Origin of the sequence: Ottowia beijingensis, from assembly GCF_042680925.1 — a bacterium.
GTDB classification, from domain to species: domain Bacteria; phylum Pseudomonadota; class Gammaproteobacteria; order Burkholderiales; family Burkholderiaceae_C; genus Ottowia; species Ottowia beijingensis.
The window spans coordinates 164,001-221,147 of the sequence record NZ_JBHUEP010000005.1 but is presented as its reverse complement, the minus strand read 5'-3'; the positions used below and the strand labels follow the sequence as shown (position 1 = coordinate 221,147).

Genomic DNA, 57,147 nt, shown 5'->3' with positions numbered 1-57,147 from the left:
ACGCTCACCAGCGACGGCGCCATCACGCCCGATGCCTTGGCCGCACTGCATGGACTGAGCGCGGCGGGACTGACGGTAATCGCCGTGACGGGGCGACCTGTCGGCTGGAGCGAACCCTTCGCGCTGAGCTGGCCGCTGCGGGCCATTGTGGCTGAAAACGGCGCTGTAGCCTTGCTGAATCAGCGCGGCAAGCTATCGAAAATATATCAACAGGACGAACATCGACGGGCAACCAACTTTGCCCGCCTGCAGCGCGCGGCGGCTCGCGTGCTGCAGGAGGTGCCCGGCACGATGCTGGCGCGAGACTCTGCCGGACGGGAAACCGACATCGCCATCGACCACAGCGAGTTCACCCACCTGTCCGAAGCGCAGATCGAGCAGGTCGTGGCGGTGATGCAGGACGAAGGGCTGAACGCCACCGTCAGCAGCATCCACATCAACGGCTGGATCGGTGAGCACGACAAGTGGCAGGGCGCGTGCTGGATCGCGCGCGAGTTGCTGGGCATCGATCTGCCGGCCGACATCGACCGCTGGGTGTACGTGGGCGACTCCACCAACGATCAGCGCATGTTCGAGCACTTCCCGCACAGCGTCGGCGTGGCCAACATCCGGCGCTTCGAGGAACAGTTGCGCTTCAAGCCGCGCTACGTGACAGCAGGCGAGCGCGGCGCGGGATTTGCCGAAGTGGCGCAGCGCCTGCTGGCTGATCACTCCGCCAACAGCCCTCACTGAGGTTTGGCCAAACCGAGTTGTTCGATCAGCGTCTTCTCGCGTGCGAAGGTGTCCTGCGCGAACTGGCGGTATTGCGCTGACGACATGTAGATCGGCACCATGTCGTAGCGGTGCAGCGCATCGACGTAGGCGGGTTGCTCCATCGCCGTCTTGAAGGCGTCGTGAAGGCGCTTGACCACGGCTTCGGGCGTGTTCTTGGGCGCGCCAATGCCGAACGGCGAGTTCTGCACGATGTCGTAGCCCAGTTCCTTCAGGGTCGGTGCGTCCGAGAACTTGGCCAGGCGTTTGTCGCCCCAGGTGTTGAGCACGCGCAACTTGCCCGCCTCGACTTGCGGCGCGAAGCCGGTGGAGTCGCTCGCGGCCATCAGGTGCCCGCCCAGCAGGGCCTGCATCAGGTCGGCGCTGCCCTTGTAGGGCACGTGCAGTAGCTTGATATCAGCCTTCTGCGCCACGTGCTCCATCGTCAGATGCGGGCTGGTCAGGTTGCCGGCGGAGCCATAGCTCAGCTTGCCGGGGTTGGCCTTGGCGTACGCAACGAAGTCACCCCAGCTCTTGAGTGGCGAAGCCGTGGGCACGACCACGCCAAACGCGTAGCCGGTGACGTTGATGACGTAGCTGATGTCCTTGACCGGATCCCAGGTCATCTTCGTGGTGTACGGCAGGCGGAAGATGCTCTGTGGAATCTGTGCCAGCGTGTAGCCATCGGCGGGGGCCGACTGCAGGGCCTGCGCTGGCAGCGAGCCACCGGCGCCCGGCTTGTTGTCGACGATCACCGGCTGGCCCAGCACCTTGCTTGCGCCCTCGGCCAGCGCGCGCATGGTGATGTCGGTGGGCCCGCCCGCCGGGAAGGCGATGACCAGCTTGATCGGCTTGTTGGGAAAGGCCTGCGCCGATGCGGGCAAGGCTCACGCGCTGCACAGCGTGGCGGACATGAGGGCAATGAGTTGACGACGATGCATGGTGTTTGTCTCCTGTCGAGGCCACTATTGAACCCGATCGGCGCCCCATGCGCCAGACACCGTCAGTCGCGCAGAAGTCACCCCCTCGACAGCACCGGCGCCAGCGCCTGCCCGGTGTGCGTACCCGCGCGCACCACGTCCTCGGGCGTGCCGGCGGCCACCAGCTGGCCGCCGCCATCGCCGCCTTCAGGGCCCAGGTCGATGATCCAGTCGGCCTCGGCGATCAGGTCGAGGTCGTGCTCGATGACGACCACGCTCTGGCCGCCATCGAGCAGGCGGTGCAGCACGCGGATGAGCTTTTCCACGTCCTGCATGTGCAGGCCCACCGTAGGTTCGTCGAGCACGTACAGGGTGTGCGGCGCCTTCTGGCCGCGGCGGCCGACGTCGTCGCGCACCTTGCTGAGCTCCGTGACGAGCTTGATGCGCTGCGCCTCGCCGCCGCTCAGCGTGGGCGACGGCTGGCCGAGCGTGAGGTAGCCCAGGCCCACGTCCTTGAGCAGTTGCAGCGGGTGCGCGATGGCGGGCATGCTGGCGAAGAATTCAACTGCTTCATCGACTTCCATCTGCAGCACGTCGCCGATGTTCTTGCCGCGCCAGGTGACGGCCAGCGTCTCCGGGTTGAAGCGCGCGCCATGGCAGACCTCGCACGGCACCTTCACGTCGGGCAGAAAGCTCATGGCAATGGTGCGCACGCCCTGCCCTTCGCACGATGGGCAGCGGCCGTCGCTGGTGTTGAAGCTGAAGCGCCCGGGGCCGTAGCCGCGCGCCTTGGCCTCCAGCGTGTCGGCGAACAGCTTGCGCACCGTGTCCCAGAAGCCGATGTAGGTGGCGGGGCAGCTGCGCGGCGTCTTGCCGATGGGCGTCTGGTCGACTTCGAGCACGCGGTCGATACTCTCGAAGCCGCGCAGGCCGGTGCAGCCGACCAATGCGGGCGCCTTGCCGGCGTCCATGGCCTCGCGCCCCGCCTTGGTGGCGCGCTGGCCCACCCAGGCTGCCACGTTGGTCAGCAGCACGTCGCGCGCCAGCGTGGACTTGCCCGAGCCGCTGACGCCCGTCACCGCGACCAGGCGCTTGAGCGGCACCGCCACGTCGACGTCGCGCAGGTTGTGCAGGTGGGCGCCCAACAGGTGCAGCCAGCTCGCCGGCGCATCGGCGGAGTGGCTCCCTCGCCCCTCTGGGGAGAGGGCTGGGGTGAGGGGCTGGGCCGCTTGGCTGACCGCCTTCCTTGACTTGGCGCGCTGGCCCTCACCCCCACCCTCTCCCGCCTGCGGGAGAGGGGGTAAGACCACGCGGCGAGGTTGCATCGGATGCCGCATGGCGTCGCGCAGATAGCGCCCGGTGGCCGAATCCGCCGCGGCCTCCAGGTCAGCCGCCGTGCCCTCGGCCACCAGCCGGCCGCCGCGCACGCCGGCGCCGGGGCCGATGTCGATCAGGTGCTCGGCGCGGCGGATGGTGTCCTCGTCGTGCTCGACCACCACCAAGGTGTTGCCCTTGTCGCTCAGCGTGTGCAGCGCATCGAGCAGGATGCGGTTGTCGCGTGCATGCAGTCCGATGGTCGGCTCGTCGAGCACGTAGCACACGCCCTGCAGGTTGCTGCCCAGTTGCGCCGCCAGGCGGATGCGCTGCGCCTCGCCGCCGCTGAGCGTGGGCGCGCCGCGATCCAGCGTGAGGTAGCCCAGGCCGACCTGTTCGAGGAAGTCGAGGCGGCCCTTGATCTCGGGGATCAGGTCGCGCGCGATGTCGGCGTCACGGCCTTCCAGCGCCAAGCCGTCGAACCAGGCGCGCAGGTCGCGCACGCTCAGATGGGCGAGTTGGGTGATGGAAACGCCACCCTCACCCCTGCCCCCGGATCGGGTCCGGGGCAGGCTCTCTCCCGCAGGCGGGAGAGGTGGCAAATTCGTGAGCACTCCACTGCGGTGAGGTGCGTCACTGTCTTGCTCCCTCGCCCCTCTGGGGAGAGGGTGGGTGTGAGGGGCCGGCGGCGCGTCTTGTAAACCGGGTGGCCCCCCTCCCTGCCTCCCCCCAGCGGGGGGAGAAGCGAAGAGCAGCACCGCGCGCGCCACCGGATTCAGCCGCGTGCCCTGGCAGGTGGGGCATACCGCATCGCCCACGTCCTCCACCTCGGGTTCGGCGAAAGTCTGCTCACGGCCCTTCTGATCGTCGGCCAGCACCGAGTCGTCCAGCGCCTTGCGCTGCTCGCGCGTCAGCTTCACGCCCGTGCCCACGCAGTCGGGGCACCAGCCGTGCTTGCTGTTGTACGAGAACAGGCGCGGGTCCAGCTCGGCATAGCTGGTGGCGCACACCGGGCAGGCGCGCTTGGTCGAGAACACTGCCACCTGGCCGATGCGTGCCGTGGGCTGGCCAGTCTCCATCGCGTTGCGCAGCCCGGCGATGTCGTGCAGCACGTGCACCACGCCCTTGCCGTGCTCCAGCGCACGCGCCAGCGATTCGCGCAGCTGCACCTCGTTGCCGGGTGTCACCTGCAGGCTCATCACCGGCAACTCGATGGTGTGTTCCTTGAAGCGGTCGATGCGCGGGAAGTTCGTCGTCGGCAGGAATTCGCCATCGACGCGCAGGTGCGTGAAGCCGCGCGGGCGCGCCCAGTCGGCCAGTTCGGTGTAGACGCCCTTGCGGCCCACCACCAGAGGCGCCAGCAGGCCGATGGTCTGGCCACGGAAGCGCGTGAGGATCTGCGCCGCAATGCGCTCGGGCGTCTGCGGCTGCACGGCAGCGCCGTCGTGCACGCAGTGCTGCACGCCCAGCTTGACGTAGAGCAGGCGCAGGAAGTGCCACACCTCCGTCGTCGTGCCCACCGTGGACTTGCGCCCGCCGCGCGACAGGCGCTGCTCGATGGCCACCGTGGGCGGAATGCCGTAGACCGCGTCCACCTCCGGCCGGCCCGCCGGCTGCACGATGGAGCGCGCGTAGGCGTTGAGCGATTCGAGATAGCGCCGCTGCCCTTCGTTGAACAGGATGTCGAAGGCCAGCGTGCTCTTGCCCGAGCCGCTGACGCCGGTGATGACGTTGAACTTGCCGCGCGGGATGTCGACGCTGAGGTTCTTCAGGTTGTGTTCGCGGGCATGGACGATTTCAATGTTTTCGGCCTTGGGCGCTGGTGCAGTCGGCGCGGGCAGCTCCGCTTTATAGAGCGCCTTCGCTTCCTGCACCGCGTGCCCGCCCTCGCCCAGCGCCTGCGCATAGGCGCGCAGCGCCGCGCCGGTGTGCGACGTGGGGTGCTGCGCGAGGTCGTCGGGTGTGCCCTGCGCCACCACCTGGCCACCGGCGTCGCCGCCTTCGGGGCCGAGGTCGATCAGCCAGTCGCTGGCGCGCATCACGTCCAGGTTGTGCTCGATCACCACCAGCGAGTGCCCAGCGTCGAGCAGCTTGCGCAGCGCGCGCATCAGCTTGGCGATGTCGTCGAAGTGCAGGCCGGTGGTCGGCTCGTCGAACAGGAACAGCGTGCCCTTCTTCGCGGTGGGTTGGCGGCTGGCGGTTGTACTCTTGGCCGCCTCGGCCAGGAAGCCGGCGAGCTTCAGGCGCTGCGCCTCGCCGCCGCTGAGCGTGGGCACGGGCTGGCCGAGCTTCACGTAGTCGAGGCCGACATCGACGATGGGCTGCAAGGCGCGGATCACGTCGCGGTCTTGCGCGAACAACTGCGCGGCCTCGGCGACCGTCAGGTCGAGCACGTCGGCGACGTTGAGCGCCCGCGTGCGGCGGGCCAGAAAATTGGGGTCGGATTCCGATTTCCCATCAGCGGCGGCGGACAAGCGATCCGCTGCGCCCTGAAAATCGGAATCCGACCCCAGTTTTCTTAAAGGGCGCTCGATGGTGACCTCCAGAATTTCGGGCCGGTAGCGCTTGCCGTCGCAGTCGGGGCAGCGCAGGTACACGTCGCTCAGGAACTGCATCTCGACATGCTCGAAGCCCGAGCCGCCGCACGTCGGGCAGCGCCCGTCACCGCTGTTGAAGCTGAACTTGGCCGCCGTGTAGCTGCGCTGCCGGGCGAGCGGCGCGGCGGCGAACAGGGAGCGGATCGCATCCCACGCACCGACGTAGCTGACAGGGTTGGAGCGCGCCGTCTTGCCGATGGGCGACTGGTCGACGAACACCACGTCGGCCAGTTGTTCGGCGCCCAGCAGGCGGTCGTGCGCGCCGGGTGATTCGGTGGCCTTGCCGAAATGCCGCAGCAGCGCGGGCGCCAGCACGTCCTGGATCAGCGTGGACTTGCCCGAGCCGCTGACGCCCGTCACGGTGACCAGACGCTGCAGCGGAAATTCGACGCTGACGTGCTTCAGGTTGTGCTCGGTCGCGCCTTCGAGGATCAGGCGCGGCGTGTTGGCCGCCACCAGCCGCGAGAAGCCGAGGCCGATGGACTTGCGCCCGCCCAGGTAGGCGCCGGTCAGCGTGTCGGCACTGCGCAGTTCATCGGGCGTGCCGTCGAACACGATGCGCCCGCCCTGCGCGCCGGGACCGGGGCCGAAGTCGAGCACGCGGTCGGCAGCCAGCATCACGGCGGGGTCGTGCTCCACCACCACCAGCGTGTTGCCGGCATTCTTGAGCCGCTGCATGGCCTGGGTGATGCGGTCCATGTCGCGCGGGTGCAGGCCGATGCTGGGCTCGTCCAGCACGAACAGCGTGTTGACCAGCGAGGTGCCGAGTGCCGTGGTCAGGTTGATGCGCTGCACCTCGCCGCCGCTGAGGGTGCGGCTCTGGCGGTCGAGCGTGAGGTAGCCGATGCCGACTTCGCACAGGTATTTCAGGCGCGTGCCGATCTCGTCGAGGATCAGCTTGAGGGCCTGGGCGTCGGCGCTGCGCGCGCCCTCACCCCTGCCCTCTCCCGCCAGCGGGAGAGGGGGAAAGAACGCGACGTCAGCCTCGTCGGATTCGGTTGTGGCTCCCTCGCCCCTCTGGGGAGAGGGCTGGGGTGAGGGGCTGCGTGCGTCCACGGTAAGCGAGGTTTGCCCCCACCCCAACCCTCCCCCAGCGGGGGAGGGCGTTGAGGCGTCCAGCGCGTCGAAGAAACGCCGAAGCCGCTCCAACGGCAGCAGCATCAGGTCGTGCAGGCTCAGGCCCGGCAGGCTTTCCAGCTGCGCGCGCGACCAGCCCACGCCCACCGGCATGAAGCGTTGCGAAGGCGGCAGCACCGCATCGGCATCCGCCTTGCTGCCCACGCGCCACAGCAGGCTTTCCAGCTCCAGCCGCGCACCGCCGCACGCCGGGCAGGTGGTGTAGCTGCGGTACTTCGACAGCAGCACGCGGATGTGCATCTTGTACGCCTTGCTCTCCAGGTACTGGAAGAAGCGGCGGATGCCGTACCACTGCTTGTTCCAGTTGCCTTCCTTGAAGTTGGGCGTGCCTTCGATCACCCAGTGCTTCTGCTCGGGCGTGAGCTTGTTCCACGGCGTGTCGCGCGGGATGCCGGCGGCCTCGGCGTGGCGCATCAGGTCGTCCTGCGCCTCGCGCCAGGCCGGTGTCTGGATGGGTTTGACGGCGCCCGCGCGCAGCGTCAGGCGCTCGTCGGGAATCACCAGGCCCCAGTCAACCCCGATCACCCGCCCGAACCCGCGGCAGCTGTCGCACGCGCCCACGGCCGAGTTGAACGAGAACATCGACGGGATCGGGTCGGCGTAGCGGATATTGCTCTCGGGGCAGTGCAGGCCGGTGGAGAACTTCCACAGCACCGACGCCGGGTTATGAGCCAAATCGGCCTCCGGCGCCCGTCCATCGGGCGCCAATAGCTCCTGATTTGGTAGCGAATATACCCCCATGCGACCGCCGCCACGCTTGAGCGCGACCTCGATCGCCTCGATTACCCGCGCGCGCTCGGCGCCGGCGATGCGAAAGCGATCGGCCACCACGTCCAGAACTTTCTTTCCTTCGCGCTCGCGCTCCGCCTGCACGCGCGTGAAGCCGCTGGCGGACAGCCATTGCTGCACTTCGTCGGCGCTGGTGCCGGCCGGCAGTTCGACGGCGAAGGTGACGACAAGCCGGGGATCGCCGGCCGCGGCGGCGCGCGCCAGCATCTCCGCATAGATCGAATCCGCGTTGTCGTGCCGCACCGGCAGCGCTGTCTCGCGGTCGAACAACTGGCCCGCACGCGCAAACAGCAGCTTCAGGTGGTCGTTCAGCTCCGTCATCGTGCCGACCGTCGAGCGCGACGAGCGCACCGGGTTGGTCTGGTCGATGGCAATCGCCGGCGGCACGCCCTCCACCTTGTCCACCGCCGGCTTGTCCATGCGGTCGAGGAACTGGCGCGCGTAGGCGCTGAAGGTCTCGACGTAGCGGCGCTGCCCCTCGGCGTACAGCGTGTCGAACACCAGGCTGGACTTGCCTGAGCCGCTGGCGCCTGTGACCACCGTCATCTCGCCGGTGCGGAGGTCGAGGTCCAGGTTCTTCAGGTTGTGCTGGCGCGCGCCGCGGATGCGGATCAGGCCGGTGTCGGTGGGCTTGGGGTTCATTCGGGGCTCGGATGGCGGGGGCTCTGCCACAATGGGCCAGGCATTGTCAGCCCCCTGTGCGGCTCGGTCTTCAACCAGAGTATCTGTGATGCAAGCTTCCGAAATACAAGCCCTGATGACGACGCACCGCGTGTTCGGCGCCCTGCCCGACGGCACGCGCCAGGCGCTGGCCAGCCAGGCGCAGGTGCAGGCCTTTCAAGCCGACGACATCGTGCTGGCCGAAAGCGAGCTGCCCGAGCGCCTGGGCTGGCTGCTGGCCGGCAGCGTGGCGCTGACCGACCCTGAGGCCGGCTGGCGCTGGCCGCTGCAGCCGGGCGAGCTGTTCGGCGCCGGCGCGCATCCCACCGATGCCGGCCACCCCCTGCACGCGGTGGCCGTCGCGCCCAGCCAGGTGCTGTTCATCGACAGTGCGGCGCTGGTGCAGGCGGCGCAGGCGCAGCCAGTACTGGCGATGCTGTTGCCGACGCTGCCGCGCAGCGCCAATGCAGCGGCGCCCAACGCCCCCGCGCCGTCGGGCAACGTGATGACGGCGCCGATCAGCAGCCTGATCAGGCGCGCGCCGGTGCAGATCGACCGTGCCGACAGCATCCTCGACGCCGCGCGCCGCATGGCCGACGAGCGCGTGTCGTCCATCCTGCTGACGCAGGGCGACCAGCTGTTCGGCCTGGTGACCGACCGCGACCTGCGCACGCGCGTGCTGGCCGCCGGCGTCGACCCGGCGCGGCCGGTGGCCGACATCGCCACGCTGGCGCCGCTGACGCTGCAGAAGCACCAGTCCATCTTCGAGGCCATGGTGCTGATGGCGCGGCAGAACATCCACCACGTGCCGGTGCTCGACGGCACCCGCGTGGCCGGCATGGTGACCGCCACCGACCTGAATCAGCAGCAAAGCACCTCGGCGGTGTACCTCACCGGCGACATCTACCGCCAGCCCGACCTGGCCGGCCTGGTGGCCTGCAGCCTGCGCGTGAAGGACCTGCAGAGCAGCCTGGCCAAGGCCGAGACCAGCGCCTACAGCACCGGCATCATCATGACCTCGGTCACCGACGCCTTCACAGTGCGCCTGATCCAGCTGGCCGAGCAACAGCTGGGCCCGGCGCCGGTGGACTACTGCTGGGTGGCCGCCGGCTCGCAGGCGCGCATGGAGCAGACGGCGCGCTCCGACCAGGACAACTGCCTGGTGCTGTCCGACGACTACCGGCCGGCGCAGCATGGCGAGTATTTCCGCGCCTTCTCCAAGTTCGTCTGCGACGGACTGGACGCCTGCGGCTACGTGCACTGCCCGGGCGAGATGATGGCCATGACCGACCAGTGGCGCCAGCCGCGCAGCCGCTGGAACGCCTATTTCGCCGAATGGACCGATCAGCCCGAGCCCATGGCGCTGATGCTGACCTGCGTGTTCTTCGACCTGCGCGCCGTGCACGGCCACGCCGAGCTGCTGCACGGCCTGCGGCGCGACATGCTGCAGCGCACCAAGGGCAACAGCCTGTTCCTGGCGCACATGGTGGTTAACGCGCTCAAGCACCGGCCGCCGCTGGGCCTGTTCGGGCAGATCGCCGTCACGCGCGGCGGCGAGCACCGCGGCACCATCGACCTGAAGCACAACGGCATCGTGCCCATCGTCGACCTGGCGCGCAACTACGCGCTGGCCGGCGGGCTGGATGCGGTGAACACGCAGGACCGGCTGGCCGCCTCGGCCCAGAGCGGCGAAGTCAGCGCGCAGGCCGCGCGCGACCTGGGTGATGCGCTGGAGTTCATCAGCGCGCTGCGCATCGCGCACCAGACGCGCCAGATCGCCGCCGGCCAGGCGCCCGACAACTTTCTGCGGCTGGACGAGCTGTCCAGCTTCGAGCGCGGCACGCTGAAGGACGCGTTCGGCGTGGTGCAGCAGATGCAGGCGGTGCTGGGGCAGCGCTACTACGGCGGACGCGGCTGAGCCCGCTTCACCCATATACTCCCCAGGCACCTACCTGCCGGCGCCCTATTGACGGTCATTGCACACACATACTCCCTACAAGCATAGAGCAGGAAACATCCGCCCACCCAGCCTCATGCGGATTTGCTTTCAATCATGCTTGACCATCAAGAAGCCTCAGACGAGGCGCGGATCGCACCGGCTGTGTGGGAGCGGGCTTGCCCGCGATCAAGCCTTGATTGCGACGAGACGCCTCATCGCGGGCAAGCCCGCTCCCACAACGCTGTCTGATTCCATTTCCCGATCGAAACGACATGAAGCTCGTCATTCCGGCGAAAGCCGGAATCCAGACGACGCGCGCGCCGAGCGCATGGATCCCGGCTTTCGCCGGGATGACGATGGCTAACGTCTTGAGGTGGAAACGGAATGAGACCGGTTGCTCATCAAGCAACCATGGCGAATGACAAATGACTTCGCTGCGCTCCAATGACCAAGACGTCGTTCGTCCTTGGTCATGCGGTGCCAGCCGCGGTCATCGGTCATTGGGCATCGTCTTGAACGCAAAACGTTATCAATACTTCAACCGCGCGTAATACGACTGCTGCGCCGCCGCGCGCGCCTGCGCCAGGGTGACGATGCCCATGTCTTTCAGCAGCGGAATCAGCTTGAGCAGCACCTCGGCCGTCACCACCGCGTCGCCCAGCGCCGTGTGCCGGCCGAGCACGGTGATGCCGAAGCGCTCGGCGATGGCCTCCAGCCGGTGCGACTCCTGGTTGGGGTGCACCACGGCCGACAGCAGCAGCGTGTCCAGCACCGGCTGTTGAAAGCGCAGGCCGGTGCGCGGCTCCAGCAGCTGGAGGAACTTCATGTCGAACGCCGCGTTGTGCGCCACCAGCACGGTGTCCTGCGCGAACTGGTGGAAGGCCGGCAGCACCTCGTCGATGCGCGGCTGGCCCACCACCATGTCGGGCGTGATGCCATGGATGGGAATGCCCGCGGCCGGGATGTCGCGCCCCGGATCAACCAGCTGCTCGAACGACTCCTGCCGCAGCAGCCGGCCATTGACCACGCGCGCCGCGCCGATCTGGATGATCTCGTCGCCGCCCGAGGGGTTGAGGCCCGTGGTCTCGGTGTCGAAGACGGTGTAGACCAGCTCGCCCAGCGGGCGCTCATCCAGCGCCGTGTCGGTGTCGGCCTGCGCGAACAGGTCGAAGTCGAAGAACTCGGGCCGGCTTTCGACCTCGGCCAGGCCCTCGGCGGCCTCGTCGCCGCTGCTGGCCAGAGGCAGCAGGAAGCGGAAGAATGCCTGGTGCGCCGCGCGGTCGCGCTCGAACCACATCTCGGCGTCGTGCCGCTCCACCACGTCCCGCACCGAGAGCGGGTGCGTCTCGGCGCCGATGCGCATGGCGTCCATCTCCCAGCTCATCACGGTCTCGGTGCTCATGGCGTGGCCGGTCCACACCAGGTCGAGCTGCGCCCGCGCGCCCGCCGCGGCCAGCCGCAGCGTCAGCGCGCGCACGGCGAACTCGTCCACCAGGCGCTGGCCCAGGTAGGTCAGCGCCTGCAGCATCGAGAAGCTGTCCAGCTTGAGCCACAGCCGCGCATCGGCCGGCGCCGCCGTCACCGGCACGCCGCACTGCGCGCCCACCTGGCGCGCCGCCACCGCCAGAAATTCGGCCCCCTGCATCTCCTCCAGCGGCCAGCGCGTGCGCAGGCTGTCGGCCGACTGGCGCGCCACCTCGTCCACCCGGCCCGCCAGGGTGCGCACCTCGTCGCGCAGCACGCCCAAGAAACGCTCGCGCATGGCGGGCTCCAGGTCGTCGTAACCCAGCATCTCCACCGCCGCCTGCAGGCTGGCGAGCGAGGCACGGCTGCCCTCGGTCAGGCCGTGCAGCAGCTGGCCGCGCGCGGTCTCTTCCTCGAAGCTGCGCGTGATGTTGTCCAGCATCAGCACGAAGCCGCCCAGGGCGGCCGTGCCTGGCGCGCCGTCGCCGCCGTCGGTGTCGGTCACCGGCGCCACCTGCACGCGCAGCAATTGCCCGCCGCGCGTCGCCGTCACGAACTGCGCCGAGGGCTGCGCGGCGCCGCGCGCCAGCCGCTGGCCGATGCTGTCGAGCGCGTGCGCCACCAGCTTCTTGTCGAACACGGCGTAGATCGAGCGGCCGATGCCGATCAGCTCGGCGCCGTCGGCCAGCTGCGGCGCGTCGGACAGGACGCGGAACTGCCGGCGCGCACGCTGGTTGTAGAGCAGGATGCGGCCATCGCGGTTGCACACCACCACGCTCTGCGTCAGCTCCGACATCAGCGCCGCCAGGCGGTTGCGTTCCAGCCGCACGCTGGCGCTGGCGCGCGCCACCTCGGCCGCCACGTCGGCGCGCAACGCATCGCGCTGCGCAGCCAGTGCATTCACCGCGTCGGCCAGCGGCTGCTGGTCGGCCTGCGCACGCGCTTTCAGCTGCAGGGGCGCACTGGCGTTGACGAGGGCGCGCGTCTGCTCGGCCAGCTCGGGCAGCGCGCTGACGCGCGGCACCCACCAGCGCTGCAGCGCCGCCATGGCCGCCACCACGCCCAGCGCCCAGGCCAGTACCAGCAGCGCGGCGCGCGGCGCCAGCAACCGGGCGAACTGCGCGCGGCCCGGCGCGTCCAGCGTGAAGTAGACCAGGCCAACTGCCACGGCCAGCAGCACCGCCAGCGCCAGCGCCACCAGCACCAGCGGCCGAATCAGCAGGCGCTGGTTTCTCAAGGCGCGGCCTCCAGCAGCTCGGCCACCTTCTGCACCAGCTCGCGGGTGGAGAAGGGCTTGGTCATGTAGGCGTTGGCGCCCAGCGCCAGGCCCTTGCTGACATCGGTTTCGCGCCCCTTGGCCGTGAGCATGAGGATGCGCACCCCGTCCAGCGCCGGATCGGCACGCACCGCCTGGCAGACCTCGAAGCCGGTCTTGCCGGGCATCATCACGTCGAGCAGGACCAGCGCGGGCTGCTCGCGCTGGATCGCCTCCAGCGCCTGGTTGCCGTCGGTGGCCACCAGCACGTCGTAGCCCTCGCGCTTCATCAGGTATTCCAGCGAGATGACGATGTTGGGTTCGTCATCGGCCACCAGCAGTTTCTTGGGTGTCATTTCGACTCGCTTTCCTCCGCATCTTTCCCGCGCTGCCCGCTTCGCGGTGTCAGCAGCGGCAGTGTGAAATGAAAGGTGGCGCCCTGCCCCGGGCGGGACTGCACGCCGATGCTGCCGCCATAGTGTTCCACGATTTGCCGGCTGATGGGCAGGCCCAGCCCCGTCCCCTGCCGCCGCCCGCGCGGATCGCCGACCTGGCGGAACTTGTCGAAGGCCGCTTCCTGCTCGGGCGCCGAGATGCCTGGCCCGTTGTCGGCCACGGTCACGGCAAGCTGGCGCGCGTCGGCCGTCAGGCCAATGCGCACCTGCCCGCTTCCCTGGGGCACCACCTTGACCGCGTTGGACAGCAGGTTGAGCATGACCTGCTTCAGCTTGTCCGGGTCGGCCCATACCAGCGGCGCAGGCTGCGCGTCGTCGGGCGGCAGCGCCACGCCCACGGCGCAGCCGTTCTCCCGGAACAGCTCGCGCGTGGTGTCCACCGCCTGCAGCACCAGTGCGCGCATGTCCACTTCCGTGTCGTGCCACTCGGCCCGGCCGGCCTCGATCTTGGCCAGGTCAAGCACCTGGTTGACCAGGCGCGACAGGCGCTCCGTCTCGCCCACCACGATGCCGATGAACTGCTGGCGCTGCTCGGTGGGCATGGCCGGGTCGTCCAGCATCAACTCGGCCAGGGCGCGAATCGAGGTGAGCGGCGTGCGCAGCTCGTGCGTGACGGACGACATGAACTCGTCCTTCAGCACGTCCAGGCTCTTGAGCTGCTCGTTGGCCTCGCGCAGGCGTGCCGTGGCCTCTTCCAGCGAGCGCGACTTGTCCTCCAGCGCGCGCGAGTAGGCGCGCAGCTGAGAGGCCTCCTCCAGCATGCTCAGCACATCGTCGGTGGTGAGCGACTCCTCCTTGGACACCGACGACACCAGCACCCGCGCCGACGCGCCACCCACCGCGCCGGCCAGCTTGGTCTCGACGAAGCTCACGAAGCGCGCATCGGCGCGGGCTGCGGCGTCCTGGCCCCAGCGCATGGCGTATTCGTCGAACATCGCCTGCGCGCGCTCGGCCCCGAAGAAGCGCACACACAGCTGGCGCAGGTCTTCCACCCGCGCCTCGCCGCGCCAGAACACCGGCGTGGCGCCGCCCGTGCGCTGCCCCGCGTCGACGAACATCAACGCCTGGCTGGTCTCGCGCGCCGAGGGCTCGCGCGCCAGCGACAGTGCCACGTACATCGACACGTTGAGCAACAGGCTCCAGAACAGCGAGTGCGTCAGCGCATCCAGCCCGTGCAGCCCGAACAGGGCCTCGGGCTTGAGCCAGGCCAGACCACCCGGGCCTTCGCGCACAAAGGTGTCGTCCATCCAGCCCGACTTTGCGATCGAGGGCAGCATGAGCGTGTAGGCCCAGATGCCGAAGCCCGACAGCAGCCCGCCCAGCGCGCCCAAACGCGTACCGGCACGCCAGTACATGCCGATCAGCGCCGCCGGCGCGAACTGCGCCACCGCCGCAAAGCTGATCAACCCGATGCTGACCAGCGCGTACGCCTCGCTGGCAATGTGGAAATAGGCGTAGCCCAGCAGCAGCAGCAGCAGGATGGTGATGCGCCGGATGTTGAGCAGGATGCGCGACAAATCGGCCATGCCCTGGCCCAGCAGCGCGCGCCAGCGCAGCAGCAGCGGCAGCACCAGCTCGTTGCTGACCATGATAGACACCGCGATGCTCTCGACGATCACCATGCCGGTGGCGGCCGACAGGCCGCCGACGAACACGAACAGGGCCAGCCACTGGTGCCCCGCCGCCAGCGGCAGGGACAGCACGAAGTTGTCGGGGTTCGTCTCGTGCCCGGCGAAGTACATCAGCCCCCCCAATGCGATGGGCAGCACGAAGATGTTGATGGCCAGCAGATAGGCCGGAAACACCCAGCTGGCGCGGCGCAGGTGGTCCTCGTGCACGTTCTCGACCACCATGATCTGGAACTGGCGCGGCAGCATCAGCAGCGCCAGCATGGCCAGCACGGTCATGGTGAACCAGTGCGGCCACGCGAAGGCCGTGCCCTGCTCCAGCCGCATCAGGTCACGCAGATCGGGCTGCGCATGGGCCCGCGCGAAGATGTCGGCGAAGCCGTTGTACAGCCCGTAGGTGACGAACACGCCCACGGCCAGGAATGCCACCAGCTTGACCAGCGACTCGAAGGCGATGGCCGCCACCATGCCCTCGTGGCGTTCGGTGGTGTCCAGGTGCCGGGCGCCGAAGATCATGGTGAAGCCGGCCAGCACCAGCGCCAGGTAGAAGGTGCCGTCGCGGCTCCAGGGCACCTGGGTGGTGCTTTCGACCACGCCGGGCGAGATGAGCAGGCCGTACGCCGCCGACACCGCCTTGAGCTGCAGGGCGATGTAGGGAACCACGCCCACGACGGCGATCAGCGTCACGCTCACCGCCAGCAGGCGGCTCTTGCCGTAGCGGCTGGCGATGAAGTCGGCGATGGAGGTGATGCGCTGCGCCTTGGCGATGCGGATGATCTTGCGCAGCACCACCCAGCCCAGCACCATGGCCATGGTCGGGCCCAGGTAGATGGGCAGGAACCACAGCCCGCCGCTGGCGGCGCGGCCCACGCTGCCGAAATACGTCCAGGCCGTGCAATACACGCCCAGCGACAAGGCGTAGGTCCACGGGCTGCTGACCAGCGACCTGCCCCGGGCCGCCCAGCGGTCGCCCACGTAGGCCACCACGAACAGCAGCGCCAGGTAGGCCAGCGACACCGTCAGCACCAGCGGTGCGCTCATGGCTTGGACCGGCGGCATGGTCATGGCTCAGCCCGGGTGTCTCAGTCCGGCGGCAGCCCGCGCTGCTCGGCGTCGTCGCCCGGCGGGGGGGTGGCTGCCGTGCCGCCGGTTTCCATCAGCACGGCCAGCGCCACGATCAGCAGCAGCCAGATCACGAAGGCGGCGGTCGGCAGCAGCGGCCAGCCATGCACCAGTTCGTCACGGTCCCAGATGCTGAAGAGCGGGAAGTTCAGCAGCAGCCAGCCCGCGGCGAACAGGCCCAGCAAGCGTCCCGAGCGCCTGGACTCGCGCATGTCACCCTGCTCCCGCCCGCCTGCGCGCGGCCGCGGGCATCAGGGGCGCTAACCCGGTCGCGCGGCGCCGAGCGCGGTGAGGATCAACGGCGCCGTCAGCGCCCCTGGGAAACTGCCTTGGCCTTGGCATGGGCATGGCGCGACAACGCGAAGCCGAGCATGAGCTTGATCCAGATCGTCGAGCCGGCGATGGCCGTCCAGGTGCTGTAGGGCATCGCCGTCAGCACCACGGCCAGGATCACGTACACGCAGGTGGCGCCCGCCAGCAGGTGCAGCACGCCGTCGTAGGGTGCGAAGCGGGCCGCGTTGGGCGGCGCCTCGCCGTACTTGAGGGCGACCTCGGAGAAGTCGCGCTTGATGAGGATGCGCCACGCGCGCCGCAGCCAGTAGAAGGCGATGGGGAACAGCCCCAGAAAAAGAATCCAGTTCAGCGCAAGACTGACAGCCATGACGACACGATACCTTCGCTCAGAAAAACAGCCGCCGGCACGCTGGCCATTCGGGCCCGCGTGCCGGCGGCATGCGACTCATCAGTGTGCGGCGCCGGTGATGGCCTTGGAGCCGCGCGGCACGCGCACCGCCTCGACCAGGTCACGGATGTGCTGCGGCGTCGGCGCGGTCATCTTCGAGACGATGAACGCCACGATGAAGTTGACCGCCGCGCCCACGGCACCGAAAGCCTCCGGCGTGATGCCGAAGAAGCTGTTGGGGCCACCGATCAGGCCGGTGAACTCGGTGCCGCGAACAAAGAACAGGCCCTTGTGCGCGAACACGTACACCAGCGTCACGAACAGGCCCGCCAGCATGCCGGCGATGGCGCCTTCCTTGTTCATGCCCTTGCTGAAGATGCCCATCATGATGGCCGGGAACAGCGAGCTGGCTGCGATGCCGAAGGCCAGTGCCACCGTTCCCGCCGCGAAGCCTGGCGGGTTCAAGCCCAGCCAGCCCGCGATGACGATGGCCACGGCCATGGATATCTTGCCGGCCAGCAGTTCGTTCTTCTCGCTGATGTCGGGCACGAACACCCCCTTGATCAGGTCGTGCGACACCGCCGCCGAAATCGCCATCAGCAGCCCCGCCGCGGTCGACAGCGCCGCCGCCAGGCCGCCCGCCGCCACCAGCGCGATCACCCAGTTGGGCAGCAGCGCGATCTCGGGGTTGGCCATCACCATGATGTCGGCGTTGACGTTCAGCTCGTTGCCTTTCCAGCCGGCAGCGTCGAACTTGGCCTTCATCTCGGGGTTGGTGGTCTTGTCGTTGTAGTACTGGATGCGGCCGTCGCCGTTCTTATCCTCGAACTTCAGCAGGCCGGTGGTTTCCCAGCGCTTCATCCAGTCGGGACGCTCGTCGTAGCGGATGGACGCCTCCGGTGCGTAGGGGTCGGCGTTCTGCATCACCACGCCCGGCGTGATGGTGCGCATCAGGTTGGTCTGCGCCATGGCGCCCACGGCGGGGGCCACGGTGTACAGCGCGGCGATGAAGATCAGCGCCCAGCCGGCGGACACGCGCGCGTCCTTGACCGACGGCACGGTGAAGAAGCGCATGATCACGTGCGGCAGGCCGGCGGTGCCGATCATCAGCGACAGCGTGTAGACGAACATGTTGAGCTTGCTGCCCGGCACGGATGTGGTGTATTCGGCGAAGCCGAGGTCGGACACGATCTGGTCGAGCTTGCTCAGCAGCGACACGTCGGTTCCCACCAGGTTGGAGCCCAGGCCCAGCTGCGGAATCGGGTTGCCGGTGAGTTGCAGCGAGATGAACACCGCCGGCACCGTGTAGGCCAGGATCAGCACGATGTACTGCGCCACCTGCGTGTAGGTGATGCCCTTCATGCCGCCGAACACGGCGTAGACGAACACCAGCGCCATGCCGACGTAGATGCCGGTGGCGTTGGACACCTCCAGGAAGCGCGAGAAGGCCACGCCCACGCCCGTCATCTGGCCGATGATGTAGGTGATGGAGGCCGTCAGCAGGCAGACCACGGCGATGGTGGCGGCGGTCTTGCTGTAGAAGCGGTCGCCGATGAACTGCGGCACCGTGAACTTGCCGAACTTGCGCAGATACGGGGCCAGCAGCATGGCCAGCAGCACGTAGCCACCGGTCCAGCCCATCAGGAACAGGCCGCCGCCGTAGCCCATGCCGGCGATCAGGCCGGCCATGGAGATGAAGGAAGCAGCCGACATCCAGTCGGCCGCCGTGGCCATGCCGTTGGTGACGGGGTGCACGCCGCCGCCGGCGACGTAGAACTCGCTGGTCGAGCCGGCGCGCGCCCAGATGGCGATGCCGATGTAGAGCGCGAAGCTCAAGCCGACAACGATGTAGGTGGTGGTGGTCAGATCCATGATCGTCCGTCCTCTTCGGTGGTTCTTACTTCTCGTCGACGTTGAAGCGACGGTCGATCTCGCCCATCTTCCAGATGTAGAAGAAGATCAGCACGATGAACAGGTAGATGGCGCCCTGGTGAGCGATCCAGAAGCCGAGCGGGTAGCCGCCCAGCTTGATGTTGTTGAGCAAGTCCGCGAACACGATGCCGCCCAGAAACGGCACCACGAACCAGATCACCAGGATGCCGATCAGCAACCTGAGCGTGGCACTCCAGTACTCACTGGCCTGACTGTCATTGCGTTCTGCCATGTGGGTTGTCTCCTTCAGATTTTGGTAACAGATGTGAACTCTAGTTTTCACTGACTTTCTGAAAACTTACAGCGATGGCGCTGACTATCGGAACCAAGGGCAATCACCTAGAAATCTGTGCCTCGACCGCTGCATGAAATGCACGCTCCATGCACATGGAACTTACAGGTTCCCGATAGCCGACACGCCCGCAGGCACCGCGCCTGACGTAAGGAGCTGGTCAGAGCCTCTCCCCAGAATCGCGGCCGCATCGGCACCAGCCGGTGTGACACGAGGAGACAAATATGAGCGACCCCATGGTCGAGCGCATCCAGCGCAACCCCAAGTACCAGCAACTCAAGCGCACGCGCAGCCGCTACGGCTGGACGCTGGCGATCCTGATGCTGGTCGTCTATTACGGCTACATCGGCCTGATTGCCTTCGACAAGGAATTCCTCGCCAAGCCCATGGGCGCCGGCGTGACCACCATCGGCATCCCCATCGGCATGGCGGTGATCGTGTTCTCCATCGTCATCACCGGCCTGTACGTGCGCCGTGCCAACGGCGAGTTCGACCGCCTCACGCGCGAAATCATCGAGGAAGCCACCAAATGAGCCGCGCCCGCAACACCCTCATCGCGGCACTGCTGGGCCTGACCACCGCGGGCATCGCGCAGGCCGCCGGCGGCGACGTCGGCAGCACGGCCAAACAGGCGACCAACTGGATCGCCATCATCATGTTCACGGCCTTCGTGGTGGCCACGCTGGGCATCACCAAGTGGGCCGCGGGCCGCACCAAGTCGGCGGCCGACTTCTATACCGCGGGCGGCGGCATCACCGGCTTCCAGAACGGCCTGGCGATCGCGGGCGACTACATGTCGGCGGCGTCGTTCCTGGGCATCTCGGCGGCCGTGATGGCCAACGGCTACGACGGCCTGATCTACTCCATCGGCTTCCTGGTGGGCTGGCCCATCCTCACCTTCCTGCTGGCCGAGCGCCTGCGCAACCTGGGCAAGTTCACCTTTGCCGACGTGGCCGGCTACCGCTTCCAGCAGGCGCCGCTGCGCGCCTTCGCGGCCAGCGGCACGCTGGTGGTGGTGGCGTTCTACCTGATTGCGCAGATGGTCGGCGCGGGCCAGCTCATCAAGCTGCTGTTCGGCCTGGACTACTGGATTGCCGTGGTGCTGGTCGGCGTGCTGATGATGGTGTACGTGCTGTTCGGCGGCATGACGGCCACCACCTGGGTGCAGATCATCAAGGCGGTGCTGCTGCTGTCGGGCGTGACCTTCATGGGCTTCATGGTAATGGCCAAGTACGGCTTCAGCCCCGAGGCACTGTTCGCCGACGGCGTGCGCGTGCGCACCGAGATCGCGGCCAACGGCGGCGCCGACCCCACGGCGGCGGCCCGGGCGGGCCTGGCCATCATGGGCCCGGGCGGCTTCATCAAGGACCCGATCTCGGCCATCAGCTTCGGCATGGCGCTGATGTTCGGCACGCTGGGCCTGCCGCACATCCTGATGCGCTTCTTCACCGTGCCCAACGCCAAGGAGGCGCGCAAGTCGGTGTTCTGGGCCACCACCTGGATCGGCTACTTCTACATCCTGATCTTCATCATCGGCTTTGGCGCCATCACCCTGGTGCTGACGAACCCCGAATTCGCCGACACCTCCAAGGGCATCATCCACGGCGGCGCCGGCACGGCCAACATGGCGGCGGTGCTGGTGGCCAAGAGCGTGGGCGGCGACGTGTTCTACGGCTTCATCTCGGCCGTGGCCTTCGCCACCATCCTGGCGGTGGTGGCGGGGCTGACGCTGTCGGGCGCCTCGGCCGTGTCGCACGACCTGTACGCCACGGTGTTCAAGAAGGGCAAGGCCGATTCGGCCGCCGAGCTGAAGGTGTCGCGCATCACCACGCTGGCGCTGGGCATCATCGCGGTGCTGCTGGGCATCGTGTTCGAGCGCCAGAACATCGCCTTCATGGTGTCGCTGGCGTTCGCCGTGGCGGCGTCGGCCAACTTCCCGGTGCTGCTGCTGTCGGTGCTGTGGAAGGACTGCACCACCAAGGGCGCGGTGATCGGCGGCTTCATGGGGCTGATTTCGTCGGTGGCGCTGACCATCGTGTCGCCTTCGGTGTGGGAAGCCACGCTGGGCAACCCCAAGGGCTCGGCGCTGTTCCCCTACACCTCGCCGGCGCTGTTCTCCATGGCCATCGGCTTCTTCGGCGTGTGGCTGTTCTCGGTGCTCGACAAGAGCAGGAACGCGCAGCAGGAGCGCGCTGCCTTCCCGGCGCAGCAGGTGCGCTCGGAAACCGGCCTGGGTGCCGCCAAGGCATCGGCCCACTGATGCCGTGCGGCTTCGGCCGCCGCTGCAAGCAAAAGCCGGACCTTCGGGTCCGGCTTTTTCATGGTCATTTCAAGCTCTAGCGCCCGCCCAGCAAGCGCAAGCAGCTATTAACAACATAGCAACCGAATCAACCCGCCTCACCCCGCAACACCCGCAGCTTGATGAAGGCCAGCGCCGCCATCACCGCGTCGTTCAGCGCATCGTGGGCCTCGCGCGTGGGCAGGCCCAGGGCATCCATGATGGTGGCAAAGCGCAGGTCGATCTCGGTGTTCTCCTGCTGCTTGTGCGGCGGCAGCTGCTGGAACACGTGGTCGTAGTACAGGCGCGACACCTCGATCTTCTCCTGCGGCAGCGTCAGCCCCAGCGTGCGCTTGAGCGTGCGGTTGATCATCGCCACGTCGAACTCGAGGTAGTAGCCCACCAGCGGCCGCGCGCCGATGAAGTGCAGCAGGCGGCGCATGGCCTCCTCGGCCGGCACGCCGTCCTGCACGTCCTGCTCGCGCAGGCGGTGCACGCGGATGCTCTCGGCCGACACGCCGTGCTCGGGCCGCACCAGCAGCTCCAGCCGCTCGCTGGTCAGCACGCGGTTGCCCACGATGCGCACGGCGCCGATGGCGATGATCTCGTCGCTGCGCGGGTTCAGGCCGGTGGTCTCGCAGTCCAGCGCCACCCATTCGCCGGGCGGCGGCGCGTCGACCAGAAAGCGCCACTCGGAATCGCGCAGTTGCCGCTGCTGCCAACCGCGGCGCAGCCTGTCGATCAACCCGCTCACAAGGCACCCAGTTTGAAGCGGTGCCGCAGCTGCACCTTGAAGCGCTTCACCACGTCCAGCGTGTCCTTCAGCAGGTCGCGCTCGAAGGTGTTGAGCGTCTTCACGTCCATCGCGCCGCTCACCGGCTGCTGGCGGTCGAGCTCGGCCAGGCCGGCCTGCAGCCGCAGCGTCATGAAGAAGTGCAGGCTCTCGGTCAGCTCGCGGCCCATCTGGGCGCTCAGGTCGCCGCGCTGCACCAGCGCCTCGATGCGTTCGGCCGTGCTGGTGGCGGTGACGCGCGCTGCCAGCGCCAGGCTGCGCACGCCGTGCACCAGCGGGAAGATGCCTTCCTTCTTCAGGTTCATCTGCTGCGCCGCGTCGCCCAGCAGCCGGTTCCACCAGCCTTGGCTGCTGCTGAACAGATCGATGGCGCTGGCAAAGCGCGCCAGCAGCGCGTCGTTGTCGGTGGCCATCTGCATCAGGCTGCCGCGCACGCCTTCCAGCAGATGCGCGTCGCCGCTGACGGCGTGCGCGTCCATGAAGATGGCCAGGTTCATCAGGCTGTCGGGCTCGGGCAGGGCCAGCCAGCGGCGCGCGGTCTGCGCGAAATCGGCCTCGCTCATGCGCCAGGCCGGGTTGCTGAGCATGATGCCGCCCGGGCACGGCGGGTAGCCGAAGCGCGCCAGCGTGTCGGAAAAGCGCTGGCAGATGGCCGCCAGGTCGTCCGGTGGCGTGTAGCCGTCGCGCAGAATCAGGCCGTTGTCCTGGTCGGTCTTCAGCAGCTGTTCGCCCCGCCCTTCGCTGCCCATGACGAACAGGCACGCGTTGGCCACCAGCTCGGGCGGCGCGATGATCTGCCAGGCGCGGTCGAACAGGCGTGCGTTCAAGTCCTGCACCATCTTGGCGATCAGCCCCGCGCGCGTGCCGCCGCGGAACTGGCGGCCGATCATGCCGGTGACCTGCCCCGCCGCCTCGGCCAGTTCGTCGATGCTGTCCGCGTCGTTGATGCGCAGCGTGATCAACATCGAATGGTTGGAGAGGAAGCTGAACACGTCCAGCGCCTCCAGCACGCCATGCACCTGTTCGCCTTCGGCCACCACCACGCGGTGGATGTGGTGGCGCAGCATGATGGCCAGCGCATCACCCACCTGGTCGGACGGGCGCACGCTGATGAGCGACCAGTTGCTGAGTTCGCCCACCGGAATCTGCTCCAGCGGCCGGCCCGACAGGATGGCGCGCTGCAGCGCATTGGTGGTGAAGATGCCCAGGCGCGGCGGCTGCGTGGCGGCGTCCTGCACCAGCACGTTGGTGGTGCGCTCGTGCTGGAACACCTTGACCACCGAGACGATGTCGGTGGCCGCATCCACCATGTGCGCCGGCCGCACGAAGGCCTGGTCGACGCGCGCCATGTTCAGCGCCTGCAGCTCGTTGCCGCTCTGCCGCTGGCCGGCCGCGCTGAGCTTGGCGCCGATGTCGGAGAACAGCAGCGCCCCGAACGTGGCGTTGGCGGCGATCAGCTCCTGCACCGTGGCGTGCGCCAGCGCGTAGGCCACCACCTCCTCGGCGGCGACGAAGCGGCTGCTGGACTTGCCGGCCACCAGGCCGCGGCCGTCAAAGCAGTCGTCGGGCCCGTAGGTGGCGGCCTGCTCCTCGCCATCGAACTGGGCGACGTAGCCCTTGATGACGACGAACAGGTGCGTGGGCGCGGTGCCGACGTCGAGGATCACCTCGCCGGCGCGGAAGTACACCACGTCCACGTGGTTGCGCACCAGGCGCTGCTCCTGCTGCGTCAGGCTGTCGAAGGGCGATGCGGCGAAGTTGAAGGCGTTGGGCATTTTTTGAATGAAATCGGCCTGCAGCGCTTGTCCATCAAGCGCCAGCAGCTATCAAAACAAAAGCAAACCAGCGATGGCCACAGTCCTCCATTCAGCGCCGCACGCCTTGCGCCACGCTTGCAGCGGCGGCCCACACGGCATCGACGCGCACATCGCCCTCGATCTGCGCGCGCAGCATGGGCAGCGCGTCCAGGCCCCAGAACAGGCGGCCATCCACCGCGAAGGTGGGCACGCCGAACACGCCCGCGGCCAGCGCCGCGTCGGTGGCGGCGCGCAGAGCCTGCTTCACCTCGGCACCGGCCGGGTCGCGCGTGGGAACCAGCTGCGCGGTCAGCGCCTGCAGGCGCGCCGCATCGTCGGCCGCCGCGCCGCCCTGCCACGCGTGGCGGAAGATCGTCTCGCACACGTAGCGGTTGGGCGCACCCTGCCGCGCGCAGGCCCAGGCCAGGCGCAGCAGCGCCAGCGGGTTGAAGGGGTGTGCGGCCGGCAGATCCATCGCAATGCCGTGCTCGCGCGCCAGCCACAGCACCTGGCGGTAGGTCCAGTCGCGCTTGGGCGCAATCTCGGCCGGCCCGAGCTGGCCGTGGTGCTGCAGCAGCCCGGCGAACAGGATCGGCCGGTAGCTGACCTGGTAGCTCAGCCCTTCCAGCGCGCGCGGCAACCGCTCGAACGCCAGATAAGCGTAGGGCGATATGAAGTCGAGATAACAGTCGATGTGTTTCATGGTCGCGTTGGCGGGGCGGTGGCGCGGCGCTGCGCAATGCGCTGCCACACGGCCCAGCGGGCATCCTCGTCCATCGTCATCCAGCCGCCGATTTCTTCCAGCCGGCGCCAGCACCCTTCGCACCAGCCGGTGCGCGCGTCGATGCGGCAAATCTGCACGCAGGGCGAAGGCAGCGGCTCGCCCGCGGCGCGGGCCTGCGCCGCGTCGGCCACCAGGGTGTCGAGCCGGCTCACGAAGTCATCTCCTGCCGTGCGTCGACGGCCTGCTGCAAGGCCATCGCGTCGCGCAGCGCATGGCCTTCGGCGGTGTTGTCGAAGATGCACCACAGCGCGGCCGTCTCGCGCCGCGCCTGCACGATGCGTTCGGCCAGCCGGTGCAGCCAGCCGGGTTCGTAGGCGCTGGTGTACACGCGTGGCGTGCCGTGCAGCCGCAGGTACACCAGCCCCGGCCAGCCACCCGGCGCGGCGCCACGCGGGTGCAGCTGCGGATCGGCCAGCACGCGCGCCACGTGGTGCTGCACCAGCAGGGCGTCGGCTTGCTCATCGAACCAGCTGGCGTGGCGCGGCTCCAGCACCACGTCGCCCGCATGGCGGCGGCGCAAGGCGCGCAGGAAGCCGTCGGCGACGACCGCGTCGAACCGCAGGCTGGGCGGCAGCTGCACCAGCAGGCAGCCGAGCCGGTCGGACAGGCCGGCGACCTGGTCCAGAAAGGTGTGCAGCGCCTCGCCTGCCTCGCGCAACCGTGCCTGGTGCGTGATGGCCCTGGGCAGCTTGACGGCAAAGCGAAAGCCCGGCGGCGTCTGCGCGCGCCACCTGGCGTAGGTGGCGGTGGCGTGCGGCCGGTAGAACGAGCTGTTGATCTCGGCCGCGCCCAGGCGCGCGGCGTAGCGATGCAGGTGCGTGCCTTCGGTGGGGAAGGCATCGCGCTGCGCCGCCGTCACCTGCCAGCCTGCGGTGCCGATGTGCAGTTCCATGACTGCCCAACCGATGCCACGATGGCTTCGGAATCATGAACAAAAAGGGCTCCAGCGCTGTAGGGGAGAGCGCTGCCAGCTATCAAATCATGAGCACTCACAAGGCCACCACATCCGCCACCGGCGCGCCGGTCAGGTGCTCCAGATCGGCCGGCGTCAGCTTGAACACACCGTGCGGGTGCCCGGCGGCGGCCCAGATCTCGCTGAAGCGGAACAGCTCGCGGTCGATCAGCGTCACCGGCAAGTCGGCATGCGCCACCGGCGACACGCCGCCGATGGAGAACCCGGTCTTCGCCTTCACGAACTCGGCATCGGCGCGGCCCAGCTTGCCGCCGCAGTCGGCGCACACCAGCGCCTCGACCTTCTTCTCGTCCACGCGCCGGTCGCCGCTGGTGATGACCAGCACCGCCGCGTCATCGGCCTTGCGGCGGAAGATGATGCTCTTGGCGATCTGCCCCACGTCGATGCCCAGCGCGTCGGCGGCCTGTTGCGCGGTACGCGCCGCGTCGTCCAGCATGCGGGGCATGTGCGCGTGGCCGGCTGCCTTCAGCGCTGCGGCCACGCGCTGCACGCCCTCGGGCTGGCGCTTCAAGTCTTCATCCGTCATGTTCTATCCCGCCTTCACTGCGCGATCCACCATCAGCAGGCTGGCGCCCATGCCCATCAGCACGCCGCCGAACACGCGGTTCTGCGTGCGCCGCGCCCGCGCCGAGCGCAGCAGCGCGCGCAGGCGCGACGCCAGCAGCGCGTAGCCGTGCATCACCACCGTGTCCACCGCCAGCGTGGTCACCAGCAGGATCAGCAGTTGCAGCAGCAGCGGCCGCTTCGGGTCGATGAACTGCGGCAGCACCGCCACCATGAAGACGATGCCCTTGGGGTTGGTGGCATTGGTCAGCGCCCCGGTGAGGACGCGCTGGCGCAGGCGCATCACCGGCGGCCCGGCCTGCGCCCCGCCATCGTCCAGCGTGACCGGCGCGCGCCACTGCTTGAAGCCGAGCCACAGCAGGTACGCCGCGCCCAGCAGCTTGACCACCATGAACGCGCCGGCCGAGGCCACCAGCACCGCTCCCACGCCCGCCCCCGCGACCAGCAGGATGAAGGCCAGCCCGATCTGCAAGCCCAGCACCGTGGCCGACGCGCCGCGCACGCCGTAGGCCAGGCCATGGCTCATGGCCAGCACCGCGCCCGAGCCGGGCGACACCGCGATCACCCACGAGGCGACGAAGTAGGCCAGCCAGACGTGCCAGTCCATGGTGCGATCAGCCCGCGCGCTTGTTCACGATGGCCGTGGCCACGCGCGAGCCCGACTTGCGGCCAAGGAAGTCGCTGATGTACTGGCCGGCGTCGATCAGCTTGTCGAGGTCGATGCCGATGTCGATGCCCATGCCGTGCAGCATGTAGACCACGTCTTCCGTCGCCACGTTGCCGGTGGCGCCCTTGGCGTAAGGGCAGCCGCCCAGGCCGGCGACGGAGGACTGGAAGTTCCACACGCCCAGCTCCAGCGCCGCCAGCGTGTTGGCCAGCGCCTGACCGTAGGTGTCGTGGAAGTGGCCGCACACGGCGTCGACGCCGAAGTGTTGCAGCGTCGCCGTGATGGCCGCCTGCACCTGGCGCGGCGTGCCGACGCCGATGGTGTCGGCCACGTCCACGCGCTGCACGCCGATGCCCTTCATCAGGCCGGCCAGGTAGGCCACCTTCTCGGGCGCGATGTCGCCTTCGTACGGGCAGCCGACGGTGCAACTCATGGCGCCGCGCACGGCAATGCCCTTGGCCAGCGCCGCTTCGACGACGGGCGCGAAGCGCTCGATGCTCTCGGCGATGCTGCAGTTGATGTTCTTCTGGCTGAAGGCTTCGCTGGCGGCGCCGAAGACCACGATCTCGTCGACGCCCGCAGCCACCGCGCCCTCGAAGCCCTTCATGTTCGGCGTCAGCACGCTGTAGCGCACGTCCGGCCGGCGCTGGATGCCCGCCAGCACCTCGGCCGCGTCGGCCATCTGCGGCACCCACTTGGGGCTGACGAAGCTGGTGACCTCGATCTCCTTCAGCCCCGCATCCTGCAGGCGGTGCACCAGTTCGATCTTGACGGCCGCGGGCACGGGCTGCTTCTCGTTCTGCAGACCGTCGCGGGGGCCGACATCGATGATTCGAACGCGGGCGGGAATAGCCATGACATGAACCTTCAAGGAAAAGCCGAGGAATCAGTTTAGCCCCATGGCACAAGCCGGCAGGCTGCGAATGTCCGAGTGTTAAGGAGGCGGCTTCGGGCACCCGGCCTGATGCCTGGAGCCACCCTGCATGGATGCGCGCTTTCCCTGTTGAAAAAGCAGCCGTCTTGCGCCAGCATGTGCGTTTACCTATTCTCCGACGTTGACGCGCAGTGAATCCTACCTATTCACTACCATGAACAGTATCGCCCCCCAGCTGCTTTCGCTCACCTTTGCCAAAACGCCCGCCGGCAAGTCAGTGATCGAGACTCGGAACACACGACTGTCCCTGCTGGAACGACGGCTGCTGCTGCTCATCGACGGATCGAGGACCGGAGAAGATCTCTCACACTACTGCACGGGCAAGGACGTGACCTCGATGCTGCAATCGCTGATCGACGAGGGTTTCATCGAGGTGTGCCGGGCACCGGTCGCCTCGGCGATCAAGCCCGCCCAGCCAGCCGCGGCCGACGCCCCCACGGCGCCGGCAAGCGGACCGGCCCGGAGCGACCTCGGCCTGCCGCCGGCCAGCGAGCGCAGCCCCCAGGAGCTGGAGATGGCGCGCAACTTCATGATCAACACTCTGACCACCATCTTCCCGCTCTATTCGCAGCTCACGCTGATGGAAGCCATCCGGGATTGCAAAACCAGTGCCGAGTTACGGCAGGTGTTCCAGCGGTGGGAAGACACCATGGCCACCAACCGCACTGGCGTGAAACGCCTGCCCGAGTTCAAGGAAAAGCTCTTCGCGGTGCTGTAGGGCCACGCCGGCACGGCCTGCGCGGCAGCGGGCAAGCCAAGGAGAGGACACACATCCTCTCACCTTCCCTGGCGCACGCGACGCCCTCCAGGCTGGCTGCTCAGTTCGCCACCTGCAGGCGCAGCAGCTCGGCGCCTTCGGCGACCTGGTCGCCTGGGGCGTACAGCACCTCCTCGACCACGCCGTCCTGAGGCGCCGCGATGGTGTGCTCCATCTTCATCGCCTCCATCACCGCCAGCGGCTGGCCCTTGGCCACCCTGTCGCCGGCGTTGACGGCGATCGACACCACCTTGCCCGGCATCGGCGCCGTCAGGCGCCCGCCCTCGCTGCCTTCGATGGCGTGGGCCAGCACGTCCAGCTCGGTGATGCTGGTGGCGCCGTCGGTGCCGAAAATGTGGCTCACCTCGCCGAGGCGGAACACGCGCACCACCTGGCGGCGGCGGCCGTAGCGCAGGTCGATGCGGCCGTCGCTCTGGCGCGTGAAGTCGATCGGCGCGCGCTCGCCGTCGTCCACCTTGAGCTGCAGGCCGTCGTCGAGGTAGCGCAGCTTGGCCACCACCGGCTTGCCGCGGTATTCCAGGTCGATGCGGCGCGAGGCCACGCCGTGCGAGCGAAAGCCGTCCACGCGGCTGAACGGGTCGTGGCTTTCGGCGTCGCGCTCGGCCAGCACCGTCTGCGCCACGGCGGCGGCCACGGCCAGCTCGACGCCGATCGGGTCCTGATTGAACAGGTGCGCGCGCTCGCGATCGATCAGCGCCGTGTCCAGCCGGGCCTGGGCGAACGAATCGGCGGCCAGCACGCGGCGCAGGAACTGCACGTTGGAGTGCACGCCGACGATGGCCACCTCGGCCAGCGCCGCGTCGAGCTTGCCCAGCGCCTCCTCGCGCGTGGCGCCCCAGACGATGAGCTTGGCGATCATCGGGTCGTAGAAGGGGCTGATGGCATCGCCCTCGCGCACGCCGTCGTCGATGCGCACGGCGTCGAACTCGAAGTTGGCTGCCGCTGGCTTGCGGTACACCTGCAGGGTGCCGGTGGCCGGCAGGAAATTGTTGTCGGGGTTCTCTGCGCAGATGCGGGCCTCGATGGCGTGGCCGTCGATCAGCAGCTCGTCCTGCGCGAGCGGAAGCGGCTCGCCGCTGGCCACCAGCAGTTGCCACTCCACCAGATCCTGGCCGGTGATGGCCTCGGTGACCGGGTGCTCCACCTGCAGGCGCGTGTTCATCTCCATGAAGTAGAACTTCATGTCCTCGGGCTTGTCATAGCCGCCCGGCTGCTCGACGATGAACTCCACCGTGCCGGCGCCCACGTAGTTCACCGCGCGCGCCGCCGCCACCGCCGCCTGGCCCATGCGCTCGCGCAGCTCTTCCGTCATGCCGGGCGCGGGCGCCTCTTCCAGCACCTTCTGATGGCGACGCTGCACCGAGCAGTCGCGCTCGAACAGGTAGACATAGTTGCCCTGCGCGTCGCCGAACACCTGGATCTCGATGTGGCGCGGGCGCTGCACGTATTTCTCGACCAGCACGGCGTCGTCGCCGAAGCTGTTGATGGCTTCGCGCTTGCAGCTTTCCAGCGCGGCGGCGAAATCCTCGGCCTTCTCGACTGCGCGCATGCCCTTGCCGCCGCCGCCCGCGCTGGCCTTGATGAGCACCGGATAGCCGATCCGATCGGCTTCCCTTTGCAGCAGCGCCGGGTCCTGGTCGGCACCGTGGTAGCCCGGCACCAGCGGCACGCCGGCGGCCTCCATCAGGCGCTTGGATTCGGCCTTCAGCCCCATGGCGTTGATGGCGCTGGCGGGCGGGCCGATGAAGACCAGGCCCGCATCGACGCAGGCCTGGGCGAAGTCCTCGTTCTCGCTCAGGAAGCCATAGCCGGGGTGAATGGCTTCGGCACCCGTCGCCTTGGCCGCATCGATGATGCGTTGCCACTGCAGGTAGCTCTCCTTGGGGGTGCTGCCGCCCACATGCACGGCCTCGTCGCAGGCCATCACGTGCTTGGCGTGCGCGTCGGCGTCGGAATACACGGCCACGGTCTTCACGCCCAGGCGGCGCGCGGTGGCTGCCACGCGGCAGGCGATTTCGCCGCGATTGGCGATCAGGATTTTTTTGAACATCGTCGTCCCCTCGTTAACTCGAATCGATCTAGGCACTGCTGGGCGCCGGTGCGCCGCTGCCGAAGAAATCGCGCAGCTTGCGCACCACCAGCTTCAGAAACTTCCACAGCACGATCAGCAGCAGCACGGACAGCACCAGCATCACCGCCAGCACGATGCCGAAGGTGACCGGGTATTGGGTGGCCAGCCACATCACGACCACGGCCAGGCCGTCCTCGAAAAACGAGGCCAGCCAGTTGCTGACCGGCTCGGGGCTGGTGTTGATGGCCGCGCGCGTGGTGGCCTTGGTGGCGAACGCAGTGGCCGCCAGCGAGCCGCCCAGGATGCCTGCCACCAGGCCCGTGGTGGCCGAGTCGGCGCCGAACACGCCCGCCGCCAGCAGTGCGCCGGCCGGAATGCGGATGACGCTGTGCACCGTGTCCCACAGGCTGTCGATCCACGGAATCTTGTCGGCGAAGAACTCCACCAGCAGCATGAAGCCGCTGGCCGTCAGCACCGCAGGATGCATCAAGAGCTTCAGCCCCTCGGGCAGCGGAATCCAGCCCGCGTAGCCCATGGCGCCCGTCAGGAACACCACCGCATACAGCCGGAAGCCGCTGGCCCAGCCCAGCGCCGCCGCCAGCGCGATGAGTGCCGGCATGTCCATCTTGGCCACCACCGGCGCCACGGCGCCGCCCACGGCCGCGCCGGCCTGACCCACCGCATCGCCAACGGCCGCGGCCGTCTCGTGGCTGGGGTGGATGCCCATGGTGTGCAGCCATTGCACCAGTTGCTGGATAAGGTCTTCCATTGCCGTACCGCCTGTCAGAGTGAGCGGCAGGCCACACGCGCCTGCCCGCGCACGCACAACGCGGGCGCCGGCGCGAAGGCTGACGTGGGCGCTGCCGCCACGGCGCATGACGGCACCGGCAAACGGACGACGATAGCTACGTTATTCATAGCTGCCTGCGCTTTCCCCATCTGCGCAAAAGGCGAAAAACATCCGTAGGCTGGGTTGACGCAGGAAACCCAGCTTGGTTACTTGCTGGGTTTCGCTGCGCTCAACCCAGCCTACGGGGACCGATCGGACGATGGAATCAACCGGAATCATGAGTTCACCACCCACGCCGGCTTGCGCTTGTTCAGGAAGCTCTGCACGCCTTCCTTGCCTTCGTCGCTGGCGCGGATGTCGGCAATGGCCTTCACCGTGTGGTCGATCAAGAGCCGCGTGATGTCGCGGTCGGCCACGTACTGCACCAGCTTCTTGCACTCCTTGATGGCGTTGGGGCTGGCGGCCAGCAGCGCCTGCACCCAGGTGCTGACGGTGGCGTCGAGCTGATCGGCCGGCACCACCTCGTGCACGAAGCCGATGCGCCGCGCCTCGGCCGCGCTGAAGCGTTCGGCGGTGAGGAAGTAGCGGTGCGACGCGCGCGGCCCCATGGCGCGGATGACGTAGGGGCCGATGGTGGCGGGGATCAGGCCCAGCTTGACTTCGCTGAGGCAGTAGTTCGCCGTATCGACGCTCACCGCCATGTCGCAGCACGCCACCAGGCCCATGCCGCCGGCGTACACGTCGCCCTGCACGCGGGCAATCGTCGGCTTGGGGCATTCGTAGATGGTGCGCAGCATGAAGGCGAGTTTCTCGGCGTCCTGCTCGTTCTCCTCGCGCGAGTAGTCGGCCATGCGGCGCATCCAGTTCAGGTCGGCCCCGGCGCAGAAGGCCGGGCCTTCGGCCATCAGCACGATGGCGCGCACCTGCGGGTCGTCGCCCAGTTGAATGAAGGCCTGCGACAGTTCGGCGATCACCTCGTCGTTGAAGGCGTTGCGCACGTCGGGGCGCGACAGCACGACGGTGGCGATGCCGCCCTGGGCGGAGATGCGAATGGCTTGGGTCATGGCTTGGCTTGTTCCTCTTGGAGCATGTAGACCAGATCGATGACGGGGCACGCCTGGCCCAGCAGGGTGAGCGCTGCCGTCACCTGGCCGCGGTGGTGCGTGCCGTGGTTGAAGACGTGTGCCAGCGTGGCGGCGAAGGGCAGTGACAACGGCACGCCTTTGGTGGTGGCGTAGTCGAGCGTGCCGCCGAAGCGCTCGGCCGGCCAGCTTTCGATCAGCGGTTGCCAGCGCGCGGCGCCTTCCAGCAACCGCTCGGCAAGGCGCGTGCGATTGGGCTCGACTTCAGCGCCCAGGTCCACCCGGGGCGACGCCCGTCCAGCGAAACGCTCGAACCACACCCCATGCTCGCCCAACAGCAAATGATTCAACGTGCCGTGAACGCTCTTGAAGAACAGACCGACGTCGCGCCGATAGTCGTCCTCGCCGAGCGCCGCCACGCCATCCAGCAGACGTCGTGTGGCCCAAGCGTTGTAGCGCGCCAGGGTGGCGAAGTGGGTGCGGGGGTTCATGGCAGGGCTCGTTGAATGGCGGACCGGCAGGTCATCGGGCGTTGCATCTTCACAATCCGTCCCCATGGGCGGGCACCGGCCGGCCGGCGCGCAGCGCTGCCGTGGTCGCCTTGCGCTGCCGCCAGATACTGCGCACATAGGGGTCGGAGATGATGAAGCGGCCGTGGCCGATGCGGGCGATCAGGTTGGCGGCCACCAGCCCGTCCACCGTGGTTTGAACCTGCTTGACCTCCACCGGCAGCCCCAGGGCCGCGCCGTAGTCGGCCAGCGCGGCCTGGCCGTAGAGCTCGCGCGTGCCTTCTTCCGGGCCGTCGGCGATGCGGGTGAACACCAGCTCGCCCAGCTCGCCGCCGATTTCGCCGGCGCGGGCAAACTCGATGTCGGCGGCGGCATAGGCCAGGGTGGCGCAGATCAGCTCGAACTCGGCATCGCTGCCCTGCGGGGCGGCCTGAAACTGGCCCAGCGCCCGCTCCAGCTCTTCCGGCCGGTGCCCCAGCGCTTGAAAGCCGCGCCATGCGGCTTCGGGCGAAGGCAGGCGCACGCCATCGGCGGCCAGTTGATCGAGCTTCCACGCCACATAGTCTTGCTGCAGCGGCTCGAAGGGCGCCGTCACCGCGCCCTTGAAGGGGTGCGAGGGCTTGGTGGCCATGTCGTTCATCAGCGAGCGGTGCGAGCCGGTGCCGATGAACAGGAAGTGGCCGCGCGCCCCAGGGTCGCCATTGACCGCGTCGCGCGCGGCCTTGAGGGCGGCCATCAGCGCAGTGCCTGCCGTGCCGGCGGCTTGCTGCACTTCGTCCACGATCAGCACCACATCGGTTTCGGCTTTCTGCACCAGCTCGTGTATCGCCTGCGCCAGGGTGACGCCGCCGGGCAGGCCCAGGGTGTCGAGCTGAAAGCTGAAGGACAGGCCCGCCGCGCCGAGCGACGCGCCCTTGACGCGCTTGAGCAAACCGTGCCCTGCCCCCTGCAGCGTGCGCAATTGCGCGCGCACCGCCTCCAGCACCAGGTCCAGCGGCGCGCGGTTCACGTCGGCCCACAGATCGACGTAGATGACGATGGCGCCGCGCTGGCGCAGTTCGGGCACCAGTTCGTTGCGCAGGAAGGTGCTTTTGCCCACGCGCCGGATGTTGGACAGGAAGACGCCCGAGCGCACGCTGGTGTGCAGCCCCGAGGGGGCCAGCAACTGGTCGGCCAGCGCGTCGGCGTAGTCGGGGCGAGGAAAGAGCAGGACAGACATCGTTTACCTTGAATTACTGATTTCAGGTAATTTACCTTTTTTCAATAATTTTGGGTAATGACCGTGCTCACATGCGGAACACGCCGAACTTCACGTCCGGCACGGGCGCGTTCTGCGCCGCCGACAGGCCCAGCCCCAGCATGCGGCGCGTGTCGGCGGGGTCGATGATGCCGTCGTCCCACAGGCGGGCGGTGGCGTAGTAGGGGTGGCCCTGGTCCTCGTACTGCTGGCGGATGGGGGCCTTGAAGGCTTCTTCTTCCTCAGCCGACCATTGGCCGCCCTTGGCCTCAATGCCGTCGCGCTTGACGGTGGCCAGCACGCCGGCGGCCTGCTCGCCGCCCATCACGCTGATGCGCGCGTTGGGCCACATCCACAAGAAGCGCGGGCTGTACGCGCGGCCGCACATGCCGTAGTTGCCGGCGCCGAAGCTGCCGCCGATGATGATGGTGAACTTGGGCACGTTGACCGTGGCCACGGCCGTCACCATCTTGGCGCCGTGGCGGGCGATGCCCTCGTTCTCGTACTTGCGGCCGACCATGAAGCCGGTGATGTTCTGCAGAAAGACCAGCGGAATCTTGCGCTGGCCGCACAGCTCGATGAAGTGCGCGCCTTTCTGCGCGCTCTCGCTGAACAGGATGCCGTTGTTGGCGACGATGCCCACCGGCATGCCCTCGATATGCGCGAAGCCGCACACCAGCGTGGTGCCGAAGCGCTGCTTGAACTCGTGGAAGTCGCTGCCATCGACGATGCGGGCGATGATTTCGCGCACGTCGAAGGGCTTGCGCGTGTCGGTGGGGATCACGCCGTACAGCTCTTCCGCTGCATATTTGGGAGCTGCCGGCGCCTGCAGCGCGCCGCTGTAGCTCTTCTTGTGATTGAGCCGCGACACCGCCTCGCGCGCCAGCGCCAGCGCGTGGGTGTCGTTGTTGGCCAGGTGGTCGGCCACGCCCGACAGGCGCGTGTGCACGTCGCCGCCGCCCAGGTCCTCGGCGCTCACCACCTCGCCGGTGGCGGCCTTCACCAACGGCGGGCCGCCCAGGAAGATGGTGCCCTGGTTCTTGACGATGATGCTCTCGTCACTCATGGCCGGCACGTAGGCGCCGCCGGCCGTGCAGCTGCCCATCACCACGGCGATCTGCGCGATGCCCTGGGCACTCATCTGCGCCTGGTTGTAGAAGATGCGGCCGAAGTGGTCGCGGTCGGGGAACACCTCGTCCTGGTTCGGCAGGTTGGCGCCGCCCGAGTCGACCAGGTAGATGCAGGGCAGGCGGTTCTGCTCGGCGATCTCCTGCGCGCGCAGGTGCTTCTTCACCGTCATCGGGTAGTAGGTGCCGCCCTTCACGGTGGCGTCGTTGCAGACGATCATGCAGTCGACACCGGCCACGCGACCGATGCCGGCCACGATGCCGGCGCCCGGTGCGCTGTCGCTGCCGTCGCGGTCGGGGTACATGTTCAGCGCGGCCAGCGGCGCCACTTCGAGGAAGGGCGTGCCGGGGTCGAGCAGCATCTGCACGCGCACGCGGGGCAGCAGCTTGCCGCGGTCCATGTGCTTCTTGCGCGCGGCCTCGCCGCCGCCGGCGCCCACCTTCTGCACCTGCGCCTTCAGGTCGTCCACCAGCGCGCGCATGGCGTCGGCGTTGGCCTGGAAGTCAGCAGAACGGGGATTGAGTTTGGATTCGATGGTGGGCATGGATGGGAGCTCTCTAATGAATTCGAATACCGGACGCAGAGGACGCAGAAGTTACGCAGAGGACGCAAAGAAAACAGCCAAAGTTTTCTTCTTTCCTTGTTTCCTTCTGCGTTCTCTGCGCAATCTTTGCGTCCTCTGCGTCCGGTCAAGTTCAGGTATTCAGGCTGTTTTGGCTTCCGTCAAACCCAGTTCCTGCTGCATCAGCTCGCGGATCTTGAATTTCTGGATCTTGCCGGTGATGGTCATCGGGAAGGCGTCGACGAACTTCATGTAGCGCGGCACCTTGTAGTGCGCGATCTTGCCCTTGCAGAAGGCGCGCACCTCGTCTTCGTCGAGCGTCTGGCCGGGCTTGGCGATGATCCAGGCGCACAGCTCCTCGCCGAAGCGCTGGTCGGGCACGCCCACCACCTGCACGTCCTGGATCTTGGGATGGCGGTAGAGGAATTCCTCGATCTCGCGCGGGTACACGTTCTCGCCGCCGCGGATCACCATGTCCTTGCTGCGGCCCACGATGTTGACGTAGCCCTCCTCGTCCATGGTCGCCAGGTCGCCGGTGTGCATGAAGCCCTCGGCGTCGATGGCCTCGCGCGTGCGCGCGTCGTCGCCCCAGTAGCCCTGCATCACCGAATAGCCCTTGGTGCAAAGCTCGCCGGTGGTTCCGCGCGGCACGGTTTCGCCGGTTTCGGGGTTGATGATCTTCACCTCCAGGTGCGGCTGCACCAGGCCGACGGTGGACACGCGCTTGTCCAGCGGCGTGTCGGTCTGGCTCTGGCAGCTCACGGGGCTGGTCTCGGTCATGCCGTAGGCGATGGTGACCTCGGCCATGTTCATGTCGCGCTGCACGCGCTTCATCACTTCGATGGGGCAGGGGCTGCCGGCCATGATGCCGGTGCGCAGCGTGCTGAGGTCGTACTTGGCGAAATCGGGGTGATCCAGCTCGGCGATGAACATGGTGGGCACGCCGTGCAGGCCGGTGCATTGCTCGGCCTGCACCGTCTGCAGCACCGTGAGCGGGTCGAACGCGTCGTTGGGGTAGACGATGCAGCCGCCGTGAGTCAGCACCGCCAGATTGCCCAGCACCATGCCGAAGCAGTGGTACAGCGGCACGGGGATGCACAGGCGGTCTGCTTCAGTGAGCTGCATCGCCTCGCCGATGAAGAAGCCGTTGTTCAGGATGTTGCGGTGCGTCAGCGTGGCGCCCTTGGGAAAGCCCGTGGTGCCGCTGGTGAACTGGATGTTGATGGCGTCCGTGTTGTGCAGCAGCTTCGCGACCTGCGGCAGGCGCGGGTCATGCGGGTCGCCCGTCTTCATCAGGTCGGAAAAGCGCCTGAAGCCTGGCTCGTCGGCGCCCTCTCCTTCCACGTCGATCCAGATCGCGTGCTTGAGGTGCGGCAGCGTCTGCGATTCGAGCGGCTCGCCGGGCTTGGCGTGCGCCCACTCGGGCGCCAGCTCGCGCAGCATGCCAAGGTAGTCGCTGGTCTTGAAGCGCGGCATCACCACCAGCGCCTTGCAGTCCACCTTGTTCAGCGCGTACTCCACCTCGGCCGTGCGGTAGGCGGGGTTGATGTTGACCAGCACCAGCCCGGCCATGGCCGTGGCCAGCTGCATCAGCACCCATTCGGCGTTGTTGTGCGACCAAATGCCGATGCGGTCGCCGGGCTTCAGCCCCAGCCCCAGCAGCGCGCTGGCGAGGCGGCGCGATTCGGTCTGCAGCTGGCGGTAGGTGTAGCGCCGGCCCTGGTGCACCACCACCAGCGCTTCGCGCTCGGGAAAGCGCTCTACCATGTCGTTGAAGAAGGCGCCCAGGGTCTGCTCGATCAGCGGCTGGTCGGTGCGGCCGCGCACATGGCTCTCGGTGAGTGCGGTGCTCATCGCGCTTGTCTCCTTGAAATGCGTGTTTCGCAGGGCGCTGCCGGCACATCGTAGCGCGCCCATGGGCGCTGAGCATAGGTCAGCCGGGTTCCCATGAGGTGACAGCGGGGTTGCAAATCACGCCACAGCCGCCTAATCTGGCGCTTATGCGGTCGCACCGCGCACCACTCACCCATGCCCACACACCCATCGCCTTCGTTCGGGCCATCACGCACGCCTACACACTGCGTGGGCGGAGCGCCGACGGCGCGCTCGCCAAGGCACAAATTGAGACATCGTCGCTGGATGACCCGCTGCACCGCGTGACCGCCGCGCAGTTCGAGCGCCTGTGCGCCGCCGCCATGCACGAGCTGGACGACGAGGCGCCCGGCTGGTTCAGCCGCCGCCTGCCCTGGGGCAGCTACGGGCTGCTGGCGCGCGCCAGCATCACGGCGCCCACGCTGGGCCTGGCGCTCAGGCGCTGGTGCCGCCACCACGGCCTGCTGACGGACGACGTGGCGCTCACCGTAAAGACCAGCCAAGGCCATGCGCGGGTGGAAATTGACGAGCGACGCGACCTGGGCACGCTGCGCGAGTTCGCCCTGCTCTCGCTGCTGCGCAACCTGCATGGGCTGGCCTGCTGGTGGGTGGATGCGCCCATCAGCCCGCAGCTTGCGCAGTTCCCGTTCGACGCGCCGCCGCATGCCGACGTGTACCCGCGCCTGTTCCCCGGCCCGGTGCGCTTTGGCGCCGCGCCTGCGGCACTGCAGTTCGACGCCGCCGATCTGGCCCTGCCCCTGCGCCGCGACGCCGCCGCGCTGGAGCAGATGCTGCGCCGCGCCCTGCCCATCATGGTGTGGCCGTACCGGCGCGACGTGGGGCTGGCGCGGCGCGTGCGCCAGTTGCTGCAGCAGCCGCAGGCCGCCCACACCGCCGAGACGCTGGCCGCGCAGCTGGCGCTGTCGCCGCGCACCCTGCACCGCCAACTGCGCAGCGAAGGCAGCAGCTTGCAGGCGCTGAAGGACGAGGTGCGCCAGGCCCGCGCCATCGACCTGCTGCTGCGCACCAGCCAGCCGGTGGCGCGCGTGGCGCGGGCGGCAGGCTTTCAGAACGACAAGAGCTTCATCCGCGCCTTCCGGCAGTGGACGGGTCTGACGCCGGAGCAGTACCGGCAGGCGCGGGGCGATGGCCAGCACCCGTGATCCTTCGAACGGTGCAGGCATTGATTCAATGTTGCTTGATCACTCAGATGACGCGCAGACCGCATCCGCAGTGTGGGAGCGTGCTTGCCCGCGATCCAACGTGGGCTGCGACGAGACGCCTCATCGCGGGCAAGCCCGCTCCCACAACGCTGTCTGACACTGGTGACGCATCACGCAATATTGATAGCTGCTTGCGCCCGTTATTCGGCGATTTCAATACTAAACAATCATCAAATCGTTTGATGACATGCGCAAGCAGCTCATTTTATTGAAGCGCCCTCCAGCCTGCACCTTGCTACAGTGGCAGCCATGAAACCCGCCCCACGCCCCCTCTTCACCCCCGACCACGACGCCTTCCGCGACCAGGTGCGCCGCTTTTGCGAGCGCGAGATCGCACCCCACCACGCCGCCTGGGAAGAGGCCCACGGCGTGCCGCGCAGCGTGTGGAAGCAGGCGGGTGACAACGGCCTGCTGTGCTGCTGGCTGCCCGAAAGCCTGGGCGGCCCCGGCGCCGACCTGCTGTTCGACTTCATCGTCAGTGAAGAGCTGGGCCGCATCGGCGCCACGGGGCCGGGCTTTCCGCTGCACTCGGTCATCGTCGCGCCCTACCTGGCCGCGCACGGCACGCCCGAACTGCAGCAGGCCATCCTGCCCGGCATGGTGAGCGGCGATCGCATCGCCGCCATCGCCATGACCGAACCCGGCACCGGCAGCGACGTGGCCGCCATCCGCACCACGGCACGGCGCGACGGCGACCACTACGTGGTGAACGGCCAGAAGACCTTCATCACCAACGGCCACAACGCCGACGTGATCGTGGTCGCCTGCAAGACCGACCCGGAGCAGGGCGCGCGCGGCGTGTCGCTGCTGGTGGTCGAGGGCGACATGCCCGGCTTCACCCGCGGGCGCAACCTGCGCAAGATCGGCCAGCACGCGCAGGACACGGCCGAGCTGTTCTTCGACAACGTGCGCGTGCCCGCCAGCCACCTGCTGGCCGACGAGGGCCAGGGTTTCAAATATTTGATGCAGAAGCTGGCCCAGGAGCGCCTGCTGGTCAGCGTGCAATGCCAGGCCCGCGCCGAGGCGGCGCTGCAGTGGACGGTGGATTACGTGCAGGAGCGCAAGGCCTTCCGCCAGCGCCTGGCCGACTTCCAGAACACGCGCTTCAAGCTGGCCGCGCTGGCCACCGACCTGCAGGCCGGCCGCGCCTATTGCGACCAGCTCATCGCCCAGCACCTGGCGGGCGAGCTGGATGCCGTGGGCGCCGCCGCCGGCAAGCTGTGGCACAGCGAGCTGCTGGGCCGCGTGACCGACGAATGCCTTCAGCTGTTCGGCGGCTACGGCTACATGGCCGAATACCCCATCGCCCGCGCCTACGCCGACGCGCGCATCGAGCGCATCTATGCCGGCACGTCCGAAATCATGAAGGAAATCGTCGCCCGCGACCTGCTCGACGCTCCGAAATCATGAGCACGCCGCGCTTTGCCAACCCCGACCAGGCGCTGATTCACCGCTTCATTGACGGCGGATCAAAGCCCATCCCGTTCGACGCCAACCCGATGGCGCGCGCCTTGGGCGCCGAGCTGCGCGCGGCCGACCTGCCCGCCGGCACGGTGGAGCTGGCCTTCGCGCCCGATCCGCTGTTCATCCAGGGCACCGGTGTGCTGCAGGGCGGCGCGGTGACGGCGATGCTGGACTTCGCCATGGCCTTCGCCACGCTGGCGCACCTGCCGGTGGGTGGCTCGTGCGCCACGGTCAACCTCAACACCGCCTTCCTGCGACCGGCGCCGCAGGGGCGCTACATCGCTGTCGGTGAGGTGGAGCGGCGTGGCAGGCAACTGGCCTTCACGCATGCGCGGCTGTTGCGTGAAGAGGACCGGGCGGTGGTGGCGACGGCCACGTCGACGCTGGCGCTGGTGTTGCCGGCGTAGGGTGGCAGGCGGCCCCTACAAAGGCGGGGGCCTTGTAGATTTTTTCGATTATAAAAATAGCCGCCAGCCCCCGTCCATCGGGCGCAATCAGCTTCTTTTTTTGTATCAGCAATCCGCGCCAAATGGCTATCGCCTGATTTCGGGGCCATCCACGTGTTTTTGGGCCGCAGGGCACGGCGATGCGGGTGGCCCCCACCCCAGCCCTCCCCCAGCGGGGGAGGGAGCCCCGCAGGGCGGCGCAGCGGGCCCACCAGACGAACAGACGGCCTCGGCGCAGGCCATGCGCGAACGCCGTGGCCGGGGTCTCCCCGGCCGCCAGCGCTGTCCCCCTCCGGGGGAAGGCGCGTCAGCACCTCGGGCGGGGCTTCACAACGGGTGCGTCACCAGCCTGAAATCCGGATCCTCCGGATACGCCTTCACCTCGAAGCCCAGGCTGCGCATCAGCTTCAGCATGCCGTTGTTCTGCGTCAGCACCAGGCCGATGATTTCCTGCAGGCCTTTTTCGCGCGCCACGTCCATAATGCTCAGCATCATGCGCGTGCCCAGGCCCTGGCCGGCGTAGGCGTCGTCCACCACCAGCGAGAACTCGCAGCTGTTCTGGTCGGGGTTGGTGATGTAGCGCGACACGGCGATGATGCGCTCGCGCGTGGTCTTCTCGCCGCCGTTGGCGCCTTCCACCTCCTCCTCGACCACCGCGCACAGCGCCATCTCGCGGTCGTAGTCGATCAGCGTGAAGCGCGACAGCATGTTGGGCGGCAGCTCTGCCATGTTGGAGACGAAGCGGAAGTAGCGCGACTCGGGCGACAGGCGCTTCATCATGTCCTGCAGCATCTGCGCGTCGTCCGGGTGGATGGGGCGCACGCGGTATTCGCCGCCGCCGCGCAGCGGCCACACCTGCTCGTAGCGCTGCGGGTAGGGCAGGATCGACAGGTGGCCGTACTTGCCGGCGCGGCCGGGCGAAGTCTGCACCGCCGGGCCGATGACGATGCGCGCATCGACGGCGATGGCGCCCTGCTCGTCCACGATGATGGGGTTGATGTCCATCTCGCGCAGCTGGGGCAACTCGCACACCATCTCGGACACGCGCAGCAGCACCTGCTCCAGCGCCGCCATGTCCACGGCCGGCGCGCCGCGCCAGGCCTTCAGCGTGTCGTGCACGCGCGAGCGTTCGATGAGCCGCCGCGCCAGAAACTGGTTGAGCGGCGGCAGCTCCATGGCATGGTCGTTCATCAGCTCGATCATGGTGCCGCCGGCACCGAAGGCGATGACAGGGCCGAACGGGTCGTCCGTCACCACGCCGATGTACAGCTCGCGCCCGCGCTTCTTGCGCGCCATGGCCTGCACGGTGACGCCGTTGATGCGCGCCTCGGGCTGCTTGGCGCGCACGGCGTCCATCATGTCCTGCCAGATGTCGCGCACGGCGGTGGCGTTCATCACGTTCAGCGCCACGCCGCCGACGTCGCTCTTGTGGGTGATGTCGGGCGAGTCGATCTTCAGCGCGACCGGGAAGCCGATCTGCGTGGCAATCATCATGGCCTCGTTGGCATTGCGCGCCAGCAGCGTCTGCGTGACGGGGATGTGGAAGGCCGACAGCAGCGCCTTCGATTCCATCTCGGTCAGCACCTTGCGGCGCTCGGTCAGCACGCTTTCGATCAGCAGGCGCGCGCCTTCCACGTCGGGCGTGGCCAGGTTGCTCAATGGCGGCGGCGTCTGCTGCAGCAGCTGCTGGTTCTGGTAGAAGCTGGCGATGTTGCCGAAGGCGCCCACCGCCGCCTCGGGCGTGCGGAAGCTGGGGATCTGCGCGTCGGCCAGCTTCTGGCGCGCCGGCTGCACGGCCGCCGACGAGTCGCCCATCCAGCAGGCCACCAGCGGTTTCGACATCTTGGGGCGGATCTGCACCAGCTCGTTGGCCACGGCCTCGGCGTCGCCGCCGAACTTGGGCGAATAGATGGCCAGCACGCCGTCGAGCTGGCGGTCCTTGGCAGCCACTTCCAGCGCGGCCTTGTAGTGTTCGGCGGTGGCGTCTTCAGACAGATCGATCAGATCGACCAGCGACGCCGCCTTGGGCAGCTGCGCGGCCAGGGTGCGCTGCGACTCGTCGGACAGCGCGCCCAGCTGCAGCTCCAGCTCGTTCACGTAGTCGGCCGCCAGCACGCCGGGGCCGCCGCCGTTGGTGATGATGCCCAGGCGCTTGCCCACCGGGCGGTAGCGCGAAGCCAGGCACTTGGCGGCCGAGAACAGTTCGACGAAGGAGCGCACGCGCACCGCGCCGGCGCGGCGCAGCACGGCGTCGAACACCTCGTCGCTGCCGACGATGGCGCCCGAGTGCGTCTGCGCCGCCACGTTGCCGTCCTGCTTGCGGCCGGCCTTCAGCACCACCACCGGCTTGCTGTTGGCCGCCGCGCGCAGTGCGCTGGTAAAGCGGCGCGCGTTGGCAATGCCTTCCATGTAGACCACGATGCCCTGCGTGTGGCGGTCGTTGGCCAGGTAGTCCAGCACGCCGGCCAGCCCCACCTGCGTGTGCGCGCCCAGGGCGATGACGTTGGAGAAGCCGACGCGGTTCTGCCGCGCCCAATCCAGGATCGACGCCGTGAGCGCGCCCGACTGCGACACCAGCGCCAGCTGCCCCTGCGTGGCCAGCTCACCGGCCGAGCTGGCGTTGAGCTGCAGCATCGGCCGCTGAAAGCCCTGGCTGTTGGGCCCCAGCAGCCACATGCCGTGCTGCTTGGCCACGCGGTGCATCTCCAGCGCCTTGGCCTGCGGAATGCCGGCCGACAGCACCACCGCCGCCTTCACCTTGATGCGCCCGGCCAGCTCCAGCGCGGGCAGGATCTCGTCCTCGGGCAGGGCGATGATGGCCAGGTCGGCTCGCGCCTGCGCCAGGTCGGCCAGCGTGCCGGTGGTGTGGATGTCGAGCGGCGTGACCTGCCCCTTGAACGGCTGCGCCGCCATGTGCGCCAGCAGCGCGCGCGCCTGTGGCGTCTGCTGTTCGGGCGCATCTTGCGAGCCGGTGAACAGGACGATGGACTTGGGCTCGAACAGGGGGGTGAGGTAGTGCTGGTCCATGGGCAATAAAGCGGGCGGTTGCGGCGGTGGGGCCTGAAAGGGGTGCGCGGCGTGCGCGACCCGGCAAGCGTAAACCCTTATTTTGAACGGGGTCTTGATCCAGCCTAACGGTTTTCTTCGCCACGCGCGTGTCGGCAGCGGCAGATGCCGCGTCGCCACGGCCAGAATGCGTCAAATTCGCCGCGACCGGTGCAGGATGCGGGGCGGCGCCGGCCGGCGCGCAGCAACGAACCAGCCACGCTGGCGTCTGCGCCGACAGGGAGGGCGAAAGCGTTGCGGGACAGCGCAGCGCAACCACATACTCCCACCCATGACTATCTCCATCGCTTGTCAATAGGGCGCAAGAAACAGATACCCCCCATCAGAATCTGTCTGATCCAGGCCCCCAGCCCCGCCTGCGTACACTGCGACCATGGCCCGCACCCCCGACACCATCTCCACCCTGCGCCGCGTGCTGAACGAGTGCCGCACGCTGGCCGTGGTCGGCCTGTCGCCGCAATGGCACCGGCCCAGCTTCTTTGCCGCCAAGTACATGCAGGCACACGGCTACCGCATCGTGCCGGTGAACCCGCTGGTCGCCCGGGACGGCGGCAGCATCCTGGGCGAGCGCGCCTGGGCCAGCGTGCGCGAGGCCGATGCCGCCATCCGCGCCGAAGGTGGGCGCATCGACATGGTGGACTGCTTCCGCAAGGCCGAGGACATTCCGCCGCTGGCCGAGGACGCCGTCGCCATCGGCGCGAAATGCCTGTGGCTGCAGCTTGGCGTGGTCAACGAGGACGCCGCACGCGTGGCCGAGGACGCCGGCCTGCTCGTCATCCAGAACCGCTGCGTGAAGATCGAGCACGCGCGCCTGTTCGGCGGGCTGGGCTGGGCGGGCGTGAACACCCGCGTGATTTCGGCCAAGCGCCCGCAAGTTCTGCCGTACTGATCCCGCCGCATTGACAAGGAGCCCCTCATGACCGCCCTGCACCGCCGCACCCTGCTTTCCACCGCCGCCCTGCTTGCGCTGGGTGCGCACCTGCCCGCCCGCGCCGCCCGCGTGGGCCAGCCCGCGCCCGACTTCAGCCTGCCCGATACCAGTGGCAAGACGGTGCGGCTGGCCGATTTCCGCGGCCAATTCGTGGTGCTGGAATGGACCAACCCCGGCTGCCCCTTCGTGCGCAAGCACTACGAGAGCGGCAACATGGGCGCCACGCAAAAGCTGGCGCGCGAGCAGGGCCTGGTGTGGCTGGCCATCAACTCCACCGAGACCATGAGCGGTGACTACCTGGAGCCACCCAAGCTGGCCGACTGGGTGAAGCAGCGCCAGGGCACGCCCACCGCCGTGCTGATGGACCCCGAGGGCAGCACCGGCCGCGCCTACGACGCCAAGGTCACGCCGCACCTGTACATCGTCGACCCGCAGGGCACGCTGGTGTATGCGGGCGGCATCGACAGCATTCCTTCAGCGCGTGTGTCCGATATCGAAAAGGCCACCAACTACGTGAAGGCGGCGCTGGGCGACATTGCGGCGAAGCGACAGATTGCGCAGGCCGTGACCAAGCCTTACGGCTGCGTCATCAAATATAAAACGTGAGGCACCCCCTGAGTCGCTGGGGCGCCTTCCCCCTCTGCTGCGCGAGGGGGGACACAGCCAGTGGTCGGCGCAGGTCCGGCCACGGCTGTCGCTGATATGGCCTGCTCCACGGCCCTTCGATGGAGACTGTTGAAATTCCTGTTTTGATAGCTACTCGCGCTTTCTACACAAGCGCTGGAGGCCGATTTGACTGATAAACCCCATCACCCACCCAGCGGCGCCGACCGCGACTTCGGCTTCGCCACCCGCGCCATCCACGCCGCCGCCGTGCCCGATCCGGTGACGGGCGCGCGCGCCACGCCCATCCACCAGAGCACCAGCTTCGTGTTCGACAGCGCCGAGCACGCCTCCAGCCTGTTCAACCTGCAGACCTTCGGCAACGTCTATTCGCGCATCAGCAACCCCACCGTGGCCGTGTTCGAGGAGCGCATGGCCGCGCTGGAAAACGGCCGCGCGGCGCTGGCCTGCGCCAGCGGCATGGCAGCGCAGATGACGGCGCTGCTGGCCATCCTGAAAAGCGGCGACCACATCGTGGCCGCCAGCACGCTGTATGGCGGCACGGTGGGGCAACTGGGCGTGGGCTTTGCGCGGCTGGGCATCGAGACCACCTTCGTCGACCCATCGAAGCCCGAGCACTTCGCCGCCGCCATCCGCCCCAACACCCGCGCGCTGTATGGCGAGACCATCGGCAACCCGCTGGTCAACGTGCTCGACATCACCGCCATTGCGGACGTGGCGCACGCCCACGGCCTGCCGCTGGTCATCGACAACACCGTCGCCAGTCCCTACCTGTGCAACCCGTGCGACCTGGGTGCCGACATCGTGGTGCACAGCGCCACCAAGTACATCGGCGGCCACGGCACCACCATGGGCGGCGTCATCGTCGAAAGCGGCCGCTTCGCCTGGGACAACGGCCACTTCCCCGAGATGGTCGAGCCCAGCCGCGCCTACCACGGCGTGAAGTTCTACGAGACCTTCGGCGACTTCGGCTACACCATGAAGGCGCGCATGGAAGTCAACCGCACGTTTGGCGCCGTGCTCTCGCCGCTGTCGGCCTGGCTGCTGCTGCAGGGCGCCGAGACCCTGCACCTGCGCATGCGCGAGCACTGCCGCAACGCGCGCCGCGTGGCGGAGTTTCTGCAGAAGCACCCGCGCGTGGCCTGGGTGAACTACCCCGGCCTGCCCGATTCGCCTTACTACGAATTGGCGAGCAAGCAATTCAGGCCGGTCGATGGCCAACCCGGCGCCTCGGGCATCCTCACCTTCGGCATCCAGGGCGGCGCCGCGGCGGGCGAGCGCTTCATCGACGCCTGCGAATTCCTCAGCCACCTGGCCAACATCGGCGATGCCAAGACGCTGGTGATCCACCCCGCCTCCACCACGCATCGACAGTTGAACGACGAAGAACTGCAGCGCGCGGGTGTCAGCGCCGACATGATCCGCCTGTCCGTCGGCATCGAGGACATCGACGACATCCTGTGGGACATCGACCAGGCGCTGGGCCGCGCCACCGCATGAACCCCACCGGCGCCGCGCCACCGGCCGCGCTGCCGCGCCGCCTGCGCCTGCGCACCGCGGCCGGTGCGCTGGGCGCCTGGCTGCTGGCGTGCACGCTGCTGCCGGCGCTGGTGCTGTCGGGGCGCGGCAACGTGAGCCCGTATTTCGTCCAGCCGTTCCTGATGCTGGGGCTGGTGGGCGGTGTGCTGCACGCGCTGCTGGTGCTGCTGGCGCCGCCCCGGCTGGCGGCATCGCCCATCACCGCCCTGCTGGTGGGCTTCTGGGCGCTGCTGCTGGCCACGTTCACCTGGCTGGTGCCGGATGGCAGCGGGCAGGGCGTGAACCTCGAAGGCATCGAATGGGTGATCGGCGGCGTCAGCCTGCTGGGCATGGCCACGGCGCTGGGCGTGTGCGGGCTGTGGCTGCGGCCTCGCCTGCAGCACTTCACAGGATGATGACGATGACCCAGGGATGGCGGTGCGCAGTCGCCGTACTGGTGCTGCTGGCCTGCCTGGCCTCGCCCGCCCACGCGCGCCGCAGCGGCGCGCCGCGCACGCAGCCGGTCGACATGGTGGTCATCCACTCCACCGGCGGCCCCACCTGCAATGCGCAAGGCCAACCGATCTGGGTGCCGGCGGGCGAGCTGGCGGAGAACCTGCGCCAGATCGGAGCCCACCCGCGCCTGGGCATCCACTGGATGATCGACCGCGATGGCAGCACGCGCGCCAGCGTGCCTGAATCGCAGGTGGCGCACCACGTGCTCACGCACAGCCGCCGGTCGATCGCCGTCGAGCTGATCAACGACGGCGACGGGCGCGACCCCTTTCCGCCGGCACAGATCGACGCCCTGGTGGCGCTGCTGCAGGGCATCGCGCAGCGCCACCCGCAGGTGACGCGTCGCAGCATCCAACGCCATTCCGACCTGGACCGCGGCCGCATGCCGTGCGCACCCGAGCGGCGCCGCAAGGTCGACCCTGGGGCGGCCTATCCGCACCAGGCAGTGATCGAGCGCGCATTCGGTCACGCCCCAGCACGGTGACGTGTCGGCCGGGCGGCCGGCTGGTGCGTTGAAGCGGCTGTGCTGTCACACATCCCCATCGCCTGAAAGCCCCTGCCATGCGCCGCTGCACCGCCTTCGCCACCGCCCTGGCCCTGACCGCCGGCCTGAGCCTGCCCGCCCATGCCGAACCGGGCGAGGCGCTGGACCGCCTGCTGGACGGCGGCGCGATGGAGTCGCTGGTGCTGCGCGCGCTGTCGGGCGTCGACTTCGACGCCCTGATCGGCGGCTTCGAGCAATCGGCCCAGGCCGCCGCCGAGGGCCGCGCGCCCGATGCGGCACAGATGGACAACACGCGCAAGCAGATCGAGCAGCAGATGGCGCAAACCGCCCCGGCGCTGGCACGCGATGCCGCCGGCCTGCTGGGCCCGGTGCTGCGTGAGATGCGCGCCGAACTGGCGCGCGAGATGGCCACCGCCGGCCGCTACTGAGCTGCTCGAGACGCGATTCTCTGTGGCAGGCGCGCTGCTGCTCTTCGTTGTTGAACTCATCTTAGTGGGTACTGGCCTTCTGGCGCTTTGGCGTCATCACCATTCGCGTTGGCGCGCGTGCGAGGGGCAGGTCGTATCGCACGATGCAGTGAGCGTGTCGACAGGCACGACAGGATCGCCGCTGTGGCGGCCAGTGGTCCGCTACACCTATGAGGTGCAAGGCCAGCACTTTTTCGGTGATCGCTACGCCTATTCGCGGGCCGAGGGCTTGGATGGTCAGGTGGCCGTGCGTGGCAGGTTGGCGCAGTACTATGCACCCGGCACAAAAATCATTGTGTGGCACCGTATTGACAGACCCAACATATCGATGCTTCATCTCCATGCCGCCCGATCACGAAGCCAGATGTGGGCCTTGGTGACCAGCGGTGTTTTGGTCGCTGGGGTTGGCATGCTTGTGTTGGTGATGGCTGCTTGACGCCCAACGTCGATGTCCTGACCGTCCTGACAGCGCGGCATGGATCAGCTGGAAGCGGCTAGGCGCTGGCCAGCAGATAAGGAAGGCAAGTTCGCGCAAGCTCCCCTTGCACAAGACTGAGACAATGGGGGCATGACTTTCGCCCCTCTGCAAAACGACACCTTTCTGCGCGCCTGCCTGGGTCAGGCCACCGACCACACCCCCGTCTGGCTGATGCGCCAGGCCGGCCGCTACCTGCCCGAGTACTGCGCCACGCGCGCCCAGGCCGGCAGCTTCATGGGGCTGGCCACCAACGTCGATTACGCGACCGAAGTGACGCTGCAGCCGCTGGAGCGCTACCCGCTCGACGCCTCCATCCTGTTTTCCGACATCCTCACCGTGCCGGATGCCATGGGCCTGGGCCTGTCGTTCGCGCAGGGCGAGGGGCCGAAGTTCGAGAAGGTGGTGCGCGACGAGGCCGCCGTGGCCGAGTTGGCGGTGCCCGATATGGACAAGCTGCGCTACGTGTTCGATGCCGTCACCAGCATCCGCAAGGCGCTGAACGGCCGCGTGCCGCTGATCGGCTTCAGCGGCAGCCCGTGGACGCTGGCCTGCTACATGGTGGAAGGCGGCGGCAGCAGCGACTACCGCCACGTGAAGACGCTGATGTACGCGCGGCCCGACCTGATGCACCGCGTGCTGGCCGTCAACGCCGACGCCGTGGCGCAGTACCTGAACCTGCAGATCGACGCCGGTGCGCAGGCCGTGATGGTGTTTGACAGCTGGGGCGGTGTGCTGGCCGATGGCACCTTCCAGGACTTCAGCCTGGCCTACACCCGGCGCGTGCTGGCGCAGCTCAAGCGCACCGGCGCCGATGGCGCGGTGGTGCCGCGCATCGTGTTCACCAAGGGCGGCGGCCTGTGGCTGCCAGAGATGACGGCGCTGGACTGCGACGTGCTGGGCCTGGACTGGACCATGAACCTGGGCGCCGCGCGCCGCATCGTGGTCGATGCCGCACAGCAGAAAACTCCTGATTTCATAGCTGCTCGCGCCCAACCGGCGGGCGCTGAAGGCCAAAATGGCTTGAAATACACCGCCCCCAAGGCGCTGCAGGGCAACATCGACCCCAACGTGCTGTTCGCCCCGCCCGAGGCCATCCGCACCGAGGTGCGCAGCGTGCTCGACAGCTTTGGCCGCCCGCACACCTACCGCGCCGCGCCGGGCAGCACGCACATCTTCAACCTGGGCCACGGCATCAGCCAGTTCACGCCGCCCGAGCACGTGTCGCACCTGGTGGACGAGGTGCATGCCCATTCGCGCCGGCTGCGGGCCGCCTGAGCCGCCGGCACGCCGTAGGACGCCGCCTACCCGCGCCATGCCCGTGCGTCAAGGCCCACGGGCATGTTTTTTTGTCCCGACGAAGCCCGCCGGGGCTTGACTTATGCACAAAAACGGGCGCGCGGCCGGGCGTCACGAGAAAGTCATCAACGCCTTGCTACAAAACGCGCAGCGCACGCAAGTTGTTGATTTCATTGAACTTCAAGTTTTGCTCTTTTGGCGGGCAGCGCAACGAAACCCTTGATTTTCAAGGCCTCGCGACCACCCACGGTGAATTTTCAACAAAGTTATCCACAGAAACTGGGCATGACTCAAGATCGACTTGCAAAACAACGACTTAAAGCCGAAAGTGGAAGTGATCTGGGTCAAGCCCTCCAGGGCCGCCCGAGCGCATGACCCACTGGCTGAGCATCGCCGTGCCCACCCCGGCGCACAGCGGGCTGGGCGAGCCGCTGACGTACGCCAGCCCAGCACCGCTGCCCCCCGGCAGCATCGTGCGCGTGCCGCTGGGCGCGCGCGAGGTGCTGGGCGTGGTGTGGGGCGAGGCGCCCGCGCCGCCGCCCGAGCTGGTCGCGCAGGTGCGCCCCGTGGCCGGCGTGTTCGACGGCCTGGCGCCGCTGGCGGCCGAATGGCGGCAGCTGGTGGCCTTCACCGCACGCTACTACCAGCGCGCGCTGGGCGAGGTGGCACTGGCCGCCCTGCCGCCGCAGCTGCGCGGCCTGAGCGGCGTGCAGATGGCGCGGCGCCTGAAGCGCCCGCCGCCCGCGGCCGCGCCGGGCGTCGAGATCGCTATCGATAACGAAGCACTTACCGCAGACCAGACGGGCGCTCTGGCGCAAATTGACCAACAATCCGGCCCCTTCCTGCTGTTCGGCACCACCGGCAGCGGCAAGACCGAGGTCTACATGCGCGCCGCCGCCCGGGCCCTGGCCGCGCGCGCCGATGCGCAGGTGCTGGTGCTGGTGCCCGAGATCAACCTGACGCCGCAGCTGCTGGCGCGTTTTGCCGCGCGCTTTGGCGATGCCGCCGTGGTGGCCCTGCACAGCGGGCTGACGCCGGCGCAGCGCCTGGCCGCCTGGCTGGCGGCGCACAGCGGGCGCGCGCGCATCGTGCTGGGCACGCGGGTGGCGGTGCTGGCCTCGCTGCCGGGGCTGGCACTGATCGTGGTCGACGAGGAGCACGACCCCAGCTACAAGCAGCAGGAAGGCGCCCGCTATTCGGCGCGCGACCTGGCCCTGTACCGCGGCAAGCTGTGCGGGGCCAAGGTCATCCTGGGCTCGGCCACGCCGGCGCTGGAAAGCTGGCATGCCAGCGAGCCGGCACCGGATGGCCCCGGCCGCTACCTACGCCTGGCCATGCCGCGCCGCGTGGGCGTGGCGGCCGATGCCGACCCGCTGGCCGGCCTGCCGCGCGTGCGGCGGGTCGACATGTCGCGCCAGCCCAAGGGCACGCTGATCGCGCCGCCGCTGCTGGCGGCCATCGGCGAGCGCGTGTCGCGTGGTGAGCAGGCGCTGCTGCTGCTCAACCGCCGCGGCTGGGCGCCGGTGCTGCACTGCGCCGACTGCGGCTGGAAGAGCGAGTGCCCGCACTGCAGTGCCTACCGCGTGTTCCACAAGATCGACCGCACCCTGCGCTGCCACCATTGCGGCTTCACCCAGCGCGTGCCACGCGCCTGCCCGGATTGCGGCAACCTCGACATCGGCACCCTGGGGCGCGGCACCGAGCAGCTGGAGGAGCGCCTGGCCGAGCTGCTGGCCGGCGTCGCGCGGCCCGACGGCCAGCCGGCACGCATCGCCCGCATCGACGCCGATTCGACGCGCGGCAAGGGCCGGCTGGAGGCCAGCCTGGCCGACGTGCACGCCGGCGCCGTGGACGTGCTGGTGGGCACGCAGATGATCGCCAAGGGGCACGACTTTCGCCGCGTCACGCTGGTGGCGGCCGTCAACCCCGATGCGGCACTGTTCTCCAGCGACTTCCGCGCGCCCGAGCGCCTGTTCGCCCTGCTCATGCAGGCCGCCGGCCGCGCCGGGCGCGACGCCGCCCAGGGCGCCGCCAGCGAGATGTGGGTGCAGACCCACCACCCGCAGCACCCGCTGTTCGTGGCCCTGAAGGCGCACGACTACCCCGGCTTTGCCGCGCAGCAGCTGACCGAGCGTGCCCAGGCCGGGCTGCCGCCCTTCGCGCACCTGGCCCTGCTGCGGGCCGAAGCGCGCGGCCAGGAGGCCGCGCAGGGCTTTCTGGCCGCCTTGGCCCGGCAGGCACAGGACGCGCTGGCCGCCGACCCAGCGCTGGCCGCCGCGCTGGCCCAAGTCACCTGGTACCCCGCCGTACCCCTGGCGGTGCAGCGCGTGGCCAACATCGAGCGCGCCCAGATGCTGCTGGAAAGCCCCTCGCGCGCCGCCCTGCAGCGCGTGCTGGCGGCCTGCCAGCCGCTGCTGCACGCCCTGCGGTCCGAGCACCGCGCCATCGTGCGCTGGGCGGTGGACGTCGACCCGCTGGCGGTTTGACCGCGCGTCACACGCATGCGGCCTTGTCTGACAGGGGCCGGCCACGCGCAGGGCTAGAGTCTTTGGGTGCCGGCACGGGCGCTGCACAGGCGCCCGGCCCACCCTGAGGGCCATGGCCATTCCGGCCGGCCCAAGCCCAGAAAGGATTTCACAATGAAAAAGCTGTTCGCCCTGCTCGCCCTCTCCGGTGCCGTGGCCCTGCCCGCCGTGGCGCAGATGACGCCCGCCGAAACCAACCTGGACAAGAACGCCGCGCGCATGGAAAGCCGCAATGCCCGCGGCGGCCAGCTGACCGCCGTCAGCGCCGAGCAGGCCCAGGCCAACGCCCTGCAGCGCTGCGCCAACCTGCCTGCCATGTACAAGACCGATTGCGAAGCCCGCGTGAAGGGCCAGGGCCAGGTGTCCGGCAGCGTGATCGGTGGCGGCCTGGTGAAGGAAACCGTGACCACCCTGCCCCAGTCCGAGCTGGACGCCATGATGAAGAGCCACCAGCCGATGACGCTGCCGGCCCGCTGACCGGGCGCGGCTTCGGGCCGCCCCTCGTCACCCCACGGCGACCCGCACTCGCGGCCGGTCGCCGTTTTGCTGGGCGCGCGTGTGGAGCGGGACGCGCGGCACGCGCCATGCGAGGGGGGGGGACTTTCCAAATTTTTTTAGATAACAAACAAGGCTTCAGCGCCCATTCATCTGGCGCAGCCAGCTATTTTTTTGATACCTTCAATCGACACCAAATGGCTATCGCCTGATTTACCCCCCTCCGTAGCGCAGCACCAGCGCCGCCCTCAGCCAAGCAAGGCTACCACGGCCGAGAAGCTGAAGAAGGCCACCGCCGTCGACCACAGGATCACCCGCGCCACGCGGCCGTTGTCGGCGCCGAAGCGCTCGGCCAGCAGCGACACGTTGCTGGCCGCCGGCAGCGCCGCCGCCAGCACCAGCGGCACCAGCATGGCGGGCGCCAGCCAGCCCGCCCGCACCGCCAGCATGCCCAGGCCCCACACCAGCGCCGGGTGCACCAGCAACTTGGTGAAGGCGATGCTGCCCACGTCGCGCAGCGGCGACGGCCGCTCGCCCAGCGCCGCCACCTGGTATTGCGAGCGCGCCAGCACCGCGCCGATGGTGAACAGCGCCACCGGCGAAGCGGCATCGGCCAGCAGTTGCACCGTCTTGCCCACGGGCGCCCACAACTGCAGCCCCACGGCACCGGCCGCCGCGCCCAGCAGGATCGACCACGGCATGGGGTTGCGCAACATGCCCTTGAGCGCGCGGCCCACGGCCTGTGCGGCGCCATGGTCGCCACTGCCGCTGGGCCCCAGGTGCGCCAGGCCGATGCACAGCGATGTGGTGACCACCAGATCCAGCAGCAGCGTGGCCATGACCGGCCCCACGCCGCCCTCGCCCAGCAGCGCCAGGATCAGCGGCACGCCCATGAAGCCGGAATTGGGGAAGGCCGCCACCAGCGCGCCCATGGCGGCGTCGGGCCAGCCGGCGCCCAGCCGCCGCGCCCGCCAGGCGGTGGCGCCCACGATCAGCGCGCCGCTGAGCAGCCACAGCACCGCCACCACCGGGTTGAACAGCTGCATCAGCGGCGTCGTGCTGCCGAAGCGGTACAGCATGCAGGGCAGCGCGAAGTACAGCACGAACATGTTCAGGCCCGGCACCGCGTCGAGCGGCAGCAGGCGCGAGCGCGCCGCCAGGTAGCCGCACAGCACCAGGGCAAAGAACGGGAAGGTGACGGCGAAGATGCCGCTGAGCGCTTGCATGAAAGGCGGTGAGCGTAGCAAACCCGGGGCACCATCCGGCGCAGCGGCACAGAAAAAAGCGCGGACGAGCCGCGCTTTGGGGGGTGGCCGGGACGGGCGCGTGCGCCTCAGCCCTGGTGCAGTTGCTCCGTCTTCTTCGGCGGCGCGCCCAGCAGCAGCTCCTTCAGCTGGCTGTCGAGCGGCTTGGGGCCGACCCAGATACGCAGCACGGCCTCCATGAAGCCGGGTTCGGTGACGGTTTCGCCCTTCTGCACGCCGTTGATCAGGAACACCGTGCCCTTGCCCGGCACGTATTCCAGCGTGAAGGTCTGGCCGGCGGCAATTTTCTTCTCGGTGCTGAAGATGCGGCCCAGCTTGTCCATGTAGCCGGCCACGGCAATGGCGTGCGCCGGATCGGCGTTCTCGCGCATGCCGCGCACGAGCGACAGGCCTATCTGCTCGACCGGGAAGTCGCGCAGCGCCACGAAGCTGGCGCGCTTGGGGCCGGGCAGGCTGAGCAGTTGCTCGGGCGTGATGACCTTCTTCGCGGTGTACAGGCCCATCTCGTACACCGGGATCACGGTGCGGTAGCGCACGCCCTGGCCGTTGAGCTGCAAGGTCTGGCCGGCCAGCTGGGTGGTCGGCGCGAAGGCGGCGGAGCCCTGGGCCATCACCACCGGGGTGCCGAGCGCCAGCGCGGTGCCCAGCACCGCGCACTTCATCCAATGACTGATCATGTCTGGTTCCCTGAGCGTGACTTGTAAGGAAAGAAGCGCCGTCGCCTATGAACGGCAGTTCATGATTAAAAGCCACGCCGAAGGGTTTGCAACACACCTGCTGGCGCGCTTGGTGAACAACTGCACACTGCGTTCTGCCCTGTGCCACATCGGTGTCACAAACGCTGTGCCCACGCCACATTCGTGCCCGGCGGGTATCATGCGCCCTCCCCCCGATGAGTGACTTTTGCGCCGCCAACTGGCCGGCCTTTGCATGACCGCTTCCCTCAACCTGTCCCAGCAAGACGCCGTCAACCACCTGCGCGGCCCCTGCCTGGTGCTGGCGGGCGCGGGCTCGGGCAAGACGCGGGTCATCACGCACAAGATCGCGCGCCTGATCCAGACCGGCGTGGAGGGCAAGCGCATCGCCGCCATCACCTTCACCAACAAGGCCGCCGCCGAGATGCGCGAGCGCGCGCGCGGCCTGGTGGGCAAGGCCGCGGGCGAGGTGCTGATCTGCACCTTCCACGCGCTGGGCGTGCGGCTGCTGCGCGAGGACGGCGCGGCGCTGGGGCTGAAACCGCAGTTCAGCATCCTCGACAGCGACGACGTGCTGAGCCTGCTGAAGGACTGCGGCGCCACCACCGACGCCGCCACCGCGCGCCAGTGGCAGTGGACCATCAGCGGCTGGAAGAACGCCGGCCTGGACGCCGCCGCCGCGCTGGCCCGCGCCGCCAGCGAGGGCGAACGCCAGACCGCGCAGCTGATGGCGCGCTACGAGGAACGCCTGGCCGCCTACCAGAGCGTGGATTTCGACGACCTGATCGGCCTGCCGCTGCGCATGCTTCAAAAACATGAGCAGATCGCGCAGAAGTGGCAGGCGCGGCTGGCCCATGTGCTGGTGGACGAATACCAGGACACCAACGCCACGCAGTACGAGCTGATGAAGCTGCTGGTGGGCGCGCGCGGCAGCTTCACCGCCGTGGGCGACGACGACCAGAGCATCTACGGCTGGCGCGGCGCCACGCTCGACAACCTGAAGCGCCTGCCGCACGACTACCCGGCGCTCAAGGTCATCAAGCTGGAGCAGAACTACCGCTCCACGGGCGCGATCCTGCGCGCGGCCAACAACGTCATCGGGCCGAACCCCAAGCTGTTTCCGAAGACGCTGTATTCCGAACTGGGCGAAGGCGAGCCGGTGCGCGTGGTCGACTGCGACCACGAGGCGCACGAGGCCGACCGCGCCGTGGCGCGCATCCAGAGCCTGCGCCAGACCTCGCCGCACAAGGAATGGCGCGACTTCGCCATCCTGTACCGCGCCAACCACCAGGCGCGCGTCTTCGAGCAGGCGCTGCGGCGGGCGCAGATACCGTACAAGGTGTCGGGCGGGCAGAGCTTTTTCGACCGCGCCGAGATCAAGGACCTGTGCGCCTGGCTGCGCCTGTGGATCAACGAGGACGACGACCCGGCCTTCCTGCGCGCCGTCACCACGCCCAAGCGCGGCATCGGCCACCAGACGCTGGCGGCGCTGGGCGAGTTCGCCGCCAAGTCGCGCCTGTCGCTGTTTGGCGCGCTGTTCTCGCACTCCTTAAGTGCCGCGCTGCCGGCGCGCGCCGTGGGCAGCCTGCACGAGTTCGGGCGCGAGATCAACGACCTGCGCCACCGCGCCCAGCACACCGTGGGCCACGAGGCGGCGCGCGCCTTCCTGGCCGACTGGCTCAAGGCCATCGGCTACGAGCAGCACCTCTACGACACCTCCGACACCGAACCCCAGGCCGCCGCGCGCTGGACCAACGTGCTGGAGTTCTGCGACTGGATGGCCGGGCGCTGCGGCGGCCAGATCGACGACGCGGCCGGCGTCACCGTGACTGCCGAGCGCAAGACGCTGCTGGAGGTGGCGCAGACTATCTCGCTCATC

Annotated in this window: 47 protein-coding genes (2 of these 47 running past the window's edge); 20 read left to right on the top strand and 27 right to left on the bottom strand. The window is 68.4% G+C overall.

Annotated elements, in window-relative coordinates:
• Positions 1-732, top strand: the 3' portion of a protein-coding gene (locus ACFSCU_RS04450) for an HAD family hydrolase (protein WP_377560011.1). It extends 72 nt beyond the left edge of the window; only the last 732 of its 804 coding nucleotides appear in the window; the start codon falls outside the window, past its left edge; its stop codon occupies positions 730-732.
• Here ACFSCU_RS04450 and ACFSCU_RS04445 read toward each other — a convergent pair.
• Together ACFSCU_RS04445 and ACFSCU_RS04440 are read right to left on the bottom strand one after the other, a co-directional pair.
• A complete protein-coding gene (locus ACFSCU_RS04445; RefSeq protein ID WP_257645781.1) occupies positions 726-1,634 on the bottom strand; it encodes a tripartite tricarboxylate transporter substrate binding protein in 909 nt (302 codons plus the stop codon). The genes ACFSCU_RS04450 and ACFSCU_RS04445 overlap by 7 nt on opposite strands.
• Positions 1,635-1,768: 134 nt before the next feature.
• Positions 1,769-8,149, bottom strand: coding sequence for an excinuclease ABC subunit UvrA (locus ACFSCU_RS04440; protein ID WP_377560009.1), 6,381 nt, complete (start codon positions 8,147-8,149; stop codon positions 1,769-1,771).
• Positions 8,150-8,237: 88 nt separating this feature from the next.
• On the opposite strand from ACFSCU_RS04440, the gene ACFSCU_RS04435 reads away from it, so the two are divergent.
• Both ACFSCU_RS04435 and ACFSCU_RS04430 read left to right on the top strand, forming a co-directional pair.
• The gene (locus tag ACFSCU_RS04435) at positions 8,238-10,085 is read left to right on the top strand and encodes a putative nucleotidyltransferase substrate binding domain-containing protein (protein ID WP_377560007.1); all 1,848 of its coding nucleotides are present in this window, start codon (positions 8,238-8,240) and stop codon (positions 10,083-10,085) included.
• A 293-nt stretch (positions 10,086-10,378) separates the two neighbouring features.
• Positions 10,379-10,528 carry a hypothetical protein gene (locus ACFSCU_RS04430; protein WP_377560005.1) on the top strand — a complete coding sequence of 50 codons (150 nt, stop codon included), beginning with the start codon at positions 10,379-10,381 and terminating at the stop codon, positions 10,526-10,528.
• Positions 10,529-10,635: 107 nt separating this feature from the next.
• On the opposite strand, the gene ACFSCU_RS04425 is transcribed toward ACFSCU_RS04430, so the two are convergent.
• From ACFSCU_RS04425 to ACFSCU_RS04395, 7 genes are all read right to left on the bottom strand, one after another.
• On the bottom strand, positions 10,636-12,807 hold the full coding sequence (locus ACFSCU_RS04425) for a 3'-5' exonuclease (RefSeq protein WP_377560004.1): 2,172 nt from the start codon (positions 12,805-12,807) through the stop codon (positions 10,636-10,638).
• Positions 12,804-13,181, bottom strand: a complete 378-nt coding sequence (locus tag ACFSCU_RS04420) for a response regulator transcription factor (RefSeq protein ID WP_180550697.1) — start codon at positions 13,179-13,181, stop codon at positions 12,804-12,806. The genes ACFSCU_RS04425 and ACFSCU_RS04420 overlap by 4 nt, the downstream gene beginning before the upstream one ends.
• Complete coding sequence (locus tag ACFSCU_RS04415) at positions 13,178-15,949, bottom strand: ATP-binding protein (protein WP_377560002.1); 2,772 nt, start codon at positions 15,947-15,949, stop codon at positions 13,178-13,180. Before ACFSCU_RS04415 ends, ACFSCU_RS04420 begins: the two co-directional genes overlap by 4 nt.
• A gap of 41 nt (positions 15,950-15,990) precedes the next feature.
• Complete coding sequence (locus ACFSCU_RS04410) at positions 15,991-16,242, bottom strand: hypothetical protein (RefSeq protein ID WP_333706177.1); 252 nt, start codon at positions 16,240-16,242, stop codon at positions 15,991-15,993.
• Positions 16,243-16,337: 95 nt separating this feature from the next.
• Positions 16,338-16,691, bottom strand: a complete 354-nt coding sequence (locus tag ACFSCU_RS04405; protein ID WP_180550695.1) for a hypothetical protein — start codon at positions 16,689-16,691, stop codon at positions 16,338-16,340.
• Between the two features lie 81 nt (positions 16,692-16,772).
• Positions 16,773-18,584, bottom strand: coding sequence for a sodium:solute symporter family protein (locus ACFSCU_RS04400; protein ID WP_377559999.1), 1,812 nt, complete (start codon positions 18,582-18,584; stop codon positions 16,773-16,775).
• Positions 18,585-18,609: 25 nt separating this feature from the next.
• Positions 18,610-18,876, bottom strand: a complete 267-nt coding sequence (locus ACFSCU_RS04395) for a DUF4212 domain-containing protein (protein WP_180550694.1) — start codon at positions 18,874-18,876, stop codon at positions 18,610-18,612.
• 284 nt (positions 18,877-19,160) lie between these two features.
• Here ACFSCU_RS04395 and ACFSCU_RS04390 point away from each other — a divergent pair, with 284 nt between their 5' ends.
• Positions 19,161-19,469 carry a DUF485 domain-containing protein gene (locus ACFSCU_RS04390; RefSeq protein WP_180550693.1) on the top strand — a complete coding sequence of 103 codons (309 nt, stop codon included), beginning with the start codon at positions 19,161-19,163 and terminating at the stop codon, positions 19,467-19,469.
• Positions 19,466-21,196, top strand: coding sequence for a cation acetate symporter (locus ACFSCU_RS04385; protein WP_180550692.1), 1,731 nt, complete (start codon positions 19,466-19,468; stop codon positions 21,194-21,196). Before ACFSCU_RS04390 ends, ACFSCU_RS04385 begins: the two co-directional genes overlap by 4 nt.
• A 127-nt stretch (positions 21,197-21,323) precedes the next feature.
• Here ACFSCU_RS04385 and ACFSCU_RS04380 read toward each other — a convergent pair whose 3' ends face one another.
• From ACFSCU_RS04380 to ACFSCU_RS04345, 8 genes are all read right to left on the bottom strand, one after another.
• Positions 21,324-21,968: a 3'-5' exonuclease gene (locus ACFSCU_RS04380; RefSeq protein ID WP_180550691.1), complete on the bottom strand. Its 645-nt coding sequence runs from the start codon at positions 21,966-21,968 to the stop codon at positions 21,324-21,326.
• Complete coding sequence (locus ACFSCU_RS04375) at positions 21,965-23,782, bottom strand: DUF294 nucleotidyltransferase-like domain-containing protein (RefSeq protein WP_180550690.1); 1,818 nt, start codon at positions 23,780-23,782, stop codon at positions 21,965-21,967. The genes ACFSCU_RS04380 and ACFSCU_RS04375 overlap by 4 nt, the downstream gene beginning before the upstream one ends.
• Positions 23,783-23,873: 91 nt before the next feature.
• Complete coding sequence (locus tag ACFSCU_RS04370; protein ID WP_377559995.1) at positions 23,874-24,506, bottom strand: 2-hydroxychromene-2-carboxylate isomerase; 633 nt, start codon at positions 24,504-24,506, stop codon at positions 23,874-23,876.
• Positions 24,503-24,739, bottom strand: a complete 237-nt coding sequence (locus ACFSCU_RS04365) for a DUF1289 domain-containing protein (protein ID WP_308645842.1) — start codon at positions 24,737-24,739, stop codon at positions 24,503-24,505. Before ACFSCU_RS04365 ends, ACFSCU_RS04370 begins: the two co-directional genes overlap by 4 nt.
• Entirely contained in the window at positions 24,736-25,479 is a 744-nt protein-coding gene (locus ACFSCU_RS04360; protein ID WP_180550688.1) for a DUF72 domain-containing protein, read from the bottom strand. The genes ACFSCU_RS04365 and ACFSCU_RS04360 overlap by 4 nt, the downstream gene beginning before the upstream one ends.
• Positions 25,480-25,576: 97 nt before the next feature.
• Positions 25,577-26,086, bottom strand: coding sequence for a YbaK/EbsC family protein (locus ACFSCU_RS04355; protein ID WP_180550687.1), 510 nt, complete (start codon positions 26,084-26,086; stop codon positions 25,577-25,579).
• A gap of 3 nt (positions 26,087-26,089) precedes the next feature.
• On the bottom strand, positions 26,090-26,731 hold the full coding sequence (locus ACFSCU_RS04350; RefSeq protein ID WP_180550686.1) for a LysE family transporter: 642 nt from the start codon (positions 26,729-26,731) through the stop codon (positions 26,090-26,092).
• A gap of 7 nt (positions 26,732-26,738) precedes the next feature.
• Positions 26,739-27,647 carry a hydroxymethylglutaryl-CoA lyase gene (locus ACFSCU_RS04345; RefSeq protein ID WP_180550685.1) on the bottom strand — a complete coding sequence of 303 codons (909 nt, stop codon included), beginning with the start codon at positions 27,645-27,647 and terminating at the stop codon, positions 26,739-26,741.
• Positions 27,648-27,879: 232 nt separating this feature from the next.
• On the opposite strand from ACFSCU_RS04345, the gene ACFSCU_RS04340 reads away from it, so the two are divergent.
• Positions 27,880-28,443: a hypothetical protein gene (locus tag ACFSCU_RS04340; RefSeq protein WP_377559992.1), complete on the top strand. Its 564-nt coding sequence runs from the start codon at positions 27,880-27,882 to the stop codon at positions 28,441-28,443.
• 100 nt (positions 28,444-28,543) lie between these two features.
• Here ACFSCU_RS04340 and ACFSCU_RS04335 read toward each other — a convergent pair whose 3' ends face one another.
• From ACFSCU_RS04335 to ACFSCU_RS04305, 7 genes are all read right to left on the bottom strand, one after another.
• The gene (locus ACFSCU_RS04335) at positions 28,544-30,553 is read right to left on the bottom strand and encodes an acetyl/propionyl/methylcrotonyl-CoA carboxylase subunit alpha (RefSeq protein WP_377559991.1); all 2,010 of its coding nucleotides are present in this window, start codon (positions 30,551-30,553) and stop codon (positions 28,544-28,546) included.
• 28 nt (positions 30,554-30,581) lie between these two features.
• Complete coding sequence (locus ACFSCU_RS04330; protein ID WP_180550682.1) at positions 30,582-31,343, bottom strand: DUF4126 domain-containing protein; 762 nt, start codon at positions 31,341-31,343, stop codon at positions 30,582-30,584.
• Positions 31,344-31,639: 296 nt separating this feature from the next.
• Entirely contained in the window at positions 31,640-32,428 is a 789-nt protein-coding gene (locus ACFSCU_RS04325) for an enoyl-CoA hydratase/isomerase family protein (RefSeq protein ID WP_180550681.1), read from the bottom strand.
• Positions 32,425-32,937: a DinB family protein gene (locus ACFSCU_RS04320; RefSeq protein WP_180550680.1), complete on the bottom strand. Its 513-nt coding sequence runs from the start codon at positions 32,935-32,937 to the stop codon at positions 32,425-32,427. The genes ACFSCU_RS04325 and ACFSCU_RS04320 overlap by 4 nt, the downstream gene beginning before the upstream one ends.
• A gap of 49 nt (positions 32,938-32,986) precedes the next feature.
• Positions 32,987-34,174 (bottom strand): ATP-binding protein, encoded by a 1,188-nt coding sequence (locus tag ACFSCU_RS04315; protein WP_377559990.1) that lies wholly within the window; start codon positions 34,172-34,174, stop codon positions 32,987-32,989.
• A 67-nt stretch (positions 34,175-34,241) separates the two neighbouring features.
• Positions 34,242-35,864: a carboxyl transferase domain-containing protein gene (locus ACFSCU_RS04310; protein ID WP_180550678.1), complete on the bottom strand. Its 1,623-nt coding sequence runs from the start codon at positions 35,862-35,864 to the stop codon at positions 34,242-34,244.
• A gap of 159 nt (positions 35,865-36,023) precedes the next feature.
• Complete coding sequence (locus ACFSCU_RS04305) at positions 36,024-37,736, bottom strand: AMP-binding protein (protein ID WP_180550677.1); 1,713 nt, start codon at positions 37,734-37,736, stop codon at positions 36,024-36,026.
• Positions 37,737-37,882: 146 nt separating this feature from the next.
• On the opposite strand from ACFSCU_RS04305, the gene ACFSCU_RS04300 reads away from it, so the two are divergent.
• The 3 genes from ACFSCU_RS04300 to ACFSCU_RS04290 all read left to right on the top strand — a co-directional run bounded on the left by ACFSCU_RS04300 (position 37,883) and on the right by ACFSCU_RS04290 (position 40,848).
• Entirely contained in the window at positions 37,883-38,917 is a 1,035-nt protein-coding gene (locus ACFSCU_RS04300; RefSeq protein ID WP_180550676.1) for an AraC family transcriptional regulator, read from the top strand.
• A 309-nt stretch (positions 38,918-39,226) separates the two neighbouring features.
• Positions 39,227-40,387 (top strand): acyl-CoA dehydrogenase family protein, encoded by a 1,161-nt coding sequence (locus ACFSCU_RS04295; RefSeq protein ID WP_180550675.1) that lies wholly within the window; start codon positions 39,227-39,229, stop codon positions 40,385-40,387.
• Positions 40,384-40,848 carry a PaaI family thioesterase gene (locus ACFSCU_RS04290; RefSeq protein WP_377559987.1) on the top strand — a complete coding sequence of 155 codons (465 nt, stop codon included), beginning with the start codon at positions 40,384-40,386 and terminating at the stop codon, positions 40,846-40,848. Before ACFSCU_RS04295 ends, ACFSCU_RS04290 begins: the two co-directional genes overlap by 4 nt.
• A gap of 366 nt (positions 40,849-41,214) precedes the next feature.
• On the opposite strand, the gene ACFSCU_RS04285 is transcribed toward ACFSCU_RS04290, so the two are convergent.
• Positions 41,215-43,914: a bifunctional acetate--CoA ligase family protein/GNAT family N-acetyltransferase gene (locus tag ACFSCU_RS04285; RefSeq protein WP_377559986.1), complete on the bottom strand. Its 2,700-nt coding sequence runs from the start codon at positions 43,912-43,914 to the stop codon at positions 41,215-41,217.
• Between the two features lie 412 nt (positions 43,915-44,326).
• Here ACFSCU_RS04285 and ACFSCU_RS04280 point away from each other — a divergent pair, with 412 nt between their 5' ends.
• From ACFSCU_RS04280 to ACFSCU_RS04235, 10 genes are all read left to right on the top strand, one after another.
• The gene (locus ACFSCU_RS04280) at positions 44,327-44,842 is read left to right on the top strand and encodes a CoA-binding protein (protein WP_180550672.1); all 516 of its coding nucleotides are present in this window, start codon (positions 44,327-44,329) and stop codon (positions 44,840-44,842) included.
• Positions 44,843-44,869: 27 nt separating this feature from the next.
• Positions 44,870-45,490, top strand: a complete 621-nt coding sequence (locus ACFSCU_RS04275; RefSeq protein WP_180550671.1) for a redoxin domain-containing protein — start codon at positions 44,870-44,872, stop codon at positions 45,488-45,490.
• 186 nt (positions 45,491-45,676) lie between these two features.
• Positions 45,677-47,008 carry an O-acetylhomoserine aminocarboxypropyltransferase/cysteine synthase family protein gene (locus ACFSCU_RS04270; protein ID WP_180550670.1) on the top strand — a complete coding sequence of 444 codons (1,332 nt, stop codon included), beginning with the start codon at positions 45,677-45,679 and terminating at the stop codon, positions 47,006-47,008.
• Positions 47,005-47,442: a hypothetical protein gene (locus ACFSCU_RS04265; RefSeq protein WP_180550669.1), complete on the top strand. Its 438-nt coding sequence runs from the start codon at positions 47,005-47,007 to the stop codon at positions 47,440-47,442. The genes ACFSCU_RS04270 and ACFSCU_RS04265 overlap by 4 nt, the downstream gene beginning before the upstream one ends.
• 5 nt (positions 47,443-47,447) lie before the next feature.
• Positions 47,448-48,026 carry an N-acetylmuramoyl-L-alanine amidase gene (locus tag ACFSCU_RS04260; RefSeq protein ID WP_180550668.1) on the top strand — a complete coding sequence of 193 codons (579 nt, stop codon included), beginning with the start codon at positions 47,448-47,450 and terminating at the stop codon, positions 48,024-48,026.
• A gap of 77 nt (positions 48,027-48,103) precedes the next feature.
• Positions 48,104-48,475, top strand: coding sequence for a hypothetical protein (locus tag ACFSCU_RS04255; protein WP_180550667.1), 372 nt, complete (start codon positions 48,104-48,106; stop codon positions 48,473-48,475).
• Between the two features lie 22 nt (positions 48,476-48,497).
• Entirely contained in the window at positions 48,498-48,950 is a 453-nt protein-coding gene (locus ACFSCU_RS04250; RefSeq protein WP_180550666.1) for a DUF3592 domain-containing protein, read from the top strand.
• Positions 48,951-49,082: 132 nt separating this feature from the next.
• Positions 49,083-50,267 carry a uroporphyrinogen decarboxylase gene (gene hemE, locus ACFSCU_RS04245; protein WP_180550665.1) on the top strand — a complete coding sequence of 395 codons (1,185 nt, stop codon included), beginning with the start codon at positions 49,083-49,085 and terminating at the stop codon, positions 50,265-50,267.
• 392 nt (positions 50,268-50,659) lie between these two features.
• Positions 50,660-52,774 carry a replication restart helicase PriA gene (priA, locus tag ACFSCU_RS04240; RefSeq protein ID WP_377559985.1) on the top strand — a complete coding sequence of 705 codons (2,115 nt, stop codon included), beginning with the start codon at positions 50,660-50,662 and terminating at the stop codon, positions 52,772-52,774.
• Positions 52,775-52,927: 153 nt separating this feature from the next.
• Complete coding sequence (locus tag ACFSCU_RS04235; RefSeq protein WP_180550664.1) at positions 52,928-53,290, top strand: hypothetical protein; 363 nt, start codon at positions 52,928-52,930, stop codon at positions 53,288-53,290.
• A 266-nt stretch (positions 53,291-53,556) separates the two neighbouring features.
• Here the strand turns inward: ACFSCU_RS04235 and ACFSCU_RS04230 are convergent, their stop codons facing one another.
• Entirely contained in the window at positions 53,557-54,534 is a 978-nt protein-coding gene (locus tag ACFSCU_RS04230) for an AEC family transporter (RefSeq protein WP_180550663.1), read from the bottom strand.
• A gap of 107 nt (positions 54,535-54,641) precedes the next feature.
• Positions 54,642-55,250 carry a chalcone isomerase family protein gene (locus ACFSCU_RS04225; protein WP_180550662.1) on the bottom strand — a complete coding sequence of 203 codons (609 nt, stop codon included), beginning with the start codon at positions 55,248-55,250 and terminating at the stop codon, positions 54,642-54,644.
• Between the two features lie 253 nt (positions 55,251-55,503).
• On the opposite strand from ACFSCU_RS04225, the gene ACFSCU_RS04220 reads away from it, so the two are divergent.
• On the top strand, positions 55,504-57,147 hold the 5' portion of the coding sequence (locus ACFSCU_RS04220; protein ID WP_377559984.1) for an ATP-dependent helicase. It continues 420 nt past the right edge of the window; 1,644 of the gene's 2,064 nt are visible here — the first part of the coding sequence; the start codon lies at positions 55,504-55,506; the stop codon falls past the right edge of the window.

Excerpts from the sequence above, each read along its gene's own strand:
- ACFSCU_RS04440 (WP_377560009.1), bottom strand. The coding sequence starts at position 8,149 with ATGAACCCCAAGCCCACCGACACCGGCCTGATCCGCATCCGCGGCGCG.
- ACFSCU_RS04435 (WP_377560007.1), top strand. The coding sequence starts at position 8,238 with ATGCAAGCTTCCGAAATACAAGCCCTGATGACGACGCACCGCGTGTTC.
- ACFSCU_RS04430 (WP_377560005.1), top strand. The coding sequence starts at position 10,379 with ATGAAGCTCGTCATTCCGGCGAAAGCCGGAATCCAGACGACGCGCGCG.
- ACFSCU_RS04420 (WP_180550697.1), bottom strand. The coding sequence starts at position 13,181 with ATGACACCCAAGAAACTGCTGGTGGCCGATGACGAACCCAACATCGTC.
- ACFSCU_RS04415 (WP_377560002.1), bottom strand. The coding sequence starts at position 15,949 with ATGAGCGCACCGCTGGTGCTGACGGTGTCGCTGGCCTACCTGGCGCTG.
- ACFSCU_RS04410 (WP_333706177.1), bottom strand. The coding sequence starts at position 16,242 with ATGCGCGAGTCCAGGCGCTCGGGACGCTTGCTGGGCCTGTTCGCCGCG.
- ACFSCU_RS04405 (WP_180550695.1), bottom strand. The coding sequence starts at position 16,691 with ATGGCTGTCAGTCTTGCGCTGAACTGGATTCTTTTTCTGGGGCTGTTC.
- ACFSCU_RS04400 (WP_377559999.1), bottom strand. The coding sequence starts at position 18,584 with ATGGATCTGACCACCACCACCTACATCGTTGTCGGCTTGAGCTTCGCG.
- ACFSCU_RS04395 (WP_180550694.1), bottom strand. The coding sequence starts at position 18,876 with ATGGCAGAACGCAATGACAGTCAGGCCAGTGAGTACTGGAGTGCCACG.
- ACFSCU_RS04390 (WP_180550693.1), top strand. The coding sequence starts at position 19,161 with ATGAGCGACCCCATGGTCGAGCGCATCCAGCGCAACCCCAAGTACCAG.
- ACFSCU_RS04385 (WP_180550692.1), top strand. The coding sequence starts at position 19,466 with ATGAGCCGCGCCCGCAACACCCTCATCGCGGCACTGCTGGGCCTGACC.
- ACFSCU_RS04375 (WP_180550690.1), bottom strand. The coding sequence starts at position 23,782 with ATGCCCAACGCCTTCAACTTCGCCGCATCGCCCTTCGACAGCCTGACG.
- ACFSCU_RS04370 (WP_377559995.1), bottom strand. The coding sequence starts at position 24,506 with ATGAAACACATCGACTGTTATCTCGACTTCATATCGCCCTACGCTTAT.
- ACFSCU_RS04360 (WP_180550688.1), bottom strand. The coding sequence starts at position 25,479 with ATGGAACTGCACATCGGCACCGCAGGCTGGCAGGTGACGGCGGCGCAG.
- ACFSCU_RS04355 (WP_180550687.1), bottom strand. The coding sequence starts at position 26,086 with ATGACGGATGAAGACTTGAAGCGCCAGCCCGAGGGCGTGCAGCGCGTG.
- ACFSCU_RS04350 (WP_180550686.1), bottom strand. The coding sequence starts at position 26,731 with ATGGACTGGCACGTCTGGCTGGCCTACTTCGTCGCCTCGTGGGTGATC.
- ACFSCU_RS04345 (WP_180550685.1), bottom strand. The coding sequence starts at position 27,647 with ATGGCTATTCCCGCCCGCGTTCGAATCATCGATGTCGGCCCCCGCGAC.
- ACFSCU_RS04340 (WP_377559992.1), top strand. The coding sequence starts at position 27,880 with ATGAACAGTATCGCCCCCCAGCTGCTTTCGCTCACCTTTGCCAAAACG.
- ACFSCU_RS04335 (WP_377559991.1), bottom strand. The coding sequence starts at position 30,553 with ATGTTCAAAAAAATCCTGATCGCCAATCGCGGCGAAATCGCCTGCCGC.
- ACFSCU_RS04330 (WP_180550682.1), bottom strand. The coding sequence starts at position 31,343 with ATGGAAGACCTTATCCAGCAACTGGTGCAATGGCTGCACACCATGGGC.
- ACFSCU_RS04325 (WP_180550681.1), bottom strand. The coding sequence starts at position 32,428 with ATGACCCAAGCCATTCGCATCTCCGCCCAGGGCGGCATCGCCACCGTC.
- ACFSCU_RS04320 (WP_180550680.1), bottom strand. The coding sequence starts at position 32,937 with ATGAACCCCCGCACCCACTTCGCCACCCTGGCGCGCTACAACGCTTGG.
- ACFSCU_RS04315 (WP_377559990.1), bottom strand. The coding sequence starts at position 34,174 with ATGTCTGTCCTGCTCTTTCCTCGCCCCGACTACGCCGACGCGCTGGCC.
- ACFSCU_RS04310 (WP_180550678.1), bottom strand. The coding sequence starts at position 35,864 with ATGCCCACCATCGAATCCAAACTCAATCCCCGTTCTGCTGACTTCCAG.
- ACFSCU_RS04305 (WP_180550677.1), bottom strand. The coding sequence starts at position 37,736 with ATGAGCACCGCACTCACCGAGAGCCATGTGCGCGGCCGCACCGACCAG.
- ACFSCU_RS04300 (WP_180550676.1), top strand. The coding sequence starts at position 37,883 with ATGCGGTCGCACCGCGCACCACTCACCCATGCCCACACACCCATCGCC.
- ACFSCU_RS04295 (WP_180550675.1), top strand. The coding sequence starts at position 39,227 with ATGAAACCCGCCCCACGCCCCCTCTTCACCCCCGACCACGACGCCTTC.
- ACFSCU_RS04290 (WP_377559987.1), top strand. The coding sequence starts at position 40,384 with ATGAGCACGCCGCGCTTTGCCAACCCCGACCAGGCGCTGATTCACCGC.
- ACFSCU_RS04285 (WP_377559986.1), bottom strand. The coding sequence starts at position 43,914 with ATGGACCAGCACTACCTCACCCCCCTGTTCGAGCCCAAGTCCATCGTC.
- ACFSCU_RS04280 (WP_180550672.1), top strand. The coding sequence starts at position 44,327 with ATGGCCCGCACCCCCGACACCATCTCCACCCTGCGCCGCGTGCTGAAC.
- ACFSCU_RS04275 (WP_180550671.1), top strand. The coding sequence starts at position 44,870 with ATGACCGCCCTGCACCGCCGCACCCTGCTTTCCACCGCCGCCCTGCTT.
- ACFSCU_RS04265 (WP_180550669.1), top strand. The coding sequence starts at position 47,005 with ATGAACCCCACCGGCGCCGCGCCACCGGCCGCGCTGCCGCGCCGCCTG.
- ACFSCU_RS04260 (WP_180550668.1), top strand. The coding sequence starts at position 47,448 with ATGACCCAGGGATGGCGGTGCGCAGTCGCCGTACTGGTGCTGCTGGCC.
- ACFSCU_RS04255 (WP_180550667.1), top strand. The coding sequence starts at position 48,104 with ATGCGCCGCTGCACCGCCTTCGCCACCGCCCTGGCCCTGACCGCCGGC.
- hemE (WP_180550665.1), top strand. The coding sequence starts at position 49,083 with ATGACTTTCGCCCCTCTGCAAAACGACACCTTTCTGCGCGCCTGCCTG.
- priA (WP_377559985.1), top strand. The coding sequence starts at position 50,660 with ATGACCCACTGGCTGAGCATCGCCGTGCCCACCCCGGCGCACAGCGGG.
- ACFSCU_RS04235 (WP_180550664.1), top strand. The coding sequence starts at position 52,928 with ATGAAAAAGCTGTTCGCCCTGCTCGCCCTCTCCGGTGCCGTGGCCCTG.
- ACFSCU_RS04230 (WP_180550663.1), bottom strand. The coding sequence starts at position 54,534 with ATGCAAGCGCTCAGCGGCATCTTCGCCGTCACCTTCCCGTTCTTTGCC.
- ACFSCU_RS04225 (WP_180550662.1), bottom strand. The coding sequence starts at position 55,250 with ATGATCAGTCATTGGATGAAGTGCGCGGTGCTGGGCACCGCGCTGGCG.